Annotated in this window: 59 protein-coding genes, 1 tRNA gene and 1 pseudogene (2 of these 61 running past the window's edge); 37 read left to right on the forward strand and 24 right to left on the reverse strand. The window is 60.2% G+C overall.

Features of this window, described 5'->3' with window-relative positions; translation table 11 throughout:
- Nucleotides 1–231: the beginning of a bifunctional riboflavin kinase/FAD synthetase gene (gene ribF / locus ASE80_RS12195; RefSeq protein WP_016971190.1), read on the reverse strand. The gene continues 708 nt to the left of window position 1, outside the view; the window shows 231 of its 939 coding nt (coding positions 1–231); its start codon is at nt 229–231; the stop codon falls past the left edge of the window.
- Nucleotides 232–350: 119 nt separating this feature from the next.
- Nucleotides 351–1,889, reverse strand: a complete 1,539-nt coding sequence (gene murJ, locus ASE80_RS12200) for a murein biosynthesis integral membrane protein MurJ (RefSeq protein WP_056859107.1) — start codon at nt 1,887–1,889, stop codon at nt 351–353.
- Between the two features lie 253 nt (nt 1,890–2,142).
- Between murJ and rpsT the strand changes: the two genes are divergently transcribed.
- Nucleotides 2,143–2,421: a 30S ribosomal protein S20 gene (gene rpsT, locus ASE80_RS12205; RefSeq protein WP_003171647.1), complete on the forward strand. Its 279-nt coding sequence runs from the start codon at nt 2,143–2,145 to the stop codon at nt 2,419–2,421.
- A 498-nt stretch (nt 2,422–2,919) separates the two neighbouring features.
- Here rpsT and ASE80_RS12210 read toward each other — a convergent pair whose 3' ends face one another.
- The gene (locus tag ASE80_RS12210) at nt 2,920–3,405 is read right to left on the reverse strand and encodes an FKBP-type peptidyl-prolyl cis-trans isomerase (RefSeq protein WP_027606858.1); all 486 of its coding nucleotides are present in this window, start codon (nt 3,403–3,405) and stop codon (nt 2,920–2,922) included.
- On the opposite strand from ASE80_RS12210, the gene ASE80_RS12215 reads away from it, so the two are divergent.
- From ASE80_RS12215 to ASE80_RS12225, 3 genes are all read left to right on the forward strand, one after another.
- Nucleotides 3,404–3,694, forward strand: a complete 291-nt coding sequence (locus ASE80_RS12215) for a DUF3565 domain-containing protein (protein ID WP_056859108.1) — start codon at nt 3,404–3,406, stop codon at nt 3,692–3,694. The genes ASE80_RS12210 and ASE80_RS12215 overlap by 2 nt on opposite strands.
- Nucleotides 3,695–3,773: 79 nt before the next feature.
- Nucleotides 3,774–5,873: a phosphate acetyltransferase gene (gene pta / locus ASE80_RS12220; protein ID WP_056859109.1), complete on the forward strand. Its 2,100-nt coding sequence runs from the start codon at nt 3,774–3,776 to the stop codon at nt 5,871–5,873.
- Nucleotides 5,874–6,773 (forward strand): acyltransferase, encoded by a 900-nt coding sequence (locus ASE80_RS12225; protein WP_056859110.1) that lies wholly within the window; start codon nt 5,874–5,876, stop codon nt 6,771–6,773.
- A 189-nt stretch (nt 6,774–6,962) separates the two neighbouring features.
- Here ASE80_RS12225 and cysN read toward each other — a convergent pair whose 3' ends face one another.
- From cysN to ASE80_RS12240, 3 genes are all read right to left on the reverse strand, one after another.
- On the reverse strand, nt 6,963–8,861 hold the full coding sequence (gene cysN / locus ASE80_RS12230) for a sulfate adenylyltransferase subunit CysN (protein WP_056859111.1): 1,899 nt from the start codon (nt 8,859–8,861) through the stop codon (nt 6,963–6,965).
- Nucleotides 8,862–8,870: 9 nt separating this feature from the next.
- Nucleotides 8,871–9,788 (reverse strand): sulfate adenylyltransferase subunit CysD, encoded by a 918-nt coding sequence (gene cysD / locus ASE80_RS12235; protein ID WP_003171640.1) that lies wholly within the window; start codon nt 9,786–9,788, stop codon nt 8,871–8,873.
- Nucleotides 9,789–9,974: 186 nt separating this feature from the next.
- Entirely contained in the window at nt 9,975–10,733 is a 759-nt protein-coding gene (locus tag ASE80_RS12240; RefSeq protein ID WP_056859112.1) for a Nif3-like dinuclear metal center hexameric protein, read from the reverse strand.
- 102 nt (nt 10,734–10,835) lie between these two features.
- Here ASE80_RS12240 and algW point away from each other — a divergent pair, with 102 nt between their 5' ends.
- The 3 genes from algW (at nt 10,836) to ASE80_RS12255 (ending at nt 14,927) form a co-directional block, all read left to right on the forward strand.
- Nucleotides 10,836–11,990, forward strand: coding sequence for a Do family serine endopeptidase AlgW (gene algW / locus ASE80_RS12245; RefSeq protein ID WP_056859113.1), 1,155 nt, complete (start codon nt 10,836–10,838; stop codon nt 11,988–11,990).
- Between the two features lie 108 nt (nt 11,991–12,098).
- Entirely contained in the window at nt 12,099–14,195 is a 2,097-nt protein-coding gene (locus ASE80_RS12250; RefSeq protein ID WP_056859114.1) for a TonB-dependent siderophore receptor, read from the forward strand.
- A 12-nt stretch (nt 14,196–14,207) separates the two neighbouring features.
- On the forward strand, nt 14,208–14,927 hold the full coding sequence (locus ASE80_RS12255) for a DUF4198 domain-containing protein (protein ID WP_056859115.1): 720 nt from the start codon (nt 14,208–14,210) through the stop codon (nt 14,925–14,927).
- Between the two features lie 133 nt (nt 14,928–15,060).
- Here ASE80_RS12255 and hemH read toward each other — a convergent pair whose 3' ends face one another.
- Complete coding sequence (hemH, locus tag ASE80_RS12260; protein WP_056859116.1) at nt 15,061–16,086, reverse strand: ferrochelatase; 1,026 nt, start codon at nt 16,084–16,086, stop codon at nt 15,061–15,063.
- A gap of 14 nt (nt 16,087–16,100) precedes the next feature.
- Nucleotides 16,101–17,000, reverse strand: coding sequence for a TIGR01777 family oxidoreductase (locus tag ASE80_RS12265; RefSeq protein WP_056859117.1), 900 nt, complete (start codon nt 16,998–17,000; stop codon nt 16,101–16,103).
- 239 nt (nt 17,001–17,239) lie between these two features.
- On the opposite strand from ASE80_RS12265, the gene ASE80_RS12270 reads away from it, so the two are divergent.
- From ASE80_RS12270 to ASE80_RS12325, 12 genes are all read left to right on the forward strand, one after another.
- Nucleotides 17,240–18,226 (forward strand): NAD(P)/FAD-dependent oxidoreductase, encoded by a 987-nt coding sequence (locus ASE80_RS12270; protein ID WP_056859118.1) that lies wholly within the window; start codon nt 17,240–17,242, stop codon nt 18,224–18,226.
- A complete protein-coding gene (locus ASE80_RS12275; protein ID WP_056859119.1) occupies nt 18,223–18,438 on the forward strand; it encodes a TIGR02450 family Trp-rich protein in 216 nt (71 codons plus the stop codon). The genes ASE80_RS12270 and ASE80_RS12275 overlap by 4 nt, the downstream gene beginning before the upstream one ends.
- A 113-nt stretch (nt 18,439–18,551) precedes the next feature.
- On the forward strand, nt 18,552–19,511 hold the full coding sequence (locus ASE80_RS12280; protein WP_056859120.1) for a YbgA family protein: 960 nt from the start codon (nt 18,552–18,554) through the stop codon (nt 19,509–19,511).
- A 3-nt stretch (nt 19,512–19,514) separates the two neighbouring features.
- A complete protein-coding gene (locus tag ASE80_RS12285; protein WP_056859121.1) occupies nt 19,515–20,444 on the forward strand; it encodes a MerR family transcriptional regulator in 930 nt (309 codons plus the stop codon).
- Nucleotides 20,445–21,887, forward strand: a complete 1,443-nt coding sequence (phrB, locus tag ASE80_RS12290; protein ID WP_056859122.1) for a deoxyribodipyrimidine photo-lyase — start codon at nt 20,445–20,447, stop codon at nt 21,885–21,887.
- On the forward strand, nt 21,880–22,302 hold the full coding sequence (locus tag ASE80_RS12295; RefSeq protein ID WP_056859123.1) for a nuclear transport factor 2 family protein: 423 nt from the start codon (nt 21,880–21,882) through the stop codon (nt 22,300–22,302). Before phrB ends, ASE80_RS12295 begins: the two co-directional genes overlap by 8 nt.
- Nucleotides 22,299–23,081, forward strand: a complete 783-nt coding sequence (locus ASE80_RS12300) for an SDR family NAD(P)-dependent oxidoreductase (RefSeq protein WP_056859124.1) — start codon at nt 22,299–22,301, stop codon at nt 23,079–23,081. Before ASE80_RS12295 ends, ASE80_RS12300 begins: the two co-directional genes overlap by 4 nt.
- Nucleotides 23,078–24,325 (forward strand): NAD(P)/FAD-dependent oxidoreductase, encoded by a 1,248-nt coding sequence (locus ASE80_RS12305; protein WP_056859125.1) that lies wholly within the window; start codon nt 23,078–23,080, stop codon nt 24,323–24,325. Before ASE80_RS12300 ends, ASE80_RS12305 begins: the two co-directional genes overlap by 4 nt.
- Nucleotides 24,322–25,131, forward strand: coding sequence for a DUF1365 domain-containing protein (locus ASE80_RS12310; RefSeq protein WP_056859126.1), 810 nt, complete (start codon nt 24,322–24,324; stop codon nt 25,129–25,131). The genes ASE80_RS12305 and ASE80_RS12310 overlap by 4 nt, the downstream gene beginning before the upstream one ends.
- A complete protein-coding gene (locus tag ASE80_RS12315; RefSeq protein WP_056859127.1) occupies nt 25,118–26,389 on the forward strand; it encodes an SAM-dependent methyltransferase in 1,272 nt (423 codons plus the stop codon). Before ASE80_RS12310 ends, ASE80_RS12315 begins: the two co-directional genes overlap by 14 nt.
- Complete coding sequence (locus ASE80_RS12320; protein ID WP_056859128.1) at nt 26,382–26,873, forward strand: DUF2878 domain-containing protein; 492 nt, start codon at nt 26,382–26,384, stop codon at nt 26,871–26,873. The genes ASE80_RS12315 and ASE80_RS12320 overlap by 8 nt, the downstream gene beginning before the upstream one ends.
- A 54-nt stretch (nt 26,874–26,927) precedes the next feature.
- Nucleotides 26,928–27,233, forward strand: coding sequence for a YkgJ family cysteine cluster protein (locus ASE80_RS12325; protein WP_056859129.1), 306 nt, complete (start codon nt 26,928–26,930; stop codon nt 27,231–27,233).
- A 133-nt stretch (nt 27,234–27,366) separates the two neighbouring features.
- On the opposite strand, the gene ASE80_RS12330 is transcribed toward ASE80_RS12325, so the two are convergent.
- The 6 genes from ASE80_RS12330 to hemA form a co-directional block, all read right to left on the reverse strand.
- The gene (locus ASE80_RS12330) at nt 27,367–27,885 is read right to left on the reverse strand and encodes an acyloxyacyl hydrolase (RefSeq protein ID WP_056859130.1); all 519 of its coding nucleotides are present in this window, start codon (nt 27,883–27,885) and stop codon (nt 27,367–27,369) included.
- Nucleotides 27,886–27,994: 109 nt separating this feature from the next.
- Nucleotides 27,995–28,789, reverse strand: coding sequence for a glutamate racemase (gene murI / locus ASE80_RS12335; RefSeq protein WP_056859131.1), 795 nt, complete (start codon nt 28,787–28,789; stop codon nt 27,995–27,997).
- Entirely contained in the window at nt 28,782–29,537 is a 756-nt protein-coding gene (locus ASE80_RS12340; RefSeq protein WP_056859132.1) for a molybdopterin-synthase adenylyltransferase MoeB, read from the reverse strand. The genes murI and ASE80_RS12340 overlap by 8 nt, the downstream gene beginning before the upstream one ends.
- Nucleotides 29,531–30,361 (reverse strand): peptide chain release factor N(5)-glutamine methyltransferase, encoded by an 831-nt coding sequence (gene prmC, locus ASE80_RS12345; RefSeq protein ID WP_056859133.1) that lies wholly within the window; start codon nt 30,359–30,361, stop codon nt 29,531–29,533. Before prmC ends, ASE80_RS12340 begins: the two co-directional genes overlap by 7 nt.
- Nucleotides 30,362–31,444, reverse strand: coding sequence for a peptide chain release factor 1 (gene prfA, locus ASE80_RS12350; RefSeq protein WP_056859134.1), 1,083 nt, complete (start codon nt 31,442–31,444; stop codon nt 30,362–30,364).
- Nucleotides 31,441–32,730 (reverse strand): glutamyl-tRNA reductase, encoded by a 1,290-nt coding sequence (hemA, locus tag ASE80_RS12355; protein ID WP_056859135.1) that lies wholly within the window; start codon nt 32,728–32,730, stop codon nt 31,441–31,443. Before hemA ends, prfA begins: the two co-directional genes overlap by 4 nt.
- A 182-nt stretch (nt 32,731–32,912) precedes the next feature.
- Between hemA and ASE80_RS12360 the strand changes: the two genes are divergently transcribed.
- The 18 genes and pseudogenes from ASE80_RS12360 to ASE80_RS12445 all read left to right on the forward strand — a co-directional run bounded on the left by ASE80_RS12360 (nt 32,913) and on the right by ASE80_RS12445 (nt 47,305).
- Entirely contained in the window at nt 32,913–34,637 is a 1,725-nt protein-coding gene (locus ASE80_RS12360) for a tetratricopeptide repeat protein (protein WP_056859136.1), read from the forward strand.
- 4 nt (nt 34,638–34,641) lie between these two features.
- Entirely contained in the window at nt 34,642–35,259 is a 618-nt protein-coding gene (gene lolB, locus ASE80_RS12365; RefSeq protein ID WP_056859137.1) for a lipoprotein insertase outer membrane protein LolB, read from the forward strand.
- Between the two features lie 49 nt (nt 35,260–35,308).
- Nucleotides 35,309–36,112, forward strand: coding sequence for a 4-(cytidine 5'-diphospho)-2-C-methyl-D-erythritol kinase (gene ispE, locus ASE80_RS12370; protein WP_236708827.1), 804 nt, complete (start codon nt 35,309–35,311; stop codon nt 36,110–36,112).
- 37 nt (nt 36,113–36,149) lie between these two features.
- Nucleotides 36,150–36,224: transfer RNA gene (locus ASE80_RS12375), tRNA-Gln, on the forward strand.
- A gap of 46 nt (nt 36,225–36,270) precedes the next feature.
- Nucleotides 36,271–37,212, forward strand: a complete 942-nt coding sequence (locus ASE80_RS12380; protein WP_003208392.1) for a ribose-phosphate pyrophosphokinase — start codon at nt 36,271–36,273, stop codon at nt 37,210–37,212.
- A 139-nt stretch (nt 37,213–37,351) separates the two neighbouring features.
- Nucleotides 37,352–37,951 carry a 50S ribosomal protein L25/general stress protein Ctc gene (locus tag ASE80_RS12385; RefSeq protein ID WP_056859139.1) on the forward strand — a complete coding sequence of 200 codons (600 nt, stop codon included), beginning with the start codon at nt 37,352–37,354 and terminating at the stop codon, nt 37,949–37,951.
- Nucleotides 37,952–38,119: 168 nt separating this feature from the next.
- Complete coding sequence (pth, locus tag ASE80_RS12390; protein WP_056859140.1) at nt 38,120–38,704, forward strand: aminoacyl-tRNA hydrolase; 585 nt, start codon at nt 38,120–38,122, stop codon at nt 38,702–38,704.
- A 21-nt stretch (nt 38,705–38,725) separates the two neighbouring features.
- Nucleotides 38,726–39,826 carry a redox-regulated ATPase YchF gene (ychF, locus tag ASE80_RS12395; RefSeq protein ID WP_056859141.1) on the forward strand — a complete coding sequence of 367 codons (1,101 nt, stop codon included), beginning with the start codon at nt 38,726–38,728 and terminating at the stop codon, nt 39,824–39,826.
- A 316-nt stretch (nt 39,827–40,142) separates the two neighbouring features.
- Nucleotides 40,143–41,060 (forward strand): annotated as a pseudogene (locus ASE80_RS12400) (sigma 54-interacting transcriptional regulator); the annotation flags it as partial.
- Nucleotides 41,061–41,248: 188 nt separating this feature from the next.
- The gene (locus tag ASE80_RS12405; RefSeq protein ID WP_056859142.1) at nt 41,249–41,458 is read left to right on the forward strand and encodes a hypothetical protein; all 210 of its coding nucleotides are present in this window, start codon (nt 41,249–41,251) and stop codon (nt 41,456–41,458) included.
- 5 nt (nt 41,459–41,463) lie between these two features.
- Nucleotides 41,464–41,880, forward strand: coding sequence for a type III secretion apparatus protein RspB (locus ASE80_RS31400; RefSeq protein WP_236708826.1), 417 nt, complete (start codon nt 41,464–41,466; stop codon nt 41,878–41,880).
- Between the two features lie 6 nt (nt 41,881–41,886).
- The gene (gene sctJ, locus ASE80_RS12415) at nt 41,887–42,708 is read left to right on the forward strand and encodes a type III secretion system inner membrane ring lipoprotein SctJ (RefSeq protein WP_056859143.1); all 822 of its coding nucleotides are present in this window, start codon (nt 41,887–41,889) and stop codon (nt 42,706–42,708) included.
- A gap of 509 nt (nt 42,709–43,217) precedes the next feature.
- Complete coding sequence (sctL, locus tag ASE80_RS12420; RefSeq protein WP_330219940.1) at nt 43,218–43,889, forward strand: type III secretion system stator protein SctL; 672 nt, start codon at nt 43,218–43,220, stop codon at nt 43,887–43,889.
- 76 nt (nt 43,890–43,965) lie between these two features.
- Nucleotides 43,966–44,187 carry a hypothetical protein gene (locus tag ASE80_RS12425; RefSeq protein ID WP_056859145.1) on the forward strand — a complete coding sequence of 74 codons (222 nt, stop codon included), beginning with the start codon at nt 43,966–43,968 and terminating at the stop codon, nt 44,185–44,187.
- 1 nt (nt 44,188) lies between these two features.
- A complete protein-coding gene (locus ASE80_RS12430; protein ID WP_056859146.1) occupies nt 44,189–44,581 on the forward strand; it encodes a hypothetical protein in 393 nt (130 codons plus the stop codon).
- A gap of 14 nt (nt 44,582–44,595) precedes the next feature.
- Entirely contained in the window at nt 44,596–46,737 is a 2,142-nt protein-coding gene (gene sctC, locus ASE80_RS12435; RefSeq protein ID WP_056859147.1) for a type III secretion system outer membrane ring subunit SctC, read from the forward strand.
- A complete protein-coding gene (gene hrpT / locus ASE80_RS12440; protein WP_056859148.1) occupies nt 46,734–46,937 on the forward strand; it encodes an HrpT family type III secretion system protein in 204 nt (67 codons plus the stop codon). The genes sctC and hrpT overlap by 4 nt, the downstream gene beginning before the upstream one ends.
- On the forward strand, nt 46,934–47,305 hold the full coding sequence (locus ASE80_RS12445; RefSeq protein ID WP_056859149.1) for a hypothetical protein: 372 nt from the start codon (nt 46,934–46,936) through the stop codon (nt 47,303–47,305). Before hrpT ends, ASE80_RS12445 begins: the two co-directional genes overlap by 4 nt.
- Here the strand turns inward: ASE80_RS12445 and sctU are convergent, their stop codons facing one another.
- The 10 genes in view from sctU to sctV are tightly spaced (at most 37 nt apart) and all read right to left on the reverse strand, a layout consistent with a single transcriptional unit that may run on beyond the window.
- Entirely contained in the window at nt 47,306–48,403 is a 1,098-nt protein-coding gene (sctU, locus tag ASE80_RS12450) for a type III secretion system export apparatus subunit SctU (protein ID WP_056859150.1), read from the reverse strand.
- On the reverse strand, nt 48,400–49,188 hold the full coding sequence (gene sctT / locus ASE80_RS12455; protein ID WP_056859209.1) for a type III secretion system export apparatus subunit SctT: 789 nt from the start codon (nt 49,186–49,188) through the stop codon (nt 48,400–48,402). Before sctT ends, sctU begins: the two co-directional genes overlap by 4 nt.
- A gap of 10 nt (nt 49,189–49,198) precedes the next feature.
- Nucleotides 49,199–49,462 (reverse strand): type III secretion system export apparatus subunit SctS, encoded by a 264-nt coding sequence (sctS, locus tag ASE80_RS12460; protein WP_056859151.1) that lies wholly within the window; start codon nt 49,460–49,462, stop codon nt 49,199–49,201.
- A 7-nt stretch (nt 49,463–49,469) separates the two neighbouring features.
- Nucleotides 49,470–50,123 carry a type III secretion system export apparatus subunit SctR gene (gene sctR, locus ASE80_RS12465; RefSeq protein ID WP_056859152.1) on the reverse strand — a complete coding sequence of 218 codons (654 nt, stop codon included), beginning with the start codon at nt 50,121–50,123 and terminating at the stop codon, nt 49,470–49,472.
- Nucleotides 50,120–51,133, reverse strand: coding sequence for a FliM/FliN family flagellar motor switch protein (locus ASE80_RS12470; protein ID WP_056859153.1), 1,014 nt, complete (start codon nt 51,131–51,133; stop codon nt 50,120–50,122). Before ASE80_RS12470 ends, sctR begins: the two co-directional genes overlap by 4 nt.
- Nucleotides 51,130–51,582 carry a type III secretion system HrpP C-terminal domain-containing protein gene (locus ASE80_RS12475; protein ID WP_056859154.1) on the reverse strand — a complete coding sequence of 151 codons (453 nt, stop codon included), beginning with the start codon at nt 51,580–51,582 and terminating at the stop codon, nt 51,130–51,132. Before ASE80_RS12475 ends, ASE80_RS12470 begins: the two co-directional genes overlap by 4 nt.
- Nucleotides 51,579–52,037 carry a type III secretion system stalk subunit SctO gene (sctO, locus tag ASE80_RS12480; protein ID WP_056859155.1) on the reverse strand — a complete coding sequence of 153 codons (459 nt, stop codon included), beginning with the start codon at nt 52,035–52,037 and terminating at the stop codon, nt 51,579–51,581. Before sctO ends, ASE80_RS12475 begins: the two co-directional genes overlap by 4 nt.
- Entirely contained in the window at nt 52,024–53,382 is a 1,359-nt protein-coding gene (locus tag ASE80_RS12485; RefSeq protein ID WP_056859156.1) for a FliI/YscN family ATPase, read from the reverse strand. The genes sctO and ASE80_RS12485 overlap by 14 nt, the downstream gene beginning before the upstream one ends.
- The gene (locus ASE80_RS12490) at nt 53,379–54,278 is read right to left on the reverse strand and encodes an FHA domain-containing protein (protein ID WP_056859210.1); all 900 of its coding nucleotides are present in this window, start codon (nt 54,276–54,278) and stop codon (nt 53,379–53,381) included. Before ASE80_RS12490 ends, ASE80_RS12485 begins: the two co-directional genes overlap by 4 nt.
- Nucleotides 54,279–54,315: 37 nt before the next feature.
- Nucleotides 54,316–56,270, reverse strand: partial view of a type III secretion system export apparatus subunit SctV gene (gene sctV, locus ASE80_RS12495; RefSeq protein WP_056859157.1) — the 3' portion only. It continues 139 nt past the right edge of the window; 1,955 of the gene's 2,094 nt are visible here — the last part of the coding sequence; the start codon falls outside the window, past its right edge; the stop codon is at nt 54,316–54,318.

Genomic DNA, 56,270 nt, shown 5'->3' on the forward strand with positions numbered 1-56,270 from the left:
CTTGTCGCGCAGGCGTGCCAAGCGGGCCGGCGCCGTCTCGGGGGTAAAGTATTCCCGCGGCTGTGGCTCAAAAATCACCACGCAGCTGGGCACGCCCAACTCGACCGCACGTTCACGCAGCCGGCCCAGGATAGCCTGGTGGCCACGGTGAACACCGTCAAAGTTGCCAATAGTGGCGACGCAGCCCCGATGCTCGGGGCGCAGGTTGTGGAGACCTCGAACCAGCTGCATAACGCGCTTCTTGCTCATAAAGTGGTCGATTATAACCACACCCGGCCCCGGACGACAGGCAACAGCGCAGGCCAAATGGATCGGATCGATAAAACAACCGTTTTATCACGGCAAAGTCTCTAGCCAAGCGACTTTCGATTGAAATCACGCAGACGGAAGCCTTGCAGCAGCAACATCCCGAAGTACACCACTACACCCGCCACGACCAGAACACCCAGGCGCATGAAGCGTTCAAGCATATGGCCTTGATCCCAGGCGGGCATGAAGTGCATCAGGCCCAGCAAAACCGCCGACATCATCGCCACTGCCACCAGCAGCTTGAGGGCAAACAGGCCCCAGCCCGGCTGCGGCTGATACATCTGCTGCTTGCGCAGTTGATAGAACAGCAGGCCCGCGTTGATGCAGGCACCCGCGCTGATGGCCAGGGCCAGGCCGGCATGGGCCAACGGGCCGATAAACACCAGGTTGAGCAGTTGCGTGACGATCAGGGTGAAGATTGCGATCTTGACCGGCGTGCGAATGTTTTGCTGGGCGTAGAAGCCCGGCGCCAGCACTTTGATCACGATAATGCCGAGCAGGCCGACGGAGTAGGCGACCAGCGCGCGTTGGGTCATTGACGCGTCAAACGCGCTGAACTGGCCGTATTGGAACAGCGACACGGTCAACGGCTCAGCCAGAATGCCCAGGGCCAGGGAACACGGCAGCACCAGCATGAAGCACAGGCGCAGGCCCCAGTCGAGGATGCGCGAGTACTCCTGGCGGTCCTTGCTGGCATAGGTGCGCGACAGCGTCGGCAGCAAGATTGTGCCCAAGGCCACACCCAGTACGCCGGACGGCAACTCCATCAAGCGATCGGCGTAGTACATCCAGGAGACCGAACCTGAAACCAGCAAGGACGCGAATGCGGTATTGATGATCAGGGAAATCTGGCTCACCGACACGCCGAGGATCGCCGGCAGCATATTGCGCATCACACGCCATACGCCGGTGTCCTTGAGGTTCAGGCGCGGCAGCACCAGCATGCCGATTTTTTTCAGGTGCGGCAGTTGGTACAGCAGCTGTGCCAGGCCGCCGGCCAGTACCGCCCAACCCAGGGCCATGACGGGCGGGTCGAAGTACGGCGTCAGGAACAGCGCGAAAATAATCATGCTGACGTTCAGCAATGTCGGCACGAAGGCCGGTACCGAGAAACGGTTCCAGGTATTGAGGATCGCCCCGGCCAGGGATGACAGCGAGATCAGCAATATATAAGGAAAGGTCACGCGCAGCAGGTCAGTGGTCAGCGCGAATTTTTCCGGCGTATTGGCAAAACCTGGGGCCGTGGCCCAGATCACCCAGGGCGCGGCGAGCATGCCGACCAGGGTTACCAGCATCAGTACCAGGGTCAGCAGGCCCGAGACATAGGCAATAAAGGTACGGGTCGCTTCTTCGCCCTGCTGGGTTTTGTATTCGGCCAGGATCGGCACGAACGCCTGGGAAAATGCGCCCTCGGCGAAGATCCGCCGCAGCAGGTTGGGCAGTTTAAAGGCAATAAAGAACGCATCCGTGGCCATGCTGGCGCCGAAAATGCGCGCCAGCAGGGTGTCACGCACAAACCCCAAAACCCGGGAGATCATCGTGATAGAGCTGACGGCAGCCAACGATTTGAGCAGATTCATTGAAAGAGTTTGCGCCTTTAGATAAAGAGCAGGCGAACAAAGCGCCCACTTATGCGATACTGCGCGCCTGCAACAGCACAGAGCCAAAGCTCGCGAGTTTACAGGTCAAGCGCCGGAAATAAATCACCCGCCTCTTCAGATCGACCACTCAGCAGTTCGCATCAGCCGCCCTTGACAACCCATCAAGTCATCGGCATGATTCGCGGCCTATTTTGTTTGCTATTTCCTAAAAAGTCTTTCGAGGAGCTCGACGGTGGCCAACACACCTTCCGCCAAAAAACGTGCAAAACAGGCTGAGAAGCGTCGCAGCCACAACGCCAGCCTGCGTTCCATGGTTCGTACCTACATCAAGAATGTAGTTAAAGCCATCGACACCAAAGACGCTGAAAAAGCTCAAGCTGCTTACGTTCTGGCTGTGCCTGTTATCGACCGTATGGCCGATAAAGGCATCATCCACAAGAACAAAGCCGCTCGTCATAAGAGCCGCCTGAATGGCCACATCAAGGCTCTGAACGTCGCTGCAGCAGCCTAAGTGGTAACAACTGCCACGTAACTCAGGTTGCGTAACAGTTAAGAAATGCCCCGTACCGAAAGGTCCGGGGCATTTTTGTTTGCGCGCGATAAGATCAAAAATGTGGGAGCGGGCTTGCCCGCGATTGCGCTGGGTCAGTAGTGAATAGGGTGGCTGACACGCCCTCATCGCGGCATGGGTATCTACACAACTTTTGAAGGCAGCCAATTTCTCCTGTGGCGAGCAGGCTTGCCCTGCGTTGGGCTGCGAAGCAGCCCCTAACCCAGACGCTGAGTTCTTTCAGGAAAACTGCAGTGCCCATACTGGGGCCGCTTCGCAGCCCAACGCAGGACAAGCCTGCTCGCCACAACAGCCCACCTGCCACAGACTTCGTGTTAACTACCTATGCTCATCGCGGGCAAGCCCGCTCCCACACTTGAACTGCAGTGTATTTTCAGGCGCAAAAAAAACGCCCCGAACCAGTCGGGGCGTTTTTGCTACCTACTGATCAAACCACAATCAATGGTGATGACCGCCTTCACCGTGGACGTGGCCGTGGGCCACTTCTTCCTGGGAAGCGTCGCGGATGGCAACGATCTTCACTTGGAAGTTCAGGCGCTGGCCAGCCAGAGGGTGGTTGCCGTCGACAGTCACGTCGTCGCCGTCCAGATCACGGATGGTGACGATCTGCATCTGGCCGTCCGGGGCGGATGCGTGGAACTGCATGCCCACTTCCAGCTCATCAACACCTTCGAACATGCTGCGGCTCAGGGTGCTGACCAGTTCGGCGGAGTATTCGCCGTAAGCATCTTCAGGTTCTACGGCGACAGTCAGTTCGTCACCGACGCTTTTGCCTTCCAGAGCCTTCTCCAGGCCCGGGATGATGTTACCTGCGCCTTGCAGGTAGACCAGCGGCGCGCCGCCGGCGGAGCTGTCGATGACCTCACCAGCGTCGTTGGTCAGGGTATAGTCGATGGAGACAGCCTTGTTAGCGGCGATCGTCATGGGGCGAGACCTTTTGCATAAGAATGAAGAACGGACAAGTCTAAACAAGGATTTGCCCGAAAGCGAACAGAACCCGGACAGACGGGAGCGATCAACGGCATCCTTCATCATTGGTTTCCATCAGGACGAGGACAACCACTGGGTGGCCGAGCTGTCCTGCGGCCACACCCAGCACCTGCGCCACCAGCCGCCATGGCAGTCGCGCGCCTGGGTACTGGATGCTGCGCAACGCCTTGAAAAAATAGGCCAACCCTTTACGTGCGGCTGGTGTGCGCAAGCGCCTGAATAACGATAACCTTGGTGCCTGATTCCCGGTAGGCGCTCAGCCATAGAGCGCCACCGAAGCCATGCACCTCCAGAGAATTCGCATGCAGACTTTTTTTATCGCGCCCACCGATTTTGGTGTGGGTCTGACCTCCATCAGCCTTGGGCTGGTGCGTACCCTTGAACGGGCCGGGCTGAAAGTCGGCTTCTTCAAACCGATTGCCCAGCCACATCCGGGCGATACCGGCCCCGAGCGCTCCACCGAACTGGTGGCCCGCACCCACGGCCTGAAGCCACCACAACCCTTGGGCCTGGCCCATGTGGAGCGCATGCTCGGCGACGGCCAGCTCGACGAGTTGCTCGAAGAAATCATCACCCTGTACCAGCAGGCCGCCGTGGGCAAGGACGTGCTGATCGTCGAAGGCATGGTGCCGACCCGCAGCGCCAGCTATGCGGCGCGGGTCAACCTGCACCTGGCCAAGAGCCTGGACGCCGAAGTGATCCTGGTGTCGGCGCCGGAGAACGAAGTGCTCACCGAACTCTCGGGCCGTGTGGAATTGCAGGCCCAACTGTTCGGCGGCCCCAAAGACCCGAAAGTGCTGGGCGTGATCCTCAACAAGGTGCGCACCGACGAAAGCATGGAAGCCTTCTCGGCGCGCCTCAAGGAGCATTCGCCCCTGCTGCGCAGCGGCGACTTCCGCCTGCTCGGCTGCATCCCTTACCAGCCCGAACTCAACGCCCCGCGCACCCGCGACGTAGCCGACCTGATGGGCGCGCAGATTCTCAACGCCGGCGACTACGAAACCCGGCGCATGACCAAGATCATCATCTGCGCGCGCACCATGCGTAATACCGTGGAGTTGCTCAAGCCGGGCGTGCTGGTGGTTACGCCCGGTGATCGCGACGACATCATCCTCGCCGTCAGCCTGGCCGCAATCAACGGCGTGCCCCTGGCCGGTTTGTTGCTGACCAGCGACACCCTGCCCGACCCGCGCATCATGGATCTGTGCCGTGGCGCTTTCCAGGCCGGGCTGCCGGTGTTGTCGGTGAGCACCGGCTCCTACGATACGGCGAACCAGCTCAATAGCCTGAACAAGGAAATCCCGATCGATGACCGCGAGCGCGCCGAGATCATCACTGATTTCGTCGCCAGCCACCTCGATGCGCGCTGGCTGCACCAACGCTGCGGCACGCCACGGGAAATGCGCCTGTCGCCGGCGGTGTTCCGCTATCAGTTGATCCAACGCGCCCAGGCCGCCAACAAACGCATCGTGTTGCCCGAGGGCAGCGAGCCGTTGACCGTGCAGGCCGCCGCCATCTGCCAGGCCCGCGGCATTGCGCGTTGCGTGCTGCTGGCCAAACCTGCCGATGTGGAAGCCGTCGCCCGCGCCCACGGTATCGAATTGCCCGAAGGCCTGGAGATTCTCGACCCGGACCTGATTCGCCAACGCTACGTCGAGCCAATGGTCGCACTGCGCAAGAGCAAGAGCCTCAACGCGCCGATGGCCGAGCAACAATTGGAAGACACGGTGGTGATCGCCACCATGATGCTCGCACTGGATGAAGTGGACGGCCTGGTTTCCGGGGTTATCCACTCCACCGCCAACACCATCCGCCCTGCCCTGCAGCTGATCAAAACGGCGCCGGGCTGCACTTTGGTGTCGTCGGTGTTCTTCATGCTGTTCCCCGAGCAGGTGCTGGTGTACGGCGACTGCGTGATGAACCCGCACCCCAGCGCCGTGGAACTGGCGGAAATCGCCCTGCAAAGCGCCGACTCCGCAGCCGCCTTCGGCATCACCCCACGGGTGGCGATGATCAGCTATTCCAGCGGTGATTCGGCCAGCGGCGAAGAAGTCGAAAAAGTCCGCGAAGCCACCCTGCTCGCCCACGAACAGCAAAGCTCGCTGCTGATCGACGGGCCGTTGCAGTACGATGCCGCCGCCAATGAAACCGTGGCAAGGCAGTTGGCGCCCAACAGCCAGGTCGCCGGCAAGGCCACGGTGTTTGTGTTCCCGGACCTGAACACCGGCAACACCACGCACAAGGCTGTGCAACGCAGCGCCGATTGCGTGAGCCTGGGGCCGATGTTGCAAGGCCTGCGCAAACCGGTGAACGACTTGCCACGCGGTGCACAAGTGGACGACATCGTGTACACCATCGCCCTGACGGCGATTCAAGCCGCCAACCGACCTATGGATATCTAAATGCTGGATTTTCTACCTGCCGCCGTGCGCGGGGTAATTGCTTCGCTGTTGCTGGCGCTGAACACGATCCTGCTGTGTTCGTTCCTGTTTATCGTCGCGCTGTTCAAGGCGCTGCCATTCGCCAAACGCTTCAGCGAATGGCTGATGAACCATACGCACGAAGCCTGGGTGACCAATAACAAGGGCTGGATGAACCTGGTACGCCGCACCCGCTGGCACCTGACCGGCCTTGAAGGCCTGGACTACCAGCACTCGTATCTGGTGACCAGCAACCACCAGAGCTGGGTCGACATCATGGTGCTGCAATACGTGCTCAACCGGCGCATTCGCCCGCTGAAGTTTTTCCTCAAGCAAGAACTGATCTGGGTGCCGGTGATCGGCCTGGCCTGGTGGGCGCTGGGCTTCCCGTTCATGAAGCGCTACACCAAGGCATACCTGGAGAAGCACCCGGAAAAGAAAGGCAAGGACCTGGAAACCACGCGCAAGACCTGTGCGAAGTTTCGCGACAACCCGGTGGGTATTTTCAACTTTGCCGAGGGCACGCGGTTTACGCCGGGCAAGCATGCACAACAGAAATCGCCATTCCGTTACCTGCTCAAACCCAAGGCCGGTGGCATTGCGTTTGTGCTGGATGCCATGGGCGAGCAGCTCAAGTCATTGGTGAACGTGACCATCCACTACCCGGCCGGGCGCCCAGGGTATTGGGATTTGTTGTGCGGGAATGTGAAGGACGTGGTGGTGCACTTTGAAGAGGTGCAGATTCCGGCCGGGTTTATCGGCAAGAATTATGAGCAGGACGGGGAGTACCGGCTGGCGTTCCAGGGGTGGATTAACCAGTTGTGGGAAGACAAGGATGCGCTGCTGGATAAGCTGCACACGGAATACCCAGGCCGCCACTGACCGACCTGTGAATGCAATCTAATGTGGGAGCTGGCTTGCCTGCGATAGCTGACTGTCAGTTGATGGGTATGTTGCTGACCCACCGCTATCGCAGGCAAGCCAGCTCCCACAGTGACCGCGCCAGACCTTGAGAAAGTAAAAAGCCCGCCACCGAGTCATCGGTGGCGGGCTTTTTTGTGGCGGCGAGGTTTAGATCGCGCCGCGCTGACGCAACAGTTCGAGCACTTGCTTGACGCTGTCTTCCAGCGACGTGGCCTGGGTGTCGATCACCAAGTCGGCATTCAACGGCACGTCGTACGGGAAGGACTCGCCAGGGATGTTATCCCCACCTGCCGCGTACAGGCCTTGCGGATCACGCTCGGCGCACACCAGCGGCGAGGCTTGCACGTAAACGGTGAGCAAGCGGTCGCTGCCGATCAACGCCTTGGCCTGTTCACGGCCTTCGGCATCCGGGGCAACAAACGCGGCCAGGGTCAGCAGGCCGGCTTCGTTGAACTGGCGCGCCACGTGAGCGGCACGGCGCCAGTTTTCAGTACGCCCGGCGCGGTCCTGCGGCAAGCCCTTGTTCAGGTCATGACGCAGGTTCTGGCCATCCAGTACGAACACCGCACGGCCCATGTCGAACAGCTTGCGCTCAACTGCATAGGCCAAAGTGCTTTTGCCGGCGCCGGACAGGCCGCTGAACAACACGGTGGCCGGTTGCTGGCCGAAGCGCAGGGCGCGTTCTTCGGTGGCTACATGGGCGAGGTTGCCGTGTTGCGCAGTGCCACCATAGCCCACCGGCGGCGCGATGATCATGCCCGCAGCCACGGTGCCGTTGGTCAAACGGTCGATGACGATAAACGCACCGGTGGTGCGGTTGCTGTCATAGCCATCCAACGCAATGGCGGCGTCGAGGCTGACCTTGACCCGGCCAATCTCGTTCAGTTGCAGCGAACTTGCCGGGCCTTCGGCCAGGGTGTTCACGTCCACGCGGTGCACGATGCTGGTGATCGAACCCGGCACGTAGCTGGTGGCGCGCTTGATGTCGTATTTCTTGCCCGGCAACATCGGCTCTTCGGCCATCCACACCAGCATGGCGTCGAAAGCGTCGGTGACTTGCGGCACGTTATCGGCATGCACCAGCAGGTCGCCACGGGAGATGTCGATCTCGTCTTCCATGGTCAGGGTCACGGCCTGGCCTGGGCCTGCGTGTTCCAGCTCACCTTCGAAGGTGACGATGGATTTGACGCGGCTGCTCTTGCCTGACGGCAGCACCACGACTTCATCGCCCTTGTGCACGATGCCGCTGGCCAGGGTGCCGGCGAAACCGCGGAAGTTCAGGTTCGGACGGTTGACGTACTGCACCGGGAAACGCAGGTCGGTGTAGTTGCGGTCGTTGGCGATCTCGACGGTTTCGAGGATCTCCATCAGCGACTGGCCGGTGTACCAGGGCGAACGCTCGCTCTTGTTCACCACGTTGTCGCCCTTGAGCGCCGACATCGGCACGAACGCCATGGTGCTCGGCTTGAACGCAATGCCTTCGGCGAACTTCAGGTAATCGGCCTTGATCGACTCGAACACGCTTTGGTCGAAGCCATTGATGTCCATCTTGTTGACGGCAATCACGATGTGCTTGATGCCCAGCAATGAGGCGATATAGCTGTGGCGACGGGTCTGAGTCTGCACGCCGTAGCGGGCGTCGATCAGGATGATCGCCAGGTCACAGGTGGACGCACCGGTGGCCATGTTGCGGGTGTACTGCTCATGGCCGGGGGTGTCGGCGATGATGAATTTGCGCTTGGCGGTGGAGAAGTAGCGGTAGGCAACATCGATGGTGATGCCCTGCTCACGCTCGGCCTGCAGGCCGTCGACCAGCAAGGCCAGGTCGATATCATCGCCCGTGGTGCCGGATTTTTTCGAATCACGGGTAATGGCTTCCAGGTGATCTTCGTAGATCATCTTGGAGTCGTGCAGCAGGCGCCCGATCAGGGTGCTCTTGCCGTCGTCGACGTTGCCGCAGGTCAGGAAGCGCAACATCTCTTTGCGCTCGTGCTGGCCCAGGTAGGCGAGGATGTCCTCGCTGATCAAATCAGATACGTGCGACATGACAGCCCCTTAGAAATAGCCTTGACGTTTTTTATCTTCCATGGAGCCTGCGCCATCGTGGTCGATGACCCGGCCCTGGCGCTCGGAAGTTCGCGTCAGGAGCATTTCCTGAATGATGTCCGTCAGCGTCTCGGCTTCGGACTCCACCGCGCCCGTCAACGGGTAGCAGCCAAGGGTACGGAAACGTACTTTCTTTTTGACGATTCGGGCTTTGTCTTCGTCGGACAAGTGCTCGAGGATGCGGTCATCGTCGATCATGATCAACGTGCCGTTCTTCTCGATCACATCGCGTTCGGCGGCGAAGTACAGCGGCACAATCGGGATGCCTTCGAGGTAGATGTACTGCCAGATGTCCAGCTCGGTCCAGTTGGACAGCGGGAACACACGGATCGACTCGCCCTTGTTGACGTTGCCGTTGTAGACGTTCCACAGCTCCGGGCGCTGGTTCTTCGGGTCCCAGCGGTGTTTGCTGTCACGGAACGAGTACACGCGCTCTTTGGCCCGGGACTTCTCTTCATCGCGACGGGCACCGCCGAAGGCTGCGTCGAAACCATGCTTGTCCAAGGCCTGCTTGAGGCCTTCGGTCTTCATGATGTCGGTGTGCTTGGCGCTGCCGTGGGTAAACGGGTTAATGTTCTGCGCCACGCCATCCGGGTTGATATGGGTGATCAGGTCCAGGCCCAGCTCTTCGACCATTTTGTCGCGGAACTTGTACATCTCCTGGAATTTCCAGCGGGTGTCGACGTGCATCACCGGGAACGGCAATTTGCCCGGGAAGAAGGCCTTGCGCGCCAGATGCAGCATCACGGCGGAGTCTTTACCGATCGAGTAGAGCATCACCGGGTTGTCGAACTCGGCGGCGACCTCGCGGATGATGTGGATGCTTTCCGCCTCCAGCTGTTTCAGATGCGTCAGTTTGTCGACCATGGCTACTCACGGAAAAACGATCTTATGGACGGCCAGCGGGCCGTGTTCGAGCGGGGCATGCTAGCACAGCACCTTCTTCTATTCAGGGAGCCAGCTAGATCGAAACGGTATATGAATATGCCCCCGAGTTTGGCTGCAGGGGCAGGCTTGTGGGAGCCAGCTCCCACATTTGAGCCTTGGTGTTCTTTAGATTGGGTTGGGGCAATCGATGAACAGATGTTCCAGCGCGAAACGCCGGGCCAGATAGTCACCCAGTGCCTGCACGCCATAACGCTCGGTGGCGTGGTGCCCGGCAGCAATAAAGCTGATGTCGTTTTCCCGCGCGCTGTGGAAGGTCTGCTCGGACGCTTCGCCACTCAAGTACAGGTCGACGCCGGCGGCAATCGCATCGTCGATGTAACCTTGCCCGCCGCCGGTGCACCAACCCACCCGGCGGATCATCTCGCTGCCTTCGATCAGCAGCGGCTCGCGCCCCATCACGTCCTGCACACGGCGGGCGAAATCACGCGGCGACAAGGGTTCGGCGAGGGAGCCGACCAGGCCGACGATCTTCGGGTTGTTCGGGTCCAGCGGGCCTTCGACGGTGATGTCCAGCTGACGGGCGAGTTGCACATTGTTGCCCACTTCCGGGTGCAGGTCCAGCGGCAGGTGGTAGGCCAGCAGGCTGATGTCGTGATTGAGCAGGGTTTTCAGGCGCCGCTGCTTCATGCCGGTGATGCACGGGTTTTCACCCTTCCAGAAATAACCGTGGTGCACCAGCACCAGGTCGGCCTGGGCTTCGACGGCGGCGTCCAGCAACGCCTGGCTGGCCGTGACGCCGCTGACGATGCGCATCACCTGCGGGCGCCCCTCGACCTGCAGGCCGTTGGGGCAATAATCGGCAATTTTTGCGCTGCCAAGGTAGCGGTCCGCTTCCTCGACCAGGGTGCTAAGGGGGACAGCCATAAAAGACTCCTAAATATCCCGTTCCGAGGCGCTCGCAGCCTCGTATAATGCGCGACATTATGGGCGCTCTCCCGCCCCCTGCAACCTGTCAGGACTTACTTGATGCTCAAGGCACTGCGTTTTTTTGGATGGCCATTGTTGGCTGGCGTGCTGATCGCGATGCTGATTATTCAGCGTTATCCCCAATGGGTGGGCTTACCCAGCCTTGATGTGAACCTGCAACAGGCCCCGCAAACCAGCTCCGTGGTGCAAGGTCCGGTCACCTACGCAGACGCCGTGGTCATCGCCGCGCCCGCCGTGGTCAACCTGTACACCACCAAAGTCATCAACAAACCGGCGCACCCGCTGTTTGAAGACCCGCAATTTCGCCGTTATTTCGGCGACAACGGCCCCAAGCAACGCCGCATGGAATCGAGCCTGGGTTCGGGTGTGATCATGAGCCCGGAAGGCTACATCCTCACCAACAACCACGTGACCACGGGCGCCGACCAGATTGTCGTGGCCCTGCGCGACGGCCGTGAAACCCTGGCCCGTGTGGTCGGCAGCGACCCGGAAACCGACCTCGCCGTACTGAAAATCGATTTGAAAAGCCTGCCCTCCATCACCATCGGCCGCTCCGAAGGGCTGCGCGTGGGCGACGTGGCACTGGCCATCGGCAACCCGTTCGGGGTTGGCCAGACCGTGACCATGGGCATTATCAGCGCCACCGGGCGCAACCAGTTGGGGCTTAACAGCTACGAAGACTTTATCCAGACCGACGCGGCCATCAACCCCGGCAACTCCGGCGGCGCGCTGGTGGATGCCAATGGCAACCTGACCGGCATCAACACCGCGATTTTCTCCAAGTCCGGCGGCTCCCAGGGCATCGGCTTCGCGATCCCGGTGAAGCTGGCGATGGAGGTGATGAAAGCGATCATTGAACACGGCCAGGTGATTCGCGGCTGGATGGGCATTGAAGTACAGCCCTTGACCAAGGAACTGGCCGAGTCGTTCGGCCTGACCGGTCGCCCAGGCATCGTGGTTGCCGGGATTTTCCGCGATGGCCCGGCGCAAAAAGCCGGCCTGCAATTGGGCGATGTGATTTTGAGCATCGACGGCGAACCTGCCGGTGATGGCCGCAAATCGATGAACCAGGTGGCGCGGATCAAGCCGACCGACAAGGTGGTCATCCAGGTGATGCGCAACGGCAAAGAGCTCAAGCTGGTGGCGGAAATCGGCCTGCGGCCACCGCCGGCGCCGGTCAAAGAAGAGGAATAACGGCTGCGGGAGCCCGTGCGCGGGCTCCTGTAACCTAATGTTTCCAAAGAAATCCATTCTCATTAGTCATGTTATATTGTTTCAATATCGCTATTGGAACGCTCTATCATGCCGTCTCGAAGATTTGCTCCCCTCGCAGGCCTGGCCATGGGCTTGTTGCTCGACCCCGCCTACGCCGAAAACAACAGCGTTGAACTGGACACCATCAGCGTCACCAGCGATGCCTATGAATCCGCCACCGGCCCGGTCACAGGCTACCGCGCCACCCGCTCCGCCAGCGCGACCAAAACTGACACGGCCCTGCGCGATATCCCACAATCGATCAGCGTAATTCCTGCCACGGTGCTCAAGGACCTGGGCAGTACCAACGTGGAACGCGCCCTGGAATTTGCCGGTGGAGTGTCCAAGCAAAACAACTTCGGCGGCCTTACGCTGTACGAATACAGCGTGCGCGGCTTCACCACGTCGGAGTTTTACCAGGATGGTTTCAGCGCCAACCGTGGCTACCCGAGCACACCGGACGCGGCCAATATCGAGCGCATCGAAGTGCTCAAAGGCCCCGCCGCCAGCCTGTACGGGCGCGGCGATCCGGGCGGCACGGTGAACATTGTCACCAAGAAGCCGCAGCCCGAAGCCTTCACCACCGTGCAAACCAGCGCCGGCAGTTGGGACCGCTACCGCACTGCGCTGGATGTGAACACTCCGCTGGATGACGAAGGCCGCGTGCTGTCGCGGGTCAACCTGGCAGTGGAAGACAACCACAGCTTCCGCGATCACGTCGACGCCCAGCGCGTGTTCGTCGCGCCGTCTTTCAGCTGGCAATTGGACCCGGACACCCTCCTGCTGGTGGAAAGCGAATTCGTGCGCCACAGCTCCACCTTCGACCGTGGCATCGTCGCGCCGCACGGCATGTCGCGCTCGACCTTCCTCGGCGAACCCAATGACGGCAACATCCGCAACCACAACAATCGTATCCAGGCCGCGTTGGAACATCACCTCAACGACGCCTGGCAACTGCGCCTGGCCAGCCATTACAAACAGGGCAGCCTGTGGGGCGACGCCTCGGAAAGCCGCGCGTTGAATGCAGACGGCCATACCGTCAATCGCCGTTATCGCGAACGCTCCACGGGTTGGCACGACAGCATCACCCAGCTTGAACTGCGCGGCCTGTTCGATATCGGCAGTTGGCAGCATGAATTGCTGATCGGCACCGAATACGAGGACTACCGCAAGAAGGAACGCGTCACCGCGATCGGCGGCAGCCTCTATCCCATCGACATCTACAAGCCCGTCTACGGCCAGCCCAAACCTGGCGGCGCACGTTCCGGCACTGACTTCTATGAGCAGGTCAAAAGCCAGGCGTTGAACCTGCAAGACCAGATCATCTTCACCGACCGCCTGCGCGGCATGGTCGGCGCACGTTTTGAGCATTTCGAGCAAAGCACCGACGACTTCACCCGCAACCACGCCAAGAGCCGTCAGACCCACGACGCCCTCACCCAGCGCGCCGGTTTGCTCTACCAACTGACGCCGCAAATCGGCGTGTTTGCCAACGCCTCCACCTCGTTCAAGCCCAACAATGGCCTGGACGCCGGCGGCAAATCCTTCAAGCCGGAAGAAGGCGTGGGCTACGAAGTGGGCATCAAGAGCGAGCTGTTCGACGACCGCCTGAGCACCACCCTGGCCGCCTTCCATATCGACAAAGAAAACGTGCTGGCGCTGGACCCGGCCACCGACACCAACCGCGCCGTGGGCAAGGCGCGCAGCCAGGGTTTTGACCTGCAACTGAGCGGGCAACTGACGGACGCGGTACGCGTGATCGGCGCCTTTGCCTACATCGACGCCGAAGTGACCAAAGGCGACAAAACCATTCCCACCGGCAGCCGGATTCTCGGCGTGGCCAAACGCAGCGGCAGCCTGCTGGGCGTGTATGAATTTCAGGACGGCGCACTGCGCGGCTCAGACCTGGGCGCGGCGTTTACCTACGTCGGCGATCGCTCCGGCGAGGCCGGCGGTAGCTTCGAGCTGCCGGCGTACCACACCGTCGACCTGCTGGCCCATTACAAGGCCAGTGACAAGGTCACCGTGGGCCTGAACCTCAATAACTTATTCGACGAAAAATACTATGAGCGCTCCTACAGCAATTACTGGGTGATGCCCGGTGAGCCGCGCAACTTCACCGTCAGCCTGACCCTCAACCTGTAACAGGACGTCAACATGCAAGCCTTCAAATCCCTGGCCGTGATCGGCCTGCTGTTTGCCAGCCAAGTCTCGGCCCACGGCCTGTGGACCGAACAGCGGCGCGGCAATATCGAAGTAATCTACGGCCACGGTGCCGAGGACAACGCGTTCAAGGCACAGAAAATCAGCGGTGCCTGGGCGTATGACGCGGGCGGCAAGATGATCCCGGTGACCGTGGAGCGCCTGCCCGACCACGCGCGCCTAAAGCCGCTCAAATCACCGGCCGTGATGGCCGTGGCCCTGGACAACGGCATGTGGTCGCAGACGCCAGACAAAAAGTGGGTCAACCAGGGCCGCAGCCAAGTGCCGGGGGCGATTCAATCGACCCAGACCTTCAAATACAGCCTGGCGATTTACCAGCCGGGGGCGAAGCTGCCCAAGCTGGATCAGATCAAGCTGCTGATCCTGCCGGAAGTCGACCCGCTGACCGTAGGGCCAGGCAAGTCACTGCCGGTGCGGGTGCTGCTGGACGGCAAGCCTGCGGCGGGTATCAAGCTGGTAGGTGATTACCGCAATGCGCCGAACACCGTGAGCACCGAGACCGACAAGGACGGCCGCGCTCAGGTGCTGGTGCGTAATGAAGGGCTGAATGTGATTGCTGCACAGGTGGAGATTGCGCTCAAGGACAACGCCGACGTGGCCACGCGCGGGCTGTTTACTTCGCTGACGTTCCTCGGCGAACCGCACCACGAATAAACACTACAAAACACTGTGGGAGCGGGCTTGCCCGCGATAGCGGCCTATCAGTCACCCAATATGTCGACTGACAAATCGCCATCGCGGGCAAGCCCGGCTCCCACAATTGACCTCTATCGTTTCGACACTTGGGTTACAGCGCTACTGGCGCCCGCTCGCACAGCGTATTGAGCGCCAACGCCCACTGCGGGTCATCGTTCAAGCACGGCACCAACACCAACTCCTCGCCCCCTGCCTCGCGGAACTGCTCCAACCCGCGATCGCCAATTTCCTCCAGTGTCTCGATGCAATCGGCGACAAACGCCGGGCACATCACCAGCAGCTTTTTCACACCTTGCTGGGCCAAGGCTTCCAGGCGGGCCTCGGTGTAAGGTTCGATCCACTTGGCGCGGCCCAGCCGTGACTGGAACGCCACCGACCACTTGCCCTCCGGCAAGCCCATGCGCGCGGCAAAGTCGCGCGCCACGCTGAAGCACTGGGCGCGGTAGCAGGTGGCAAGCACCTCGGGCGAAGCGTTCTTGCAGCAATCAGCATCCTTGAAGCAATGCTGGCCTGTGGGGTCGAGTTTTTTCAGATGGCGCTCAGGCAATCCATGGAAGCTCAGCAACAAGTGATCGAATGCCTGCGCCACGTACGGCCGGGCGCTGTCGACCAAGGCGTCGAGGTATTCCGGCTGATCGTAGAACGGCTGCAAGATAGAAAACTGCACGTTGAGCTTCTTGTCGCGGACCACACGCTTGGCTTCTTCGATCACCGTGGTCACGGTGCTGTCAGCGAACTGCGGATACAACGGCGCCAGGGTGACTTTTTGAATGCCCTGGGCCGCGAGCCGCGTGAGGGTGGTTTCAAGCGACGGCTCGCCGTAGCGCATCGCCAACTCCACCGGGCCGTGGGTCCACTGCTGGGTCATTTGCGCTTGCAAGCGACGGCTCAGGACCACAAGCGGCGAACCCTCTTCCCACCAGATCGAGGCGTAGGCATGCGCCGATTGCTCAGGGCGCTTGATCAGGATCAACGACACCAGCAAGCGCCGCACCGGCCACGGCAGGTCGATCACGTAAGGGTCCATCAGGAACTGATTAAGGTAGCTGCGCACATCGGCCACCGAAGTGGAGGCCGGTGAACCCAGATTGACCAGTAACAACGCGTGATCCGTCATGCAACATCCTATGGCTAGAGGCGGCTGGATAAATCTTCCAGGGCCGCGTGCAACTCAGTGAACTGAAAAGTGAAACCGGCGGCCAGCAACCGTTCGGGGACGGCCTTCTGCCCGCCCAGCAGCAACCCGGACAACTCGCCCAGGCCGACTTTCAAGGCAAACGCCGGCATTGGCATGAACGCTGGGCGGTGCAGCACCTGGCCCAAGGTTTTGGCGAACTCGCTATTACGTACCGGGTGTGGCGCGCAGGCATTATAAGGACCGCCGGCATCGCCGTTGTGCAGAAGAAAATCAATCAGGGCGATTTGATCTTTGATATGGACCCACGGCATCCACTGCCGACCATTACCGATCGGCCCGCCCAGCCCCAGTTTGAATGGCAGCAGCAGCCGCGACAAAAAGCCGCCCTTGGCCGACAACACCAGGCCCGTGCGCACCAGCACCACGCGGGTGCCGAAGGCTTCGGCGCGCAACGCGGTTTCTTCCCAGGCGATGCACAGCTGGCTGGGGAAATCGTCCTGCACCGGGCCGCTGGCTTCGGTCAGTTCGCGCTCGCCACCGTCGCCGTACCAGCCCACTGCCGAGCCGGAAATCAGCACCGCCGGCTTTTGCGCCAGGCCTTGCATCCAAGCCAGCAACGTTTCGGTGTGGCTGATGCGGCTGCTCCACAGCAATGCCTTGCGCTTTTTGGTCCACGGGCGATCGGCAATCGGCGCGCCGGCCAGGTTGACCACCGCATCCACAGTGCCGATCACGTCCTGCAAGCGGCCAACGCCGAGCACCTCGGCACCGCACCATTTGGCCACGGTATCCGGCTCGCGGCTCCACACCGTCAGGCGATGCCCCTGGGCCAGCCAGTGCAGGCAGAGTTGGCGACCGATCAAGCCCGTACCGCCGGTCAGCAAAATATGCATGGGTTTCTCCTCATGTAACGTTTGCCGCCCATCGCTAGTCTATTTTAATAAGCAGGGATCTTTTGTAATTGGGCGTTACGTTGGTTTCAGAGGCCGATTCAAGCCTCACCCTTAACCCCTCACGCTTAACAATAGGTCACGCCGTTAGAACAGGTACGCCAAAACTTATACCAAAAAACAATATTGTACAGCTATGGGTGTCGGCGTAGTCTGTACTCAAAGGTAAAACGAGGCCCCCCATGACTGTTCCCATCGCGATCATCGGCACCGGCATCGCCGGTCTTTCCGCCGCCCGAGCGTTACGAGACGCGGGGCACGTTGTACAAATCTTCGATAAAAGCCGTGGCAGTGGCGGCCGCATGTCCAGCAAGCGCAGCGATGCCGGTGCCCTGGACATGGGCGCGCAATACTTCACGGCCCGCGACCGGCGCTTCGTCAACGAAGTGCAGCGCTGGCAAAGCAATGGCTGGGCCGAACAGTGGAAACCGCAGCTGTACAACTTCAAGTCCGGCCAGCTTACGCCCTCCCCCGACGAGCAGATCCGCTGGGTCGGCACGCCGCGCATGAGCGCTATTACCCGCGCGCTGCTTGATGACTTGCCGGTGGAGTTCGGCTGCCGCATCACCGAAGTGTTCCAAGGCAAACAGCACTGGAACCTGCTGGACGCCGACGGCGGCAATCATGGCCCGTTCAGCCACGTGGTGATTGCCACGCCGGCGCCCCAGGCCACCGCCCTGCTGGCTGCCGCGCCCAAGCTGGCAAGCGCCGCCGCCGGGGTAAAGATGGACCCGACCTGGGCCGTCGCCCTCGCCTTCGACACGCCGCTGGATACGCCAATGCAAGGCTGCTTTGTGCAAGACAGCCCGCTCGACTGGCTGGCGCGCAACCGCAGCAAACCCGGGCGCGACGCCACCCTCGACACCTGGGTACTGCACGCCACCAGCGCCTGGAGCAAGGCCAACCTCGACCTGCCCAAAGAGGCGGTGATTGAACACCTGCACGGCGCCTTCGCCGAACTGCTGCACAGCGCCATGCCTGCGCCGTCCTTCAGCCTGGCCCATCGCTGGCTCTACGCCAGGCCGTCGGAGCGGCATGAATTCGGCGTGTTGGCCGACGCCGACCTGGGCTTGTACGTGTGCGGTGACTGGTGCCTGTCCGGGCGGGTCGAAGGCGCGTGGCTCAGCGGCCAGGAAGCTGCACGCCGCCTGATCGAACACCTGCAATGAACCGCCTCAACCCGAAGAAATTGCTGTTGTCGAAGTGGACAGCTGCACGCCCGCGCAACAAGGAAAAACACTTTCTGGTCACCGAGCTGTTTCGTGATGACGAAGGCACCGTGCTCGAAATCGAACTGCAAGCGGTCATGACCCGCCGCGCCGAACGCCTCCCCTGGCAAACCCTGCAAAATGCCGAAGACTGGCGCATGGGCTGGAAATAGCGGGCGCCGAAAAAACTTATACAAATAATTTGACTTGTACAGCATCAAACCTATGATGAGATTTAGTTGTACAGAATTATAAATCTGTATAGGAATTTCGCAGAGGGTTGAGCATGTCCAGCAGCGCAAAACCGAAGATCGCCATCAGTGCCTGCCTACTCGGCGAGAACGTGCGCTTCAACGGCGGACACAAACAATCCCTGCTGTGCAGCCAAACCCTCGCCGACTATTTCGACTTCGTGCCGTTGTGCCCCGAAGTGGCAATTGGCCTGGGCATCCCCCGCGAACCGATTCGCCTGGTGGGCGACCCCGCCCACCCGCAGGCCGTCGGCACCGTGCACCCTGAACTCAATGTGACGCAGCCACTGGACGATTACGGCCAGCAGATGGCGGTGGAACACACAGACCTGTGCGGCTACATCTTCATGCAGAAGTCGCCGTCGTGCGGGCTGGAGCGGGTCAAGGTCTACCGCGACAACGGCACGCCCGTCGATGGCGGCGGGCGCGGCATTTATGCCCAGGCGTTTTGCGCACGCCACCCCAACCTGCCGGTGGAAGAAGACGGCCGGCTGAATGACCCGGTGCTGCGCGAGAACTTCCTCACCCGCGTGTTCGTGTACGCCAGCTGGCAACACCTGCTGGCCGAGGGCCTCACCCGCCACCGCCTGCTGGCGTTCCACGCGCGCTACAAATACCTGCTGATGGCCCACAGCCCCGTGCATTACAAAAGCCTTGGCCACCTGCTCGGCAGCATGGGCAAGGACACCAACCTGGATGAACTGGCCGCCTGCTATTTCAGCGAGTTGATGACCGGCCTGAAAAAATGCGCCACCCGCGGCACCCACACCAATGTGCTGCAACATATCAGCGGCTACCTCAAGCAGGCCATCAGCGCCGATGACAAGCAGGAAATGCAAACCGTCATCGGCCAATACCGCACCGGCATCGTGCCGTTGGTGGTGCCGCTGACCTTGCTCAAACATCACTTTCGCCAACACCCGGACCGCTACATCGCGCAGCAGGCTTACCTGCAGCCGCACCCGGAAAACCTCAGCCTGCGTAATGCGATCTAGACCATGACACCTGCCCTGCAAGACGACCCTGTCGAAGACATCGCCCAAGCCATCGAAGACGGCTGGCTGCCGATTCGCGAAGTGGCGCGCCAGACCGGCGTCAACGCCGTGACCCTGCGCGCCTGGGAGCGCCGTTATGGCTTGATCGTGCCCCAGCGCACACCCAAGGGCCATCGGCTGTTCAGCGCCGAACATGTGCAACGCATCCACACCATTCTGACCTGGCTCAACCGTGGCGTGCCGGTCAGCCAGGTCAAAGGTTTGATCGACTCCGCCCAGGCCAGCCCCGACAGCGTCGAAAATGAATGGCATGTGCTGCGTCATAAACTGCTCAGCGCAATCAGCGAATTGGCCGAACGCCGGGTCGACGACCTGTTCAACCAGGCCATGGCGCTGTACCCGCCGCGCACCTTGTGTGAGCAATTGATGCTGCCGCTGCTCACCGCGCTGGAGCAGCGCTGGCAAGGCCAGTTCGGCGCACAAATGGAGCGGGTGTTTTTTCTGTCCTGGCTGCGCAGCAAGTTCGGCGCGCGCATTTACCACAACAACCGCCAGCTCCAGGGCGCACCGCTGCTGCTGGTCAACCAGTCCGACGTGCCGCTGGAGCCGCACCTGTGGCTCAGCGCCTGGCTGGCCAGCAGCGCCGACTGCCCTGTGGAGGTTTTTGATTGGCCTTTGCCGACCGGCGAACTGACCCTGGCGGTAGAACACCTGCAACCGCGCGCGGTGCTGCTTTATTCAAGCAAAGCCCTCCACCTGTCGGCACTCGGCAAACTTTTAGGCGGCATCAATTGCCCAATTTTGATTGCCGGACCAACGGTATGCATCCACCAGGACGAGTTAGCCGTATTAACCCGTGACACTCCTGAATTGTTCGTGGCCGAAGACCCGTTGTCGGCCCACCAGTTATTGATCCAGCGTGGAATTGTCTAAATGCATTTGATCTGGCTGCGCACCGACTTGCGCCTGCACGACAACACCGCCCTCGCCGCCGCCTGCCAGCGCGGCCCGGTTGTCGCCGTGTACCTGATCACCCCGCAGCAATGGCTGGCCCATGATGATGCACCCTGCAAAGTCGATTTCTGGCTGCGTAACCTCAAGCACCTGAGCCAGGCCCTTGGCGAACTGAACATTCCCTTGCTGATTCGCACCGCCGACACCTGGGACCAGGCGCCCGCCGTGCTGGGCAAACTGTGCGGGGAACTGGCGGTGGACTCGGTGCACGTCAACGAGGAATACGGCATTCATGAGAGCCGTCGTGATGTGGCCGTGGCCAAGGCCCTGGAGGCTGACGGTGTGACGTTCCACAGCTACCTCGACCAACTGCTTTTCCAACCTGGCAGCGTGCTGACCAAAACCGGTACTTACTTCCAGGTATTCAGTCAGTTCCGCAAGGTCTGCTACAGCCGCCTGCACAGCGCCTTGCCGCGCCTGGTGGCCACGCCGCAACAACAGGCACCGCTGAAGGTGAACAGCGACGCCATCCCGGATCAGGTCGACGGTTTCGAAACACCCACCGACACCCTGCGCGCCCTCTGGCCCGCCGGTGAAGAAGAAGCCCGTCGTCGCCTTGACGCCTTCGCCGACCAACAGATCAGCTACTACAAAGACGAACGCGACTTCCCGGCCAAACCCGGTACCAGCCAGCTCTCGGCCTACCTCGCCGCCGGTGTGGTTTCACCGCGCCAGTGCCTGCACGCCGCCCTGCAAACCAACCAGGGCGAGTTCGAAAGCGGCGATATCGGCGCCATCACCTGGATCAACGAGTTGCTGTGGCGCGAGTTCTACAAACACATTCTGGTCGGTTACCCACGGGTGTCGCGCCACCGCGCGTTCCGCCCCGAAACCGAGGCACTGGCCTGGCGCGATGCGCCCAAGGACTTGGCCGCCTGGCAGCAAGGGCGCACCGGCCTGCCGATTATTGACGCGGCCATGCGCCAACTGCTGGAAACCGGTTGGATGCACAACCGCCTGCGCATGGTGGTGGCGATGTTTTTGACCAAGAACCTGCTGATCGACTGGCGCGAAGGTGAGCGCTTCTTCATGCGCCACTTGATCGACGGCGACCTGGCCGCCAATAACGGCGGCTGGCAGTGGAGCTCGTCCACCGGCACCGACTCGGCGCCGTATTTCCGGATTTTCAGCCCGTTGAGCCAGTCGGAAAAGTTCGACAGCGAAGGGCTGTTCATCAAGCACTGGCTGCCGGAGCTGGCGGCGCTGAACAAGAAAGAAGTGCACAACCCCGAAGCCGCCGGTGGCTTGTTTGGCGTGGCCGATTACCCACGTTCGATTGTCGACCTGAAACAATCCCGCGAGCGTGCCCTCGCCGCCTTTCGCAACCTGCCTTCACGCCAGGAGGTCGCCGAACATGAGTGACTTCCTGCAGCGGTTCGCCCAAGCCTTTACCACGCTGGACAAGCACAACCTGCACCTGCTCGACAGCTTGTACAGCCAGGACATCGCCTTCACCGATCCGCTGCACGAAGTGCACGGGCTGCCTGCTTTGCGCGGTTACTTCGCCCAGATGTACAGCAACATCAGCCAGTTGCGTTTTGACTTCCACGGCTTCGACCAGGTCGCCGAAGGTGAAGGCTACCTGCGCTGGAAAATGAGCTTTTGCCACCCGCGCCTGGCCAGTGGCAAGGTGATCCGGGTGGAAGGTTGCTCGCACCTGATGTGGCGCGACAAGGTCTACCGCCATCGCGATTATTTCGATGCGGGCGCGTTGCTCTATGAACACTTACCGGTAGTCGGCCCTGTGGTCAGTTGGCTAAAAAGGAGAATGGGATGAGCCTTGTACCGCCCCGCCGTTATTGGTTGACCGGTGCCAGCAGTGGCATCGGTGCCGCTCTGGCCGTCGAGCTGCTCAACAGTGGCGCGCATGTGGCGCTCAGCTCGCGCAGCAAAGGCCCGCTCGAAGCGTTCGCCCAGCGTTATCCAGGCCAAGTGCTGGTGGTGGCCGGCGACCTGACCAACAGCCAGACCGTGCGCGAGATCGGCGAACACATCGGCGAAGTCTGGGGCTCACTGGATACGGTGATCCTCAACGCCGGCACCTGTGAGTATGTCGACGCCCGGCAATTCGATTCCTCCATCGTCGAGCACGTGGTGCGTACCAACCTGCTTGCCAGCAGCTATTGCATCGAAGCTGCACTGCCGCTGTTGCGCAAAGGGCTCACCCCACATCTGGTGGGCGTCGCCAGCGCCGTGACCTACCTGCCAATGCCGCGCGCCGAAGCCTATGGCGCGTCCAAGGCCGGGCTGCGTTACCTGTTCGAATCGCTGCGCATCAGCCTGTCGCCGGAGAACATCGACGTCACGGTGATCAGCCCCGGTTTTGTCGATACGCCACTGACCGAACGCAATGATTTCCCGATGCCGCTGAGCTGGTCCGCCGAGAAGGCTGCCAGGCATATCTTCGCCAAGCTGGAAAAACGCCCGCTGGAAATCGCCTTCCCGGCGATGTTTATCGCCACCCTGTGGCCATTGTCGAAGCTGCCCAACCGCGCGCAACTGATTATCGGCAAACGCATGCTGCGCAGCCCGCCACCGAAGAAGGACGACCTGTGAAGATCGCCATCATCGGCAGCGGTATCGCCGGGCTGACCAGCGCTTACCTGCTCAGCCGGCGCCACGACATCACGCTGTTTGAGGCGGGCGAGCGCATTGGTGGGCATACCCACACGGTCAACGTCACGGTCGAAGGGAAACCCTATGCCGTGGACACCGGTTTTATCGTGTTCAACGACTGGACCTACCCTAATTTCATCCGTCTGCTCGGGCAGATTGGCGTGACGTTCAAACCCACCGAGATGAGCTTCTCGGTGTGCGACCAGAACGCTGGCTTCGAGTACAACGGTAATAACCTCAATAGCCTGTTTGCCCAGCGCCGCAATATTCTCTCGCCGGGGTTCTGGGGCATGTTGCGCGACATTCTGCGCTTTAACCGCCAGGCACCGCTGGACCTGCAAGAGCAACGCATCAGTGCCGACATGACCCTGGGCGACTACCTGGAAGCCGGCGGTTATGGCCCACGCTTTATCCGCCATTACATCGTGCCGATGGGCGCGGCGATCTGGTCGATGTCCCTGGCGGACATGCTCGGTTTCCCGTTGCAGTTCTTTGTGCGGTTTTTCAAGAACCACGGCTTGCTGTCGGTGAACAATCGGCCGCAATGGTGCGTGATCGAAGGCGGCTCAAGCAGCTACATCGAACCGCTGACCCGCAGTTTTCGCGAGCAGATCCGCCTCAATTGCCCTGTGGATAAAGTCGAACGCACAGGCGACGGCGTGGTTATCCACAGCCCCGCCGGCAGCGAGACCTTCGACCGCGTGGTGTTCGCCTGTCACAGCGACCAGGCCCTGGCGTTACTGGCCGACCCGAGCCAGGCTGAGCAGGACATTCTTGGTGCCCTGCCCTACGCCGACAATGACGTGGTGCTGCACACCGACACGCGCCTGCTGCCCGATCGCAAACTGGCCTGGGCCAGCTGGAATTATCGCCTGAGCGGCACCGCGCAAACCCAGGCGGCCGTCACTTACGACATGAACATCCTGCAAGGCATCCACAGCGACACCACTTTTTGCGTCAGCCTCAACCAGACGCCGATGATCAACCCGCTGAAGATCCTTGCGCGCTACACCTATGCGCATCCGCAATACAGTCTGGCAGCGGTGGCGGCACAAAACCGCTGGGAAGAATTACACGGCGCGCGCCACACCTTTTATTGCGGCGCCTACTGGGCCAACGGCTTTCATGAAGACGGCGTGACCAGCGCATTGCGCGTGGCCCAGGCCTTTGGCGAAACCCTATGAACAGCGCCCTGTACAGCGGCTGGATCGCCCATCGCCGGTTTGCGCCCAAGGCCCACGCCTTTCGCTACCGCATTGGCCTGCTGTACCTGGACTTGAGCGAACAAGACGAAGTGCTCGGGCTTTCGCCCCTGGCCGGCAACAGCCGGCTGGCGCCCTTCGGCTTTCGCCAGCAGGACTACCTGCGTGAATTTACGCGTCACGGCATCAGCTTGAGCGATGCCGTGCGCCAGGAAGTCGGCAAGGCACTGGGGCGCGAGCCCCGGGGCGTTATCTGCCTACTGACCCAGGCCCGCAGTTGGGGCCTGGCTTTTAACCCGGTGAGTTTCTTCTACTGCTTCGAGGCCGATGGGCAACTGGCCGCGATCCTGTGTGAAGTGACCAACACCCCGTGGCGCGAGCGCTACCACTATGTGCTGCCGGCCCAGGCGCTCGACGCCGAGGAACACCAGCACTTCGCCGTGGCCAAGGCGTTCCATGTGTCGCCGTTTTTACCCCGCGACCTGGAATACCGCATGAGCTTCAGCCCGCCGGCCTACAGACTCGGCGTGCACATGGCCGATTGGCAGGGCACGCAAAAGGTCTTCGACGCCACCTTGAGCCTGCAAAAAGAAGCGCTGACCCGCGCCAGCCTGCATCGCTACCTGTGGCGCTTTCCGTGGATGACCGCCAAGACCTGCCTGGCAATTTACTGGCAAGCCATGCGCCTGCTGCTCAAACGCACACCGATTTTTTCCCATCAGGCCGCCGATGGCGCCTCTCGCACCGCAGTCGGGTATACCAAGGATCGCCACCATGAAATCCCCTAGCTTATCGGTCAAGACCAACCGCCTGAACGTCAACGGCGTGACCAGTGCGCTGTTGCGCAAAGGTGTACTGCGCCAGCTCAGCCAACTGCGCCACGGCCAACTGGTGGTGATCGAAGACGGTGAACGCCAGGTGTTCGGCGCACGCGAAGCGCATCTGTTGGGCGAAATCCAGGTCCACGATTCGGCAGTCTGGGGCCTGGTGGCGGCCAACGGTTCGATCGGCGCCGGCGAGGCGTTCATCCACGGTTACTGGAGCAGCCCGGACCTCACCGCCGTGGTGCGCGTGATGGTCAGCAACCTTGATGTGCTCGATGCCATGGAAGGCGGCCTGGCGCGCTTGGCGCGACCCTTCACCCAAGGCCTGCATTGGCTCAACCGCAACACCCGCAAGGGCTCGCAGAAAAACATCGCCGCCCACTATGACCTGGGCAACGACTTGTTCGAGGAATTCCTCGACCCGACCATGATGTATTCGGCGGCGCAGTTTCTGACCCCCGACGACAGCCTGGAACAGGCGCAACTGAACAAACTGGAACGCATCTGCCAGAAGCTCGCGCTCAAACCCACCGACCATTTGCTCGAAATCGGCACCGGCTGGGGCAGCATGGCGCTGTATGCGGCGCAGCACTATGGCTGCAAGGTCACCACCACGACCTTGTCCAAAGAGCAGTTCGCCTACACCGAAAAACGCATCGAAGCCTTGGGGCTCAAGGACCAGGTGACGCTGCTGCTGCAGGACTACCGCGACCTGACTGGCCAGTACGACAAGTTGGTGTCCATCGAGATGATCGAAGCGGTGGGCCATCGCTTTCTGCCGACCTACTTCAAGCAATGCGCGCACCTGCTCAAAAGCGACGGGCTGATGCTGCTGCAAGCCATCACCATTCGTGAACAGCGTTTTGAGCAGGCCAAAAACAGCGTCGACTTTATTCAGCGCTACATTTTCCCCGGCGGCGCCCTGCCCTCTGTGCAGAACATGCTGCAGATCGTCAGCCGCGACACCGACATGAACCTGCTGCACATGGAAGACTTCGGCTTGCACTACGCGCGCACCCTGCGCCTGTGGCATGAGAACTTCCGTCGCGCCCACGTCCGTCTTGCCGAGTTGGGCTACGATGAGTACTTCCTGCGCCTGTGGGAATTTTACCTGTGCTACTGCGAAGGCGGGTTTATGGAGCGAACGATCGGTACCGCGCAGTTGCTGCTGGCCAAGCCTGCGGCGATCAACCCGCCGTTGCTCGGGCGTTTCGATGCTTAAAACGCTGGCCAATGCCGCGCTGTTCCAGTGCGGCTGGTTTGCCTGTGTGCTGGGCGGTGACAGCCAATGGTTGTGGGTAAGCGCTGGCGTGCTGGTCATCCACCTGCTGTGGACAAGCTCATGGTCTGAAGAAGGCCACGTGATCCTGGCCGTGACCCTGTTGGGCACCGTGGTTGATACCTTGTTGCGCACCTTTGGCGTGTTTCACTTCGGTTTTCCAGGGCCGCTGATTCCCTTCTGGCTGATCATGCTCTGGGCACTGCTCGCCACCACGCTGCGCCATTGCCTAACCTGGAGTGCACAACCCTGGTGGCGCGCCAGCCTGTTGGGGGCGGTGGGTGGGCCACTGTCTTACTACGCCGGCAGCCAATTGGCCGGTGTGCGTTTCGGCTACGACACACCGCTGACGCTGATCGGCCTGGCGTTGCTCTGGGCGCTGGTGTTCCCGGTATTGCACTGGGTGGCGCGGCAGCTTGGGCACTGACGTCCGTCAGAGCATTCATACGCAAGTAGCGCGCTTGCCTTACACTGCGCGCCTATGACCAACATCCCCCACACTCAAATCACCGAACCCGCCGTCACCTGCTCGACGTGCGCAGCCTGCTGCTGCCAGCTGGAAGTCATGCTGATCACCGACACCGGCGTGCCGGAACGCTATATCGATACCGACGATTGGGGCGGTGAAGTGATGCTGCGCCTGGATGACGGCTGGTGCGCGGCGCTGGATCGGGACACGATGATGTGCACGATTTACGAGCGACGGCCGTTGATCTGTCGGGAATTCGAGATGGGTGCGCCGGAGTGCCTGGAAGAGCGCCAGGGCATTGCGACGGCGTATCGCTGAGCCAGCATGTGGCCGAATATAAAATGTGGGAGCTGGCTTGCCTGCGATAGCATCACTTCGGTGTAACTGATAAACCGAGGTGTCTGCATCGCAGGCAAGCCAGCTCCCACATGGTTTGGCGCAGGCTTGAGCGTTACAACGGGTAGGTGTAGTGCAACGAGTAGCTCTCTACCCCGTCGTTATTGCTGCTGATGCCCGCATTGGAATAATGCGTGGCACGTATGCCCACTTCATGCCCGCCGGCAAAGCGCAAACCAAAGCCCAGGCGGTCTTCGAACTGGAAGGCCTGGCCGATGTTGTTGTCTTCAACCCGCGTGCGTGAAAACACCGCCACACCGATACCCGCTTCGATGTAAGGCTTGACCTTCTCCCCGGCAAACTCATACACAAACACCGGCGAGAACGACAGGCTGCTGACACTCGCGCGTTTGTCGCCGTCCCAGTAAGTGTAAGCGCCACTCCAATAGCCGGTCAGTCCGCCCGTATCACTCTGCCACCAGCTTTTATCCCAATCCGACGTCAGCCCCAACCGATAGGTCATGGTCGAATCGCTGGTACCCCCCACCCCAAATTCCAGGCCGGCGGCCTGGGCCGAAACTGAGTGTCCCACCACCGCGGCCGCAATCGCAGCCAAACAGAACAAGCGCTTCATAAGAGCACATCCTTTGAGATCGAAGTTGTATGGTTTTTACAGGCTAACGCTATAGAAGCTTGCGCGATGCCAGAAGTTCAGCTTCTAACCGCGATGTTTCACGAATTTTTCACAAGCCAAAATTACGCACAACGCCAGGAGATTTCCAGAGTGTCGGTAGGATATTTCTTAGGTGATCGACGTCGCCGCTGGTCCAGAACTGCGCTGACTCAGGATTGCCAGGCGACAGCAGGTCACGCTCGCCCAACAGACGCTTGAGCTGGCGGGCCACGGCAGCGCCGGTGTCGATCAGGACGATGCTGGGGGGAAGCATCTGTGCCAGAAGCGGCTTGAGGAAGGGATAGTGGGTGCAGCCGAGGATGATGGTGTCGCAACCTGCGCTGAGCAGCGGGGTGACATAGCCCTGCAACAGCTGGCGCAGTGCGGCACTGTTGAGGTCACCGGTTTCGATCAGTTCAACCAACCCCGGACACGGCTGGGTAATCACCCGCACATCGGTGGCGAAGCGATCGAGCAGCGCGGCGAACTTGGCGCTTTGCAGGGTGCCGGTGGTGGCCAGCACGCCGACCACGCCGCTGCGGGTGGCGGCCGCCGCCGGTTTGACCGCAGGTTCCATGCCCACCAGAGGCCAGTCGGGATAGTCCTGGCGCAAATCAGCCACGGCGGCGACGGTTGCGGTATTGCAGGCAATCACAAAGGCTTTGGCGCCTTTTTCGCGGAAAAACTCGGCGACCAAACGGCTACGTTCAAGAATGAACGCCGGGGATTTTTCACCGTAGGGGATATGCCCGCCGTCAGCCACGTATAACAACGACTCATGGGGCAACAGTTGCTGAATTTCATCCAGCACCGACAGGCCGCCGACGCCGGAATCGAACACACCGATGGGCGCGTCCTTAACCATGGGCCGTCCCGCAAACGCTGCAGCCGGGGTCGCGCTTGACGCGTAGCTCGCGAAAACGCGTGGTCAAGGCATCGATCAGTAGCAAACGCCCCACCAACGGCTCACCAAAACCTGCCAGCAACTTCAAGGCTTCCAGTGCTTGCAGGCTACCGACCAGCCCGACCAACGGGCCGATTACGCCGGCTTCGCTGCAGGTCAGTTCGGTGTCGCTGCCATGCCCATATAAACAGTGGTAGCACGGGCTTTCGGCGCGCCGTGGGTCGAAGACCGACAATTGGCCTTCCAGGCGAATGGCTGCGCCGCTGACCAAAGGCTTGCCCGCTGCAACGCATGCGGCGTTTACGGCCTCACGGGTAGAGAAGTTGTCACTGCAATCGAGCACCACATCGACCGCAGCCACTGCGGCGGCGAGTGAGTCGGCATCCAGCGCAGTGCGATGGGCGACCAACGCGATTTCCGGGTTGATGGCGGCCAGGCGGCGCATGGCCGAGTCGACCTTGGTCTGCCCGACGCTGTCGGTGTCGTGGATGATCTGGCGTTGCAGGTTGGTCAGGTCGACGGTATCGAAGTCTGCCAGGTGCAACTCACCCACACCGGCGGCGGCCAGGTACAGCGCGACCGGCGCGCCGAGCCCACCGAGGCCGACGATCAGCGCGCGGGCGTTTTTCAGGCGCAATTGGCCGTCGATGTCGACGTGCTGCAACAGAATCTGTCGGCTATAGCGCAACAGCTCCTGGTCGGTCAGCACGGGCGGCGCCCCAACGTGATGCGTTCGTGGCCGCCGAGGTCGATGCGGCTGTGGACCTCATCAAAGCCCTCACCCGACAACAAATCACGTACCGCCGCAGCCTGGTCGTAACCGTGTTCGAGCAGCAACCAGCCACCGGCATTCAAGTGGGCCGGGGCCTGGGCGATGATCAACCGCAAATCGTCCAGCCCATCATGGCCTGCCACCAAGGCACTGGCGGGCTCAAAGCGCACATCGCCGGCCACCAGATGGGGATCGTTATCGGCAATGTAAGGCGGGTTGCTGATGATCAAGTCGAAGTGCTGGCCTTGCAACGCGCTGAACCAATGGCTGTTCAACACCGTGGCGTTCTTCAGGTGCAGGCGCTGGCGGTTGCGTTCGGCCAGGGCCACAGCTTCGAGCACACGATCGACCGCAGTGACCTGCCAGGCCGGGCGTTCGCTGGCCAGGGCCAGGGCGATCGCGCCGCTGCCAGTGCCAAGATCAAGCACCCTGGCAGGCGTGGCCGGCAGCAATTCCAGCGCTGCCTCGACCAGCAACTCGGTTTCCGGGCGCGGAATCAGCGTGTGCGGTGCGACCTCCAAATCCAGCTTCCAGAAGCCCTGCTGGCCGAGGATGTAGGCCACCGGCTCACCCGTGCGACGACGCTGCAGGTAACCGGCAAAGGTCAGCGCGTCTTCGCTGCTGACGATTTTTTCCGGCCAGGTGTGCAGGTAGCTGCGCGATTTGCCCAAGGCAGCGGCCAGCAACAGCTCCACATCCAGCCGCGCGGTGGGCGAGTCTGGCAGGTCGGCGGCGCGCAGGAGGCTGGCAATAATGGTCATTTATTCACCTATCGCCGCCAATTGATCGGCCTGGTATTCGGCCAGCAAAGGTTCGATTACCGCGTCAACGCCACCGGCGAGGATCTCGTCGAGGGAATACAGGGTGAGGTTGACCCGGTGGTCGGTGACCCGGCCCTGGGCAAAGTTGTAGGTACGGATGCGTTCGGAGCGGTCACCCGAGCCCACCAGCAACTTGCGCTCGCTGGCAATTGCATTGGCGGCGGCGCTGGTCTGCTGGTCGTTGAGCTTGGCCGACAGCCAGGACATGGCCCGCGCACGGTTTTTGTGCTGGGAACGTTCTTCCTGACACTCGACCACGATGCCCGATGGCAAGTGGGTAATGCGGATGGCCGAGTCGGTCTTGTTCACGTGCTGACCACCGGCGCCCGACGAGCGGTAGGTGTCGACACGCAAGTCTGCCGGGTTGATCTCGATGGCTTCCTGCTCGTCCGGCTCGGGCAACACGGCCACGGTGCATGCCGAAGTGTGGATACGGCCCTGGGATTCAGTTGCCGGAACCCGCTGCACGCGGTGCACGCCGGATTCGAATTTGAGCTTGCCGTAGACGTTGTCACCTTCGACCCGCGCGATGACTTCTTTATAGCCGCCGTGCTCACCGATGTTCTCGGACAAAATCTCGACCCGCCAGCCACGTCGCTCGGCGTAGCGCGAATACATACGGAACAGGTCGCCGGAGAAGATTGCCGCCTCGTCGCCACCGGTGCCGGCGCGGATTTCGAGGAACACGTTGCGTCCGTCGTTCGGGTCTTTGGGCAACAGCATGCGTTGCAGGTCGCCTTCGAGCTCCACCAGCTTGTCTTTGGCTTCGCGGACTTCTTCCACGGCCATTTCGCGCATGTCCGGGTCGCTGTCCTTGAGCAGCGCCTGGGCGCCCTCGAGGTCGGCCTGCACTTTCATCAGGCTTTTATAGGTGGCCACGATAGGCTCAACTTCGGCGTACTCCTTGGAATAGGCACGAAACTTGGTCTGATCGGAGATGACTTCGCCATCGCCGAGCAAGGCGGTCAGTTCTTCGAAACGGTCCTGGAGCACGTCCAGTTTATTGAGCAGTGACGCTTTCATTGCGGTTTTTTATCCGAAGAGCTATCTGACGCGCCCTCACCGAGGGCAAAGAGTTCCTGGGCCATGGCCAGCGCATCGAGGCGGCCTTCGGCGGTAAGCTTTTTCAACTGAACGCTGGGGGCGTGGAGCAATTTGTTGGTCAAGCCACGCGCCAGTTGCATCAGCACCTCTTCGGCGCTGCTGCCGTTGGCCAGCAAACGCTGGGCCTTGATCAATTCTTCATCACGCAGGCGTTCGCCCTGCTGACGATACGCCTTGAGCACATCGACCGCCGCCAGCTCACGCAGGCGCACCATAAAGTCTTCGGCACCGGTGCTGACCATTTCCTCGGCGGCCTGGGCGGCGCCCTGGCGACTCTTGAGGTTTTCGGCGACCACTTCGTGCAGATCGTCGACGCTGTAGAGGTAAACGTCGTCCAACTCGCCGACTTCAGGTTCGATATCGCGGGGAACGGCGATATCCACCATGAAGATCGGTTTGTGCTTGCGCAGCTTCAATGCACTCTCGACCGCGCCTTTGCCCAGGATCGGCAGCTGGCTGGCGGTGGAGCTGATGACGATATCGCTGCGCACCAGCTCGGCCGGGATGTCCGACAGCAACACAGCATGGGCGCCAAACTGCTCGGCCAGGATGCTCGCGCGCTCCAGGGTGCGGTTGGCGACCACAATACGCTTGACGCCCAGGTCGTGCAGGTGGCGGGCGACCAGGGTGATGGTTTCACCGGCGCCGATCAGCAGCGCCTGGCTGCGCTGCAAGTCACTGAAAATCTGTTTGGCCAGGCTGACGGCGGCGAACGCGACGGACACCGGGTTTTCACCGATGGCCGTGTCAGTGCGCACCTGCTTGGCCGAATTGAACGTGGCCTGGAACAAACGGCCAAGTAACGGGCCGACGGTGCCGGCCTCGCGGGCCACGGCGTAGGCGGATTTCATCTGGCCGAGGATTTGTGGTTCGCCCAACACCAGCGAGTCGAGCCCTGCGGCGACGCGCATCATGTGACGAACTGCCGCATCCTCTTCATGCACATAAGCACTGGCGCGCAGGTCGTCGAGGTCCAAATGGTGATAATCGGCCAGCCAGCGCAGCACCACATCCGCCGAAAGATGTTCCTGCTCTATATAAAGCTCGCTGCGATTGCAGGTCGAAAGGATCGCAGCTTCGCGGCTGTCGGTGAGCCGGCAGAGCTGCTGCAAGGCCTCAACCAACTGCTCTGGCGTAAACGCCACGCGCTCGCGCACGTCTACGGTTGCAGTCTTGTGGTTAATACCGAGTGCGAGGAAGGCCATTCAATATCGCTGATGATGTCGGGAAGCCGACAATTGTCCTACTTCGAAAGATCCAGAACAACCACCGTCGTCTATTGTCCTAGTAGCTTGTGCCTATAAAGGCGCCCACTGAGACTCGGTTATGTTTGGCCGAAGGCTTGTGTCATGATGATCCGACCGCAGGTTAGTCGTCCTCTTCCTATATGAATAGATCTTCCGCGTTGCTCCTTGCTTTTGTCTTCCTCAGCGGCTGCCAGGCCTTGGCACCCGTGTCGCCGGACGGTACGCCGCCGGTCGAAGACAGCACCCCAGCCCCTGAAAAGCCCAAGGTTTACTCCTCGTTCAATGAAGAAACGATCTATAGCCTGCTGACCGCCGAACTCGCTGGCCAGCGCAATCGTTTCGATATTGCCCTGGATAACTACGTGACCCAGGCCATCAATACCCAGGACCCGGGCATTTCGGAGCGTGCGTTTCGCATCGCCGAATACCTGGGCGCTGACCAGGCCGCGCTGGACACCTCGCTGATCTGGGCGAAAAACGCCCCGGACGACCTGGAGGCGCAACGCGCGGCGGCTGTGCAACTGGCCCGCGCCGGGCGTTATGACGACTCCATGGTCTATATGGAGAAAGTCTTGCAGGGCAAGGGCGACACGCATTTCGACTTCCTCGCGCTGTCGGCGGCCGACACCGACCAGGACACGCGCAATGGCTTGATGAAAAGTTTTGACCGCCTGCTGCAAAAACATCCGAAGAACAGCCAGCTGATTTTCGGCAAAGCCTTGCTGCTGCAACAGGATGACGAAGCCGACGCCGCCCTCAAGCTGCTGGAGCAGAACCCGCCGGAAGACGGCGAGATCGCCCCGATTCTGCTGCGCGCACGCTTGCTGCAAAACCTCAATCGCGGCAAGGAAGCGATTCCACTGCTGGAAAAAAGCATCAAGAAGTACCCGGGCGACAAGCGTTTGCTGCTGACCTATGCGCGCATGCTGGTTGAGCAAGACCGCATGGAAGACGCCAAAGTGCAGTTTGCCAACCTGGTCCAGCAATACCCTGACGACGACGAGTTGCGTTATTCGCTGGCGCTGGTGTGCCTGGAAGCCAAGGCCTGGGACGAGGCCAAGGGTTACCTGGAGGAGCTGATCGAGCGCGAAAGCCATGTGGATTCGGCGCACCTGAACCTCGGCCGCATCGCTGAAGAACGCAACGACCCGCAGGCTGCACTGCTTGAATACGCCCAGGTCGGCCCCGGCAATGACTACCTGCCGGCCCAGTTGCGTCAGGCCGATATCCTGATGAGCAACGGCCGCACCGACGAAGCCGAAAAACGCCTGGCGGCGGCACGCGCTGCCGAGCCGGACTATGCGATCCAGCTGTACCTGATCCAGGCCGAGACGCTGTCGGCCAACAAGCAGGGCGAACGCGCCTGGAAATTGCTGCAACAAGCCTTGCTGCAATACCCCGACGATTTGAACCTGCTGTATACGCGCGCCATGCAGGCGGAAAAACGCAATGACCTGGCGCAGATGGAAAAAGACCTGCGCCTGATCATCAAGCGCGACCCGGACAACGCCATGGCGCTCAACGCCCTGGGCTACACCCTGTCGGACCGCACCACGCGTTACGCCGAAGCCAAGGTGCTGATCGAACAAGCCCACAAGCTCAACCCGGAAGACCCGGCCGTGCTCGACAGCCTGGGGTGGGTGAATTACCGCCTGGGCAACCTGGACGAAGCCGAGCGCCTGCTGCGCCAGGCACTCGAACGCTTCCCGGACCAGGAAGTGGCCGCTCACCTGGGTGAAGTGCTGTGGGCCAACGGCAAACAGCGCGAAGCGCGACAAATCTGGGAAAAATTCCTCAAGGAACAACCCGAAAGCCCCATCCTGCGCGGCACCATCAAGCGCCTGACCGGATCCGAGACCCTTTAAGCTTATGTTCTTGCGCCACGTTATTGTTTTCAGTTTCATCGCCCTGCTCGCCGGTTGCGCGGGCATCGGCAGCCGCGAATCCGTTGAAGGCCAGGGCAACCCGGCGCAATGGCAGCAGCATAAGGACCAGCTCAGCAGCATCGACGGCTGGCAGATCGACGGCAAAGTCGGGGTGCGCGCACCGAAAGATTCCGGCAGCGGTACGTTGTTCTGGCTGCAACGCCAGGACTATTACGATATTCGTTTGTCCGGACCGCTGGGCCGTGGCGCAGCACGCCTGACCGGCCGACCAGGGCAAGTAAGCCTGGAAGTGGCCAACCAGGGCCGCTATGAGGCAGCCACGCCGGAAGAATTGCTGGAACAGCAGATTGGCTGGAAGCTCCCCGTTTCGCACCTGGTGTGGTGGGTACGCGGTTTGCCCGCGCCGGACAGCAAAAGCCGCCTGAGCCTCAACGGCGACAGCCGCCTGGCCACGCTTGAGCAGGATGGCTGGCAAGTCGAGTACCTGAGCTACGTGGAACAGAGTGGCTACTGGCTGCCTGAGCGCATCAAACTGCATGGCACCGACCTTGACGTCACGCTGGTGATCAAGGAATGGCAACCGCGCAAGCTGGGACAATAACGTGACCTCAGAACGCTTGACGCTGCCCTCTCCGGCCAAACTCAACCTGATGCTGCACATTCTTGGGCGCCGTGAAGATGGCTACCACGAACTGCAGACGCTGTTTCAATTTCTCGATTACGGCGATGAAATGACCTTCGCCGTACGCGACGATGGCGTGATCCAGCTGCACACCGAATTCGAAGGCGTGCCCCACGACAGCAATCTGATTGTCAGGGCGGCGAAAAAACTTCAGGCGCAATCCGGTTGCTCGCTCGGTATCGACATCTGGATCGATAAAATTTTGCCCATGGGCGGCGGCATCGGTGGTGGCAGCTCAAATGCCGCGACCACCCTGCTCGGTTTGAATCACTTGTGGCAACTGGGCTGGGACCACGATCGCCTGGCCACGCTGGGCCTGACACTGGGCGCCGACGTGCCGGTTTTCGTGCGTGGGCACGCGGCTTTTGCCGAAGGCGTCGGGGAGAAACTCACCCCGGAATACCCCGAAGAGCCGTGGTATGTCGTGCTTGTTCCGCAAGTATCTGTAAGTACAGCAGAAATTTTTTCAGATCCACTGTTGACACGTAACTCTCCTCCCATTAAAGTGCGCCCCGTTCCCAAGGGAAACAGTCGAAATGACTGCTTACCGGTTGTAGCAAGGCGTTATCCAGAGGTACGTAACGCTTTGAATTTGTTAGGTAAATTTACCGAAGCAAAATTAACCGGAACTGGAAGTTGTGTGTTTGGGGGCTTCCCAAGCAAAGCTGAAGCTGATAAAGTCTCGGCCCTTCTTACAGAGACCCTTACAGGGTTTGTAGCAAAGGGAAGCAACGTTTCGATGTTGCATCGCAAGCTGCAAAGTCTGCTCTAAAAGGAACCGAGTACTGGGTACTCGTTGCAACAGATACAGGGGCGTCGCCAAGCGGTAAGGCAGCAGGTTTTGATCCTGCCATGCGTTGGTTCGAATCCAGCCGCCCCTGCCATTTTCTAATACTCATCCAGGTTACCCTCAGCCTCTAGGTACTGCGCGTGTCCAAGATGATGGTCTTTACGGGGAACGCCAACCCCGATCTGGCTCGACGTGTCGTACGTCAGCTGCATATCCCTCTCGGTGACATCTCTGTCGGTAAATTCTCCGACGGCGAAATTACAGCCGAGATCAATGAAAACGTCCGCGGTAAAGATGTTTTCATTATTCAGCCGACCTGCGCTCCGACCAACGATAACCTGATGGAACTCGTCGTGATGGCTGATGCCTTCCGCCGCTCCTCAGCGACTCGAATCACAGCTGTAATCCCTTACTTTGGTTATGCCCGTCAGGATCGCCGTCCGCGTTCCGCACGTGTGGCTATCAGCGCGAAAGTCGTGGCTGACATGCTGACCGTGGTAGGTATCGACCGTGTTCTCACGGTTGACCTGCACGCTGACCAAATCCAGGGGTTCTTCGATATTCCGGTAGATAACATCTACGGCTCCCCGGTACTGGTGGATGACATTGAAGACCAGCGCTTTGAAAACCTGATGATCGTGTCCCCGGACATTGGTGGCGTCGTGCGTGCACGGGCTGTTGCCAAATCCCTGGGCGTGGACCTCGGGATCATCGACAAACGCCGTGAGAAAGCCAATCACTCTGAAGTGATGCATATCATCGGTGATGTCGAAGGGCGTACCTGTATTCTGGTTGATGACATGGTCGACACCGCCGGCACCCTGTGCCACGCGGCGAAAGCCCTGAAAGAGCACGGTGCAGCAAAAGTCTTCGCCTACTGCACACACCCTGTGCTGTCGGGCCGAGCGATCGAGAACATCGAGAACTCCATGCTGGACGAACTGGTGGTGACTAACACCATCCCGTTGTCCGCAGCAGCTCAAGCCTGTTCGCGTATCCGTCAACTGGATATCGCACCGGTAGTTGCCGAAGCGGTTCGCCGCATCAGCAACGAAGAATCGATCAGCGCGATGTTCCGATAAGGGTCAAACCTTACGAAACATCCCACTGACGAAAAGCGCCCCGCCCCAGCATTCTGTTGGGGCGGGGCTTTTTTGCCCATATCGCCTTTAGCGCTGGTCGCAAACGCTGGGGCGAATGTGGTTATTTTGGAGATACAACATGAACGATTTTACTCTGAATGCTGAAGCGCGTTCCGACCTGGGGAAAGGTGCGAGCCGCCGCCTGCGTCGTCTCGCAAGCCTGGTTCCAGCTGTAGTTTACGGTGGCGACAAAGCCCCTGAATCCATCAGCATGCTGGCCAAAGAAATCGCCAAACTGCTCGAAAACGATGCTGCTTACAGCCACGTTATCGAACTGAACGTTGGCGGCAAAAAGCAAAACGTGATCATCAAAGCTCTGCAACGTCACCCGGCCAAAGGCCACGTGCTGCACGCTGACTTTGTACGCGTTATTGCCGGTCAGAAACTGACCGCTATCGTTCCAGTTCACTTCGTTGGCGAAGAAGCTCCGGTCAAGAAAGGCGGCGAAATCTCGCACGTCCTGAACGAAATCGAAGTGACCTGCCTGCCGAAAGACCTGCCTGAGTTCATCGAAGTCGACCTGTCGGCTCTGGAAATCGGCGACATCGTTCACCTGTCCGACCTCAAAGCCCCTAAAGGCGTTGAGTTTGTTGCACTGGCTCACGGTGATGACAAAGCTGTTGCAAACGTTCACGCTCCACGCGTTGCACCAGAAGCTGAAGAAGGCGCTGCAGAGTAATTCACTCTGTATTGCCGGAGCTTGAGGAAACATCGCGGACCGGAACGTAGCGAGAAAGCGGGCGATAACGCGGCGTTTACTCTTGAGTAAATGATCTTTTGTTGTCCACTTTCGCCGCACGCAGGTGTCGGCGATGTTATCCACAACTCCAAAGGAAGGGCCCCTGTCGTGACTGCCATTAAACTGATCGTTGGCCTGGGAAATCCAGGCGCCGAATACGAACAGACCCGGCATAACGCGGGGGCCCTTTTTGTTGAGCGTATCGCCCACGCGCAAGGTGTAAACCTTGTGGCCGATCGGAAGTATTTTGGCCTGACCGGGCGCTTCTCGCACCAGGGTCAGGATATTCGTCTGCTGATTCCCACCACCTACATGAACCGCAGCGGCCAGGCTGTCGCGGCGCTTGCGGGCTTCTTCCGGATCAAACCCGAAGAAATCCTGGTGGCCCATGACGAACTGGACCTGCCACCCGGTGTTGCCAAGCTCAAGCTCGGCGGCGGGCATGGCGGGCACAACGGCCTGCGCGACATCATCGCGCAGTTGGGTAATCAGAATAATTTTTACCGTCTGCGGCTCGGCATTGGCCACCCAGGCGTTGCCAGTATGGTTTCAAATTTCGTCCTGCGTCGTGCGCCACGCGCCGAACAGGAAAAACTCGATGCCAGCATCGACTTTGCCCTCGGCGTGCTGCCGGATATCTTCGCCGGTGAATGGAACCGTGCGATGAAAAACCTGCACAGCCAGAAGGCCTGACTCTTACCGAGGGGAAACATCATGGGATTCAATTGCGGCATCGTCGGCCTGCCCAACGTCGGCAAATCCACTCTGTTCAACGCCCTGACCAAGTCCGGTATTGCGGCGGAGAACTTCCCCTTCTGCACCATCGAACCCAACAGCGGTATCGTGGCCATGCCGGACCCGCGCCTGCAGGAGCTGGCGGCTATCGTCAATCCCAAGCGCATCCTGCCGACCACCATGGAATTCGTCGACATCGCAGGCCTGGTGGCCGGCGCGTCGAAAGGTGAAGGTCTGGGTAACAAGTTTTTGGCCAACATCCGCGAAACCGATGCCATCGCCCACGTGGTCCGCTGCTTTGAAGACGAGAACGTGATTCACGTCTCCAACAGCGTCGACCCGAAACGCGACATCGAGATCATCGACCTGGAACTGATCTTCGCCGACCTCGACAGCTGCGAAAAACAACTGCAGAAAGTCGCGCGTAATGCCAAGGGTGGCGACAAGGATGCAGTGGTCCAGAAAGGCCTGCTGGAGCAGTTGATCGCCCACTTCACCCTGGGCAAACCCGCACGCAGCTTGATGAAGAGCATGAGTGCCGACGAAAAAGTGGTGATCAAAGGCTTCCACCTGCTGACCACCAAGCCGGTGATGTACATCGCCAACGTCGCTGAAGACGGCTTCGAGAACAACCCGCTGCTCGACGTGGTCAAGGCCATCGCCGAGGAAGAAGGTGCGATCGTGGTGCCGGTGTGCAACAAGATCGAAGCGGAAATTGCCGAGCTGGATGACGGCGAAGAAAAAGACATGTTCCTCGAGGCCCTCGGCCTGGAAGAGCCTGGCCTGAACCGTGTGATCCGCGCTGGCTACGAAATGCTGCACTTGCAGACTTACTTCACCGCCGGTGTTGAAGAAGTCCGCGCCTGGACCGTCAAGGTCGGCGCCACCGCGCCACAGGCCGCCGGCGTGATCCACACCGACTTCGAAAAAGGCTTTATCCGCGCCGAAGTCATCGCCTACAACGACTTCATCCAGTACAAGGGTGAAGCCGGTACCAAGGAAGCCGGTAAATGGCGCCTGGAAGGCAAGGAATACATCGTCAAGGATGGCGACGTGATGCACTTCCGTTTCAACGTGTAAGCGTCACCCGCGGTGCTTGCCGCAAACAAAAAGCCGGTGCACTGCACCGGCTTTTTTGTGGGCGCTTGCTTAATGAATACCACGTCAACCCTATTACTCTTTTTTTGAAAAATCCATTTTAATCTCCAGCGCTTTAAGTTTAATCCTACATATAAGAACACTCTTTTCAGACACTAAAACTTGCAACTAGCGCCCTATCGAAAAACCAACGAACAGCAGGACTTTTTCTTACTTAAACAGCCGTGACAACCTGAATAAACTGCGGTCTACTGCGCCCAATTAAATACTCCCCTACCCGCGATGAAGTGACAGTACCATGTCGGCCGCCCATCAAAATGAAAGTGAATCAGATGTCCCGTTCATTGAGGACGCCAACATCGAGAGCACACTCGATGCAACGGCGACTCTTAATGTCGACATTCTGCTACTGGGGGAAACCGGCACCGGCAAGGACACCTTGGCACAGCGTATTCATCGCTTGTCCGGCCGCCGTGGCAACTTCGTGGCGGTGAACTGCGCGGCCATCCCGGAAAGCCTCGCCGAGAGCCAGCTCTTCGGCGTCAACGCGGGCGCCTATACCGGCGCCGTGCAGTCAAGGGCAGGCTTTATCGAGACCGCTCACCTGGGCACCTTGTACCTGGATGAAATCGACAGCATGCCACTCTCGCTTCAAGCCAAGCTTCTGCGCGTGCTGGAGACACGTAGCGTGGAGCGCTTGGGGTCCACTCGCGTGATTACCGTGGACATGCGTGTCATCGCCTCCGCGCAGCAATCGCTACACAATATGGTCGAGCAAGGCACATTCCGGCGGGATCTGTACTTTCGACTGAACGTGGTGAGTATGCACCTGCCGCCCTTGCGCCAAAGGCGTGAGCGCATCACGCCTATGTTCTTGCGCATGGTGCGACAGGAAGCCGCTTATTTCGCATGCCCCGCGCCAGAGCCTTCCAGCGCCCTGCTGCAACAATTGCTGTGCCACTCCTGGCAAGGCAACGTGCGCGAACTTCGCTCCAGTGCCAAGCGCTTTGTCCTGGGGCTGCCTGCGCTTGCCAAACAGGCCATCCCCCTTGAGCCAGAGGCAAAAGGCCTCAAAGAGCGCCTGCAGCATATTGAAAAGTCGCTGATTGAAGAATCACTGCACCGCAACGAATTCAGCGTGGATGCCGTCGCCAGCGAGTTGGGGATTGCCAAACGCACGCTCTATTACCGCATGAAACAATTAGCGATATTACTGACACCGACGACACAGCTTGAAACATCTAGCCGGAATGACCTTGGAACCGACTCGCTCCAGTCCGCCACCAAAGATAGGCAAAAAGTTCTATCGGCAGTAACTAAACTGGGTGCTATCGAACTTCCCGAAGCGTCAATAGCTCGCCATAAACCAACTGATAAAACCTTGAAAAAATACGGAGTCACCTCATGAGCAATGTAAGCGGATACAACCCTTTCAGCAGTATTTTTAACATGACGGGTTCCTCAAGCGACACAGCTGATCGGCTTGAAAGTGCTAAAGACAAATCCTTGGAATTAACCGCTCAAGCAGCAGAACTTTCAGTCATTACACAAAGCATGAAAGTAACAACGACGTTCCAGCAAGGCCTTAAAGACATCGGCAACGGTATACGCTAATAAAAATGGCCTCTTCTGAATCAAAAGAAGAGGCTGTTTCTCCAGAGAGATTCAACATGCAAATAGACGTGCGAAAACCATTGGCGGGCGCATCCTCGTCTCGCAGCGCCGATGAAAACGACAGCGCCGGGTACCAGTCCGACATCGATTTCTTTGGCGCGGCACTCTCGGCCAGCCCTGCGTCAGCCTCCCGTTCACAGCAAGCCGGCCTGCCCAACCTGTTGGAACAAGCCTCAGTGCAATTGGACTTATCGAAGAAGCGCATGAGTAAAGGTCTGCAAGCCTTAAGTAAAGGCAACAACGAAAAATTGATGCTTGATTATCCGCGGATGCTTTCCAACACGGTGTTGACCACACAAGTGCTGGTCAAAGGCCTGGGCTCAACCGTTCAACTCGTCGAAAAAATATCCAACCTGCAGTAGGTCAACATGACGCGTGCACTGTTCACCGCAATAATCTTATCGTTGGCAAGCCTGTTGAACGGTTGCGGCGACAGCGTCGAACTCCATCGCCAACTCTCCGAACAAGAAGCCAACGAGATCATCGCCGAGCTGGCGGACAAACATATACGTGCGCAAAAAGTGCCGGCCAAGGATGGGGTCAGTGTCCGTGTGGATGCGGCCGATATCGGCGGCGCCGTTCGCACACTGGACGCCGTAGGCCTGCCCAAGCCTAAACGTGCCACCATGGGCGATACCTTTCGCAAGGAAGGGGTCATTTCCACACCCCTCGAAGAACGAGCCCGTTACATTTACGCGCTTTCCCAGGAACTTGAGGCAACACTGTCGAATATCGACGGCGTGATTGTCGCCCGTGTGCATGTCGTACTGCCCGAACGCATAGCGCCGGGTGAGCCCATACAACCTGCCTCCGCGTCGGTTTTTATCAAACACGACCCGCGCCTGGAACCCGACAATATTCGTGGCCGCGTACGCAGGATGGTCGCCAGCAGCATTCCTGGCATGACGACGGCGGTCGACAACGCCCATAAGCTGACCGTGGTATTTGTTCCGGCAACGGTCCTTCAGGAACAACGGCGCCTCACCTATTTCGGCCCTTTCCTGATGCAGGAAAGCCAACTGGCTTTTTGGCGCACAATCTTGATAGTGCTTACACTCGGTTTAGTGTTGGCGCTGATTGCCGGGGTCGTATTCATACAAAAGCGCAAACAACGACTTGCTCGGGCTGCGCTCGGTGACGGCGCCACTGAAGCACTTACGGACTCACCGAGACCGTCTGCGCATGAGTGACGCGTTGACGTGGGTTCAATGGTGGGCCTTCCCCTGGCGCTCGGCACACTCGGACTGGGGTGACTTTACGCAGGACGCGCTTTTTCGCAGCCACCATGCATCGGCCTGCCGTCGATTAGATATCACTCCCTGTCTGCCTGTACCGCCCAGCTCCACCGTGCTTCAACTGGCCCTCATGCCGACACCAGCCCTTGATCGAGCGCTGGCACTCGTTGACCACATAAGCCACAACGCCGCCAGGAGCCCGTTACCCGAAAACGAGAAACTCTGGTGCCGACGCCTTTACAAAGCGCTGCCTCCCACCGCGCTGACATTCGATGATGATGCACCACTCCAGCTGTTACGCCTTTGGGTTGAACCTGCCACCTGGCAACGCTTGCGGTTGCGCTTTCCCCAACCGCGAGTGTTCGAGCTGGAAAAAAATGCGCACACCTTCAAAGACTCTCGCGCCCGACTCGACACACTCTGGCAAGCCGTGGTGTGGCGTATCAAGGCCATGCCGTGCGGCAGTGCCTCCGCTGATTCAAACAGGTTGGACACAAGCGATGTTATGCCACCGGAAAATTAAGTTACACACCAGCGCCTCATCCCCGCCAAATACGCTGATATCGCGGCAAACCCTCGAAGAAAGCGGCCAGGCCAGCTCGTTATTGAACCGGGCCAAGGCGCAGGCCGAAGAGCAACTGCGCCAGGCGGCACAACAGAGTGAAGTCGTACTTGAAGAGGCGCGCCTGGAGTTCTGGCGGCGTGCCCTGGCTCAGCTTCAACGCTGGGAGCATGATCGCCAAGCGATGTGTGACGCACTGGAGCACTACGCGACAACGGTTACAAACAACGCCATACGCTATTTGCTTGACGAGACGCCCGACCCGCAAAGGCTGGCGGCCTTGCTGAAACACCTGCTGGCCAGCCAACTGCCCCGCGCCGAGGCCGCGTTGCTATGCAATCCCGCTGAGCTGAACGCGCTAACCCCCCTTTTTGCGCATCCCCATGAATCCCTATGGACGATTCGCGCCGACGAAACAGTCCCGCCTCAGACGTTAGTGCTGAAAACCGACGAAGGCGACTTTCGCATCGACTGGGCCTCAATGTTCAGTTTGTTGCTGGCGCAACACAACAAGGACGCGCAATCGCAAGCCGTCTTTGCCGCTGATGGCTACGCGTCACAAGACGCCCAATGAGCAGAATTATAGAAATACTCTGGAACTGATGGCCATTCAACAACCACACAGTTCGAACACAACCGGAGTAACGATCATGACTGAATATGCCACGTTGAGAACCCAGTTGATTGGCACTGTAAACGCCAGTAATCGCCAGTATGACTCGTTCATGAGTGATATCGAATCAGCCACGGGAGACCCAATGGCCTTTTTTGACGCCATGTTCAATAAGCATAAATCCAACAGTGCGACGCTTGAATACGATCGCGCCCACCATGTCATTATGAAAACGGCCATTGACAGTTTGCGAGGCTAGGTTGAGCGAGCTGGTCATTGATTGGGCGCAGAGCAACGAGGCACAGCTCACGCTGTATGAAGAAAACAACACGATTTGTCTGCAGCGTCATACCCAAGCCTTGCTGATCAGTGCCCAGCTGACTGAAAGCGCGCCCGGCAACTCACAGCTGCAAACCTGGATGGGCCTGGGGGGCCACAGCCTGAACCATTTTCAGGGAGCGCTGGCCATGGCCCCTGAAAGTGGCGCGCTATGGCTGCTGCAAATCCTGCCTCCCATGTGCGGCACGGAACAGCTACTGGCGAGCCTGGAGTCATTGCTCAATCAGCGCGACATTTGGCGGACCCTCGCCGCGCGTCTCTCCCGGCCAGCCCAACGATTCAAACCCAGGCCCCTGGGTCAGCTCCTGTACTAACCAGAGAAACCTCCATGTCTAACGAGAACCACAAGCACGATCGCTTGCGCGCAGGCTCGCCTGCGGACATCACACACCGAGCCCGTTGGCGAGGTCTGTTAATGCTGCCCTGGTTGTTCGTGCCATGGGGAAGCACGCTCGCGGCCATTCCACCCGAATGGAAAAACACCGCCTATGCCTATGAAGCCCAACACAAACCCCTGCGTGAAGTGCTGGAGGATTTCGCCCAGACCTTTGGCATACAACTGCAAGTCGAGGGCCTGCTGGACGGAACCGTCAATGGCAAGATACGCGCCAATACCCCCCAGTCCCTGCTCGACCGCCTCGGTGTTGAGCACCGCTTCCAGTGGTACTTGTACAACAACACGCTGTACATCAGCACGCTGGACCAACAGGAGTCGGCACGTCTGGAGGTTTCCTCCGAGACCATTTCCGATCTCAAGCAGGCACTGACCGATATCGGCCTGCTCGACAGTCGTTTCGGTTGGGGTGAACTGCCCGAAGACGGCGTTGTGTTGGTCTCGGGGCCCAGGCGTTACATCGAACAGATCAAGCAATTCAGCAGCCAACGCCGTGTCCCGGATGAAAAACAGAACGTGCTGAGCTACCCGCTTAAATTCGCCAACGCAGCCGACCGTGTAGTGGAATACCGCGGTGAGAAACTCACGATTGCGGGCATTGCCACGATGCTGCGCGGGTTGCTGGAACCACGCACATCCTCGGTATTGTCAGACGCTGGCCAAGCGCCCCGCACGTCGTCACAAAACGCGATGGTGACGCCGAACATGCCTCGCCTGAATAACCCGCTGCTGGAGCAAATGCTCGGTACGGCCGCGAACTCGGGGCAACTGCAAACCGGTGCATCGCTTACCCCGCGCGCGCCACGAGCAACCAGTAAAATCCGGGTGGAAGCCGATGTGCGCAATAACGCGATTCTGATTTACGACCTGCCCGAACGCCAGGCGATGTACCGGGAGCTGATCACTCAACTCGACGTCGCGCGCAAACTGGTAGAAATCGACGCAATCATCCTCGACATCGAGCGCACGCAGTTAAACGCGTTCGGTGTCACCTGGGGTTTTCAAAACAGCCGTTTTTACGGCTCCACCGGCGTAGCACCCGGCACCACCTCACAGCTAGTCATTGAAAACCGCGAAGGTTTCTTCGCTAACGTGCGCGCCCTGGAAGCTCGCGGGCTGGCCACGCTGGTCTCCAACCCGTCGGTGCTCACCCTGGAAAACCAACCGGCGGTCATCGATTTCAACCGTACCCGGTACCTGGTGGCCGGCACCGAGAACGCCACCATTTTGCCCGTGACTGTGGGTACCAGCTTTCAGGTACTGCCCAGGGTCATCACCAGTCGTGGCAGCCACCAGATTAATCTGGTGGTGGATATTGAAGACGGTAACTTCAACGAAATCACCCCCTCGCTCAAAGAACTCGATGTACGCCGAGGCAAGGTCAGCACCCAAGCGGTGATGGCAGAAAAACGCTCACTGGTCATCGGCGGGTTCCACGTCAGCAATAACACCGACACGCAAAACAAGGTGCCCGTACTGGGAAGTATCCCGCTGCTGGGCAAAGCGTTGTTCTCGTCTACGGAACGGCTGAACAGCCGCCGCGAACGCTTGTTCATCCTGACCCCTCGGGTCATCGGCGACCAGGCCGACCCGTCGCGTTATCTGCCCCAGGAAGACCAGGCCCAATTGCAGGCTGCCTTGAAGCCCCTGGCACGTCGCCTTGCGCCGCATCAGCCGCCGATCAAACGCAGCGATATCACCGGCACCCTCGCGTGGTTGGTCAGCGGGCAAGTGCCCGACGGCTTTACGGCCGGGCCAATGTCCCTGGGTCTGGACACTTTATGCAGCACCCGCGAGCTGCTGAACCTCAACACCGACCGCAGCCAGTGGTACAGCGGCCCACAGTTCAATGTGGCGGTGGTGGTGCTGCGTAACCAGTTCAAACGCAACGTGCGCATTGATGAAAAGGAATGCAGCACCTCGCAGACCCTGGCCGTGAGTGTATGGCCGCGCGCCTGGCTCAAACCGGGTGAAGAAGCCGAAGTGTTCATTGCGATGCGGCCCGTCGAAAAGGATGAGCATATCGGCGTAACGCGCCCTTCCCTCCTGACCCCCACACAGAAGACCACACCATGAAACATGCAATCTTGTGCACCGCCCTGGTCGGCGCAGTGTTGCTCGTCGCCGGTTGCACGCCAACCTGCAAGGGCGACTCCTGCTCCCGCCCACAATCGAGCGCCGACACGCTGGTGGTCTGGTGGCCCCCGCAGATGCGGGTCGACGCGGGCCCGTCCGGCGAACGCTCGGACTATCAGACGGTATCACTGGAACGATGATTGCGAAGCAAGTGCCTGGCGATGAGGGCAAGCGCCAGGCGTTTGTGGACAGCCTGGAGAGCGGCGAACCCGCTCTCCAGCCGCTGTGCCCGGGCATCCAGTTGTGCACCCTGACGCTCGGCGCACGCCAAGGGCTGAGCCTGCAAATAGCCCGCGAAGCGTTGCAGGCCGGGCAGTTGCAGCGTGTATTGGAACGTCGCTTTGAGCAGGCCATCGCCTTCGCTGGCTGCTTTCCCTGCCTCGACTCCCTCGGCGCGCTGGTGATCTGGCATGCGCTGCCTGCCTCCCGCAGCGCACGTGAACAGGCCATCAGCCGGCTGCTCTCGCTGGCCAACCTTGAAGCGCTGGATAAACAGCGGACGCGCTGATCAGCGCCGCTCAAGCTCCGGCAACTCCAGGGTTTCACGTTTGGCTTCATCATCCAGTTCGCGCAAGGTGCGGTAAATCAACGCCACCGCCTGCAAGGTTTCGCGTGGGATGCTCGCACCGCGTTTTTTCTCATACAGCGTGCGTGCCAACCACACGCATTGGATCACCGGCACATCGGCGGCCTTCGCGCGGTCGATCAATGCGCGCGCCTGTGCGTCCGTGCCCTTGTCTACGAGCAACGGTAACGGCGTTTTACCCGGCCGGTAATACAGGGCGACAGCAAAGTGCGTCGGGTTGACCACCAGCATATCGGCCTCTTCAAGCTTGGGCAGCTTGACCTTCGGCTCCTCCTGGGCCAGTTGGTACGCGAGCTGACGGCGTTGCCCCTTGACGTGGGGGTCGCCCTCCATGTCTTTGTACTCTTTGACCACCTCAACCTGAGTCATACGCATGCGCTGGGCGAAGAAGTACTTCTGCAGGGTCAGGTCAATCAGTGCCAATACCAGTAACAACGCCAGGCAGGCATGCAGCAAATGCCGAAACAGGGTGATGAGGGCCACGATGTAACTGGCCAAGTCGCTGCTGGCAAGGTTGATCAGCGCACTCAATGAGGGGCCGATGACCACGTACAGGATCAAGCTGAGGAGCAACGCCTTGACGATGCCCATCAACAGGTTCATCAACGACTGCTTGGAGAACATTTGCTTGGCTTGGTTGAGCGGGTTGAGACGGTTGAAATCCAGCCTCAGGGTTTCCGGGGCGAACAACAGCCCGAACTGCATCCAGCTGCTGATCAGCTTGACGGCAATCGCCACGCCCACCATCAACAGCGCGAAGGAGAAAAACACCACCAGGGCGTCCATCAGCACTTCTTCCAAAGCGCGCACAAATGGCTGACCGAACCGCGACATCGGCAGCACCATCAACTGCTGAAACCGTTGCATGCTGGTTTCGGCGGTGAGCAGGGCAATTTCACTGATGGCGGTCAGCACCAGTAATTTGGGCACGTCCTGACTTTGCGCAACCTGGCCTTTCTTGCGCTGGTCGCGCAGTTTCTTGGCACTGGCCGGGTGTTTCTTTTCCCCCGAGTCACTCATGGTGCCGACACCTTGAACATCAAGCCCAGCGAATGTTTAAGATCACCCAGCAGCACCATGCGCCCGACGATCAAGTCCTGCAGCAGGGAAAAGTACAGGATCAAAATGCCAATGCCCGCCAGGCATTTGACTGGCGGAGCCAAGGTGCTTACCTGCAACTGCGGGCTGTAGAGGCCAAGCAAGGCAACGCCGAATTCCAACAGCAGCAACACTGCGATAAACGGCGCCGCGTACAGCATCATGTGCGTGAAGGTATCGCCCAGCAGTTCGACAAAGGTACTGAAGCCGTTGACGCCCAGCACCGGAAACCAGGCCGTCGGGGGCCAGATCTGATAGCTGTCCCAGATCACTTGGGTCATTGCCCCCAGCCCCAGGGTGATGATTAACAGAAAGATCGCCAGCTCCTTGAACAGGTGACCGATGGGGGTGGCGTCCGGGCCGAGCGAGGGGTTGAGTTGGCCACCGGCCAAGGCACCACGCTGGTTATCCAGCAGCGCCCCCACCGCCTCAAACATCCAGAACGGCATCGACAGCAAGACGCCGAGCAAAAAACCCAGGATGGCCTCCTTGAGCATCACCGCCACCAGCAGCATCGCCGAGTAGTCGACACCCGCCATCGCCGCATGGATGCCAGGCGCGGGCATCAGAGCCATCACCATGACAATGGTGTGCCTGGGCATGCCACGGATGTGTTGGAAACAGAACGCTGCGACCAGAAACGCGCAGGGATAAATGCGCGCCATGCCAATCAGCAGGCTGGGCAGGAACTCCAGGTAAAGCAGCACAGGCATTCCCTCAGTTCAGCGCCGAACGGCCGATCATGTCGAAGGTCAGGTTGATCAGCTGGATCAACTCCACGCCAATCCAACGCCCGGTCATCGCAAGCGTGATACCCACCGCCACCAGCTTGATACCAAACGGTAAGGTCTGGTCCTGAATCTGCATCAAGGCCTGCACCAGCGAGGTCAGCACACCCACCACCACCGCCACAATCAGCGGCGGCGCCGACAACACCACCACCAGCAACATGCCCTGCTTGAACAGCACGATCGGGTCCATAAAGGGCTCAGAGGTAAGAAAGGAACAAGCTGTCGAGCAGCCGTGACCATCCGGAGACGAGCACAAACAACAGCAATTTGAGTGGCAGGGAAATGGTCATGGGCGAGACCATCTGCATGCCTAGCGCCAGGAGCAGGTTGGAGACAATCAGATCGATCACGATAAACGGGATGTAAATCAGAAACCCGATCTCGAACCCTGCCTGCAACTGCGACAACACGAATGCCGGAACCAGCAGGATGAGGTCCTCACGCTGGACGTCCTGAGCCATCTGCGCCGGCCACATGCGTGCGGTATTTTCCAGCAGGTGCGTGAGTACATCCGGGTCGACGTTGCGCAGCATGAAGGTGCGCAACGGCTTTATCGCTTCAAGACCGGTCTGCTGCAGCGTCTGTACGTTGGCCAGGTTCAGCGGCGTGACCTTGACGGCCTCGGCGATCTCATAGCCGACGGGCGCCATGATAAACAGCGTCGCCGCCAGCGCGATGCCGTTGATGGCCATGCTCGGCGGCACCTGCTGCACACCGATGGCGTTGCGCGTGATCATCAGCACAATCACGATCTTCAAGAACGCCGTGCACACGATCAACAGCATGGGCATCAACGACAATGCCCCAAGCATCAGCGCAAGAACGAGAGGATCTACACCCTGAAAGTTCATCGGGAAAACAACACGCGGGTCAACTGCAGGCCGAGCCGCCCATCGACTTCTACCAACTGGCCCTGACCGATCGGGCGGTCGCCGTAATACAGCCCGGCCATTCCAGGCGCATACCCCGAGATCCCCAGCACGGCACCGCCGGTGAGGTTGCGCAGCTCGCCGAGGGTCAGGTTCAGGGTGCCGCAACGCACGTTGAGGGCCATGCTCAACTCATCGAAAGGCTGGTGGCCAAAGACATCCTCAACCGGTTCATGATCCTCCTGCCCCAGGTAGTGCGAATCTGCAAAATCTTCGTCCACAAACGTGTCCTCAATAGAAGTAAGGGTCAGGCACAACGGCCCGGAGTCATCATCAATACGCCCATGCAGGCGGTGCCGGCCGACCTGCATATAGCCGTCGCCCTGAACGTTAAAAAAGCTCTGCTCGAACACCAGCACATCACCGGCCCGCACACTGCCCACTTGCGCAACAGGCAATTGCAGGCGCCCAAGCGGCACGGCAACCGCCACTTGAAACCGCGCCGGCAGAGGCCCGGCGATAGGCCGCCAAGGACCGGCTTCGCACAGTGCGAAAAAACTCTCGGGGGACAGCCACAGATAGCTCACCACCCTGGAGGCCCCCAAGGTCACCGTGAGGCGGCAGCCAAAGCCTGATGGCTGCTCGTACACGCGCAACCGCAGGTAACCCAGGAGCTCGCGCACCTGCGTACTGAGGTGGTGCTGGAACACGTCCCAGAACCATGAGTCCGGGTCGTTATCAGACAGCGCCAGTGTCACCGGGCACTCGCCCAAAAGGCTCAACAACGGCCCCGGCTCACCGAATGCCAGCAGCCCGCAGGCCGTTTCGAAGCTCAATGGCCGCGCGCCCACCGGTTCGCGCCCAGGTTCAAGCAGCAGTTCGCCGAGTTGCTGCGCCACCTGGAACGGCAGGCGCAACCCAAGCCCCAGTCGCCGCCGCGCCGCCACCGCATCGCCCTTGATCGTGGGCAGGCTCAGTAATGACGCCATCATGCCGACCCCACGCTTGCCACGTTCACGCGCACGGGCAAGCCCAGGCTCTGTGTGAGTTCCTCCTGGAACCGCTGGCGCACACCGCCGAGCCATTGCGCGGTGGACGCTTCCTCAGCCGCCAGCTCGATATCCCATGCGCCTTGCTCACGGCGCACACTCGCATTGATCCGTCCCAGCCGTGGCAAGTACAACACCGCCACCAGCGGCCACTGCGAGGCGCCCAGCACTCTCGGCACTATTTGGTCGGTCAATGCCTGGATCATCGAGACCTGGGTTGAGGCTTTGTGCCCTGCCAGTGAGGCACCGCCCCCGCCACCGCCTTCATCAAACAATTGGGTAAACAGCCGCACGTGCTCCCACGGCGCCACTTGCCCAATGGCCTGTGTATGTTCGTTGCGCGGGGCACGTGGGCGCAGGCGTTTGGGCGCACCGCCAGAGAACTTGATCATGAGGGCTCCTGTGCCAGCAAACCGGACAATTCCTGCAGCTTCTCGACTTGGCGCAGGCACAACGTGACCTGCTTCTGGGCGCTGCCGATTTCAATCTCCTGCTGCGCGCGCTGGTCTTGCAGTTCGTGCAACTGGCCTTCTTCTCGTCGGGTGCTGGCGGACAAGGTTCGCTCCTGGGCACCCCAGGCTTTGATCGCCTGAAAGGTCAGCACCTGGCCCTGGTGCTCGCTGAGCAATTGCGCACTTTGCTCGGCCTCCTCCAGCCGCGTCTGCTCCAGGGCGTGCTGAGCCTGGTGGATACTCGCTTGCAAGGCCTGCTGGGTTCTTTTGGCCTCACGCAGCGCGCGTTCGGCGCGGTCTGCGCGATGCCTGCGCAAGCGTCGCAGGGTTTCGATTTCGCCGAGCAACATGTCCGGCGGCATCGACTCAGCATGATCCGACTCAGAATGGGACATACGCAGTCAGCTCCGTCAGTTGTTCCAGGGTCATCGCAATAGACGTGGGCTCGCGCAAGTCCTGGCGCAAAAAACCATCGACTGCCTGACGGCTGTCCACTGCCATATCGGTCAATGCATCGCTGCCGGGCTGGTACTCACCCAGCTTGAGCATCAGTTCAATTTGCTGGTACGCCGACAGCAGACGCCGCAACGCCGTGCCGGCCTGGATATGTTCAGGTGCAGCGACGTTGCTGAGTATTCGTGAAAGGCTGGCCAGCACATCGACCGCCGGGTAGTGGCCGCGCTCAGCCAGCTTGCGTGACAACACGATGTGACCATCGAGCAGCGAGCGCACCTCATCGGCCACCGGATCGCTCATGGAGTCCTGCTCGATCAGTACGGTGTAGATCGCCGTGATAACACCTTCACGGGTCAGGCCGGCACGCTCGACCAGACGCGGCAGCAAGCTGTACACCGACGGTGGCAAACCACCACGGCCCAAGGGTTCACCGGCCGCCAGCCCGATTTCGCGTTGGGCCCGGGCAAAGCGCGTCAGCGAATCGATCAGTAGCAGCACCCGTTTGCCTTTGCGCCGAAAACCTTCGGCCAGCGCGGTCGCGGTAAAGGCGGCCCGGGCCCGCTCCATACTGGACCGGTCGGAGGTGGCGCAGACCAGCACCGCCTTGGCCCGTAGCTGCTCATCCAGTTCGTGGTCAAGAAACTCACGCAGTTCACGGCCCCGTTCGCCGATCAAACCGAACACAATCACATCGCACTCAACGTTACGGGCGATTTCGGCCAGCAGCGTCGTCTTGCCACAGCCCGCGCCCGCAAACAGGCCGACACGCTGGCCCTCGCCCAGGGTCAACAGACCGTCAATGGAACGCACACCCGTGGCCAACGCCCGGTTGATGCGTGGCCGCTCCGTGGGCAAAGGGGCTTCACACAAGACCGGGCTGGCGTCAGCGCTGGCGGTTTCGGCAAACGCACTGGGCCCGTCGCCTGCGATCGGCCGGCCAAACCCATCCAGCACCTGGCCCAGCAAGTCATCACCCACCCTGACCCGATGCGGCACCCCCAGGCGCTCCACGCCGGCGCCCACGCGCACGCCTTCCAGATTGCCCAAGGCACTGAGCACCGCATCCTGCTGATCAAAACCGATGATTTCGGCGAGCATGGTGTCGCCGGGGTTTTTTTCGACCCGGCACAAATCACCGATGCGTGCCTCCGGCAGTCGGCATTGCAGCAACATGCCATTGACGCGCTGAATACGGCCACGCTGGGCCACCGGCGCAAAGCGTGTCATCGCCTGGGCCTGACGCTGCTGCCAGGCGTTCAGACGCTCTTGCAGGTTATCGCTCACCAGCGCACCTCATACCGTTGTGCGCCATCAAATACCACCTTGTTGTTGTCGATCAGTACCAGACGCAAACCCTCGACTTCGTCCCCCACAAAGAGTCGGTCTCCTTGCTCCAGGACCACGTGGCCATTGGGGCCGCCGACGATCTGCAAAATTTTGAACGGCAGCGTGCCGTCGCTGGCCCGCACGCGACTCAACACGGGCACGGGAGTATCAAACTGCTCGCCAAAACGACTGAGCATGCGGGCCACCAACTCCACATCATCCTGGGAGACTTCGCCGTCCAGGACCATCTGGCCGTTGATCACCAGCAAACTGACCTTCTGACCCAGTTCGCGCTCGCTGAGCATTTTCAGCAATTGCTGACGTACCTCGAAGGGCGAGGCCAACTCGCGCTTTTGCTCGCTGGCCGGCATCAAGGATGCCTGCGCCTCACGGTCGCCCGTGTAGGCGATTCCCACCGCGACGAGAACCACGGCACACGCCAGCACCAGGCTGATCAACTGCTTCTGCCGCGACGGTGTGAGGGAAGACAACGCCAGCGCCGCCGGGGCTTCACTGGCAACAGCCGAAGGGGCGTGCTTTACAGCAGGCGCCTGGGACCAGGGCTGGTCAGCCGGCGTGACGCACAGACGAACGGCGCCGATGAAAAAAGGTGTGTTGAGTGCCAGCTTGGCGAGCTGCGCATGGACCAAACCATCGGCCCCCTGGAGCAACCCTGCCTCTGCCTGCACCGACCAGCCTGCATCGCTGAGTCGCAGCCTCGCATGATGCTCGGCGATCCCGGCGTCGGTCAGCAGAAGGTCGGCGTCGGCATGGGCACCAATGCTCCATTGGTCGCCGAACAACGGCAGCGCGGCGCCTTGGTGCAAACCTTCCAACACACGCAGCTCGAACATCATCGAGCCCTTCCCGGCATCATCGCGGATGACCTGCTCATGCCACTGCCCCGCGCATCAATTCATCCTGCCCAAGATCGAAGCGCCCCAGCACTTTTACCTTGGAGGTGCTGTTCAATTCGGCAAACGACAGCACCGGCACATGGTTGAATTCTTCGAGCAACAAGGTTCGTAACGGGCTGCGCAGATCCTGCGCAACCAACATCACACTCTTGCTCTTGGGCCGCAGGCTGAAGGCTTGATTGAGCAAGTTGACCAGCACTGCACTGTTGTCATTGTCGAGCGCAAAGAACACCCCGGTCTGGGTCTGGCGCAGCGCCTCGCGCAAGATGTTTTCGGTCTGCGGCGCCAGCAGCCAGGCATGCAGGCCATCGGCTTCGCTGTACTGGTGAAAGATCTGCGATTTGAGCGCAATACGCGCATAGTCGGCCAGGGCCTCCGGCTCACGCTCGTGCTGGCCGTATTCGATCAACGACTCGACAATCAAGCGCACGGCGCGCAGCGGCACACCTTCGCTGGACAGGCGCTGCAACACCGCCGAAAAACGTGACAGCGGCATGATGCGCTGCAACTCTTGAACCAACTCAGGCTGGTCGTGCTCCAGCCAACTGAGGATCGACTTGCTCTCCTGAATCCCTAGAAACTGTGGCCCGCTGAGCATCATCGAATGCGTCATGCGCTCAACGATCAAGCTCAGCGCGCTGAAGCGCTCAAGTTCCGGATCGTCGAGCAGCGGGTCATCGGCGGGCAGCCACACCCAGTTCTGCTCCTCACGTTCGATCAGGCCGGCCACGCCGCTTTGCGGTTCGTCCTGGAGGGCCGAGCGCGCAACGGCCACTTGAGGGCCATGGGTGGCTTTGACCGTTGGCACTTCATGCACGCAAAAGCGCATTTCATCGTCGGCCAGGCCCGGGTCGAACTCGACCTCGAACGGCGGCAGGGTCAAGCCGATCCGAGCGACGATGCCGTTACGCGCCTTGCGCACTTCGTGCAGGATTTCAGCGATTGCGTCCGTATTACGCAGTGCTGGGGGAAACTGCAGCAGGTACGGCCGCGACGGATCGAAGCCGCGCAGGTCCTCCGCACCGTTCTCTTCCGGCGCCACCTCGACAGTGTTATCAGCGGTCCCTCGCTCCTGCCGTTGACGCTGACGCATGAGGTAAAAACCCAGGGAGCCGGTCGTCAGCGATATGAGGATAAACACCAGCGTGGGCATACCCGGCAGCGCCGCAAAAGCGAGCATCCCGATCGAAGCAATCATCCAGCTCTTGGGTTCGCTGGTCATCTGCCGGGCGATTTCGGCGCCCATGTTGCTGACGCCCTTGCGCCCATCCGGTGCCACGCGGGTAATGATCATGCCGGCAGTGAGGGAGATCAGCAGTGCAGGAATCTGTGCGATCAGGCCGTCGCCGATGGTCAGCACCGAGTACAGCGCCATGGATTCGGCGGCGCTCATGCCGTGCTGGAATATGCCGGTGGAGAAACCGCCCAGCAAGTTGATCAGCACGATCACCAGACCCGCAATGGCATCGCCCTTGACGAACTTCATGGCGCCGTCCATGGCCCCGAACAGCTGGCTCTCGCGGGACAACTGGTCGCGCTTGTCGCGCGCTTGCATGCCGTCGATCAGCCCGGCACGCAGGTCGCTGTCGATGGACATCTGCTTGCCGGGCATCGCGTCCAGGCTGAAGCGCGCCGCCACTTCGGCGACCCGCTCCGAACCCTTGGTGATCACCAGGAAGTTGACCAGGGTGAGGATCATGAAGATCACCAGACCCACCGCCAGATTGCCGCCCACCACAAAATTGCCGAACGCCTCAACGATATCGCCAGCGTCTTGCTCCAGCAGAATCAGACGCGTGGTGGCGATCGACAGGGCCAGGCGAAACATCGTGGTCAACAGCAGGATGGAGGGGAACGACGAAAACGCCAAAGGCCCCGGCAAGTAGAGCGCCAGTACTATCAACAGGCAGGAAATACAGATATTGACCG

It is taken from the genome of Pseudomonas sp. Leaf15 (genome assembly GCF_001421425.1).
Taxonomy (GTDB): domain Bacteria; phylum Pseudomonadota; class Gammaproteobacteria; order Pseudomonadales; family Pseudomonadaceae; genus Aquipseudomonas; species Aquipseudomonas salomonii.

Excerpts from the sequence above, each read along its gene's own strand:
- hemH (WP_056859116.1), bottom strand. The coding sequence starts at position 16,086 with ATGACGGATCACGCGTTGTTACTGGTCAATCTGGGTTCACCGGCCTCC.
- ASE80_RS12360 (WP_056859136.1), top strand. The coding sequence starts at position 32,913 with ATGAATAGATCTTCCGCGTTGCTCCTTGCTTTTGTCTTCCTCAGCGGC.
- ASE80_RS12295 (WP_056859123.1), top strand. The coding sequence starts at position 21,880 with ATGAGTGACTTCCTGCAGCGGTTCGCCCAAGCCTTTACCACGCTGGAC.
- lolB (WP_056859137.1), top strand. The coding sequence starts at position 34,642 with ATGTTCTTGCGCCACGTTATTGTTTTCAGTTTCATCGCCCTGCTCGCC.
- hrpT (WP_056859148.1), top strand. The coding sequence starts at position 46,734 with ATGAAACATGCAATCTTGTGCACCGCCCTGGTCGGCGCAGTGTTGCTC.
- prfA (WP_056859134.1), bottom strand. The coding sequence starts at position 31,444 with ATGAAAGCGTCACTGCTCAATAAACTGGACGTGCTCCAGGACCGTTTC.
- ASE80_RS12325 (WP_056859129.1), top strand. The coding sequence starts at position 26,928 with ATGACCAACATCCCCCACACTCAAATCACCGAACCCGCCGTCACCTGC.
- murI (WP_056859131.1), bottom strand. The coding sequence starts at position 28,789 with ATGGTTAAGGACGCGCCCATCGGTGTGTTCGATTCCGGCGTCGGCGGC.
- cysD (WP_003171640.1), bottom strand. The coding sequence starts at position 9,788 with ATGGTCGACAAACTGACGCATCTGAAACAGCTGGAGGCGGAAAGCATC.
- ASE80_RS12215 (WP_056859108.1), top strand. The coding sequence starts at position 3,404 with ATGGGGCGAGACCTTTTGCATAAGAATGAAGAACGGACAAGTCTAAAC.
- ASE80_RS12315 (WP_056859127.1), top strand. The coding sequence starts at position 25,118 with ATGAAATCCCCTAGCTTATCGGTCAAGACCAACCGCCTGAACGTCAAC.
- ASE80_RS12330 (WP_056859130.1), bottom strand. The coding sequence starts at position 27,885 with ATGAAGCGCTTGTTCTGTTTGGCTGCGATTGCGGCCGCGGTGGTGGGA.
- ASE80_RS12300 (WP_056859124.1), top strand. The coding sequence starts at position 22,299 with ATGAGCCTTGTACCGCCCCGCCGTTATTGGTTGACCGGTGCCAGCAGT.
- phrB (WP_056859122.1), top strand. The coding sequence starts at position 20,445 with ATGCATTTGATCTGGCTGCGCACCGACTTGCGCCTGCACGACAACACC.
- hemA (WP_056859135.1), bottom strand. The coding sequence starts at position 32,730 with ATGGCCTTCCTCGCACTCGGTATTAACCACAAGACTGCAACCGTAGAC.
- ASE80_RS12425 (WP_056859145.1), top strand. The coding sequence starts at position 43,966 with ATGACTGAATATGCCACGTTGAGAACCCAGTTGATTGGCACTGTAAAC.
- ASE80_RS12445 (WP_056859149.1), top strand. The coding sequence starts at position 46,934 with ATGATTGCGAAGCAAGTGCCTGGCGATGAGGGCAAGCGCCAGGCGTTT.
- prmC (WP_056859133.1), bottom strand. The coding sequence starts at position 30,361 with ATGACCATTATTGCCAGCCTCCTGCGCGCCGCCGACCTGCCAGACTCG.
- algW (WP_056859113.1), top strand. The coding sequence starts at position 10,836 with ATGCTCAAGGCACTGCGTTTTTTTGGATGGCCATTGTTGGCTGGCGTG.
- ASE80_RS12255 (WP_056859115.1), top strand. The coding sequence starts at position 14,208 with ATGCAAGCCTTCAAATCCCTGGCCGTGATCGGCCTGCTGTTTGCCAGC.
- ASE80_RS12475 (WP_056859154.1), bottom strand. The coding sequence starts at position 51,582 with ATGATCAAGTTCTCTGGCGGTGCGCCCAAACGCCTGCGCCCACGTGCC.
- sctS (WP_056859151.1), bottom strand. The coding sequence starts at position 49,462 with ATGGACCCGATCGTGCTGTTCAAGCAGGGCATGTTGCTGGTGGTGGTG.
- ASE80_RS12280 (WP_056859120.1), top strand. The coding sequence starts at position 18,552 with ATGTCCAGCAGCGCAAAACCGAAGATCGCCATCAGTGCCTGCCTACTC.
- cysN (WP_056859111.1), bottom strand. The coding sequence starts at position 8,861 with ATGTCGCACGTATCTGATTTGATCAGCGAGGACATCCTCGCCTACCTG.
- ASE80_RS12405 (WP_056859142.1), top strand. The coding sequence starts at position 41,249 with ATGAGCAATGTAAGCGGATACAACCCTTTCAGCAGTATTTTTAACATG.
- sctR (WP_056859152.1), bottom strand. The coding sequence starts at position 50,123 with ATGAACTTTCAGGGTGTAGATCCTCTCGTTCTTGCGCTGATGCTTGGG.
- ASE80_RS12275 (WP_056859119.1), top strand. The coding sequence starts at position 18,223 with ATGAACCGCCTCAACCCGAAGAAATTGCTGTTGTCGAAGTGGACAGCT.
- murJ (WP_056859107.1), bottom strand. The coding sequence starts at position 1,889 with ATGAATCTGCTCAAATCGTTGGCTGCCGTCAGCTCTATCACGATGATC.
- ASE80_RS31400 (WP_236708826.1), top strand. The coding sequence starts at position 41,464 with ATGGCCTCTTCTGAATCAAAAGAAGAGGCTGTTTCTCCAGAGAGATTC.
- sctJ (WP_056859143.1), top strand. The coding sequence starts at position 41,887 with ATGACGCGTGCACTGTTCACCGCAATAATCTTATCGTTGGCAAGCCTG.
- sctO (WP_056859155.1), bottom strand. The coding sequence starts at position 52,037 with ATGTCCCATTCTGAGTCGGATCATGCTGAGTCGATGCCGCCGGACATG.
- ASE80_RS12470 (WP_056859153.1), bottom strand. The coding sequence starts at position 51,133 with ATGATGGCGTCATTACTGAGCCTGCCCACGATCAAGGGCGATGCGGTG.
- ychF (WP_056859141.1), top strand. The coding sequence starts at position 38,726 with ATGGGATTCAATTGCGGCATCGTCGGCCTGCCCAACGTCGGCAAATCC.
- ASE80_RS12490 (WP_056859210.1), bottom strand. The coding sequence starts at position 54,278 with ATGTTCGAGCTGCGTGTGTTGGAAGGTTTGCACCAAGGCGCCGCGCTG.
- ASE80_RS12250 (WP_056859114.1), top strand. The coding sequence starts at position 12,099 with ATGCCGTCTCGAAGATTTGCTCCCCTCGCAGGCCTGGCCATGGGCTTG.
- ispE (WP_236708827.1), top strand. The coding sequence starts at position 35,309 with ATGCTGCACATTCTTGGGCGCCGTGAAGATGGCTACCACGAACTGCAG.
- pta (WP_056859109.1), top strand. The coding sequence starts at position 3,774 with ATGCAGACTTTTTTTATCGCGCCCACCGATTTTGGTGTGGGTCTGACC.
- ASE80_RS12240 (WP_056859112.1), bottom strand. The coding sequence starts at position 10,733 with ATGGCTGTCCCCCTTAGCACCCTGGTCGAGGAAGCGGACCGCTACCTT.
- ASE80_RS12270 (WP_056859118.1), top strand. The coding sequence starts at position 17,240 with ATGACTGTTCCCATCGCGATCATCGGCACCGGCATCGCCGGTCTTTCC.
- ASE80_RS12385 (WP_056859139.1), top strand. The coding sequence starts at position 37,352 with ATGAACGATTTTACTCTGAATGCTGAAGCGCGTTCCGACCTGGGGAAA.
- ASE80_RS12320 (WP_056859128.1), top strand. The coding sequence starts at position 26,382 with ATGCTTAAAACGCTGGCCAATGCCGCGCTGTTCCAGTGCGGCTGGTTT.
- sctC (WP_056859147.1), top strand. The coding sequence starts at position 44,596 with ATGTCTAACGAGAACCACAAGCACGATCGCTTGCGCGCAGGCTCGCCT.
- ASE80_RS12225 (WP_056859110.1), top strand. The coding sequence starts at position 5,874 with ATGCTGGATTTTCTACCTGCCGCCGTGCGCGGGGTAATTGCTTCGCTG.
- ASE80_RS12265 (WP_056859117.1), bottom strand. The coding sequence starts at position 17,000 with ATGCATATTTTGCTGACCGGCGGTACGGGCTTGATCGGTCGCCAACTC.
- sctU (WP_056859150.1), bottom strand. The coding sequence starts at position 48,403 with ATGAGTGACTCGGGGGAAAAGAAACACCCGGCCAGTGCCAAGAAACTG.
- ASE80_RS12310 (WP_056859126.1), top strand. The coding sequence starts at position 24,322 with ATGAACAGCGCCCTGTACAGCGGCTGGATCGCCCATCGCCGGTTTGCG.
- ASE80_RS12285 (WP_056859121.1), top strand. The coding sequence starts at position 19,515 with ATGACACCTGCCCTGCAAGACGACCCTGTCGAAGACATCGCCCAAGCC.
- ASE80_RS12210 (WP_027606858.1), bottom strand. The coding sequence starts at position 3,405 with ATGACGATCGCCGCTAACAAGGCTGTCTCCATCGACTATACCCTGACC.